Origin of the sequence: Burkholderia territorii, from assembly GCF_902833055.1 — a bacterium.
Lineage (GTDB): Bacteria > Pseudomonadota > Gammaproteobacteria > Burkholderiales > Burkholderiaceae > Burkholderia > Burkholderia territorii.
In genome coordinates, this window is the sequence record NZ_CADFEJ010000007.1 from 115,344 (window position 1) to 172,439 (window position 57,096).

Genomic DNA, 57,096 nt, shown 5'->3' on the forward strand with positions numbered 1-57,096 from the left:
TCGAGACCTGGGGCGGCGCGCGCTTCGCGGGCGGCGCGCGTTCGGCGCTCGCCAAAATCGCGTCGGCGATGCCGGCCGACAAGCGCACCGCGCTCGACCGCCTGCCGGTGTTCGCGCCGTCGTTCCACATCGACGAGACGTTCTGCGCGAAGGTCGACGCGATTCACCAGGCGGTCGACACGCGTCACGTCGTCAGCTTCGACTACCGCGACCGGCTCGGCGCGCACACGAAGCGCCGCGTGTGGCCGCTCGGGCTCGTCTACTGGGGCGGACGCTGGACGATCGGCGCGTGGTGCGAGCTGCGCGACGACTTCCGCACCTTCGACATCGCGCGAATGGGCGACATCACCGTGCACGAGCAGTTTCCGGACATGGAAGGCCGGCGCATCGCCGACTACATGCGAATCGCGGAAGCGCCGATGCGCTGACGCGCGTCGCCGCCATGCGCGTGCCGGGGCGCCCGCGCCCCGGCCGCGCCCGTCATTCGCAGAACACCACCGATCGCTTCGGCCGTTCGTCGACGTGCAGCGAAAACACGTCGGCGCGCGCGTAATGTCCGACCACATCGAAGTCGTAACGCGCCCGCACGAGCTCGTCCGTATCGATGCGCGCGGTCACGAGCCCGGCCTCGCCGATGAGCGGCTCCGTGAGCAGGTCGCCGAGCGGCCCGACGATCACGCTGCCGCCGCGGATCAGCGGTCGCTCGGGATCCCAGCCGGGCACGTCGATGCCGAGCGCGCGCGGCGACGGCTGCACCTGGCACGCGCTCACGACGAAGCAGCGCCCTTCGTGCGCGATGTGCCGCATCGAGCTTTGCCACAGATCGCGTTCGTCCACGGTCGGTGCGCACCAGATCTGCACGCCTTTCGCATACATCGCGCAGCGCAGCAGCGGCATGTGGTTCTCCCAGCAGATCGCGGCACCCGCGCGGCCCGCCGCCGTGTCGACCACCGGCAGCGTCGAGCCGTCGCCCTGCCCCCAGATCAGCCGTTCGGTGCCGGTCGGCATCAGCTTGCGGTGCTTCGCGACGAGCCCGTCGCGCGGATCGAAGAACAGCGCGGTGCAGTACAGCGTGCTGCCGCCCCGCTCGATCGCGCCGACCACGAGGCTCGCGCCGGTGCGCTGCGACAGCGCGGCCAGTTCGTCGGTCTCGGGGCCCGGCACGTCGATCGCCTGTGCGGCGTAGCGCGCGTACGCGTCACGGCCCTCGGGAAGCCGGTAGCCGAGCCGCGTGCCGAAGATCTCGCCTTTCGGATAGCCGCCGAGCACGGCCTCGGGCAGCACGACGAGCGACGCATCGCTGTCGCGGATCGCGGCTTCGTAGCCGAGGATCGTGTCGAGCGTGGCGCGCGTGCCGGCGGGCGATGCGCCGATCTGCAGCGCGGCGATGACTGAAGTGGACATGAAGGCGTCTCCGATGAATGGAGACGCCATCTTTGTCGATATCATTTCATCGATCAAATCGATAAAACGATAACTGATATGAATGTGGATGATATCGCCGGGCTCGACCTGAACCTGCTGAAGGTGTTCGAGGCGCTGTACGAGGAAGGCGGCGCGAGCCGCGCGGCGTTGCGGCTCGGCCTCACGCAATCGGCGGTCAGCGCGGCGCTCGCGCGGCTGCGCGTGATTTATGCCGATCCGCTGTTCGCGCGCACCGGCCGCGGGCTCGCGCCGACGCCGCGCGCGGACGAACTGAAGCCGATCCTGTCCGATGCGCTGGACCGCTGTCGCGCCAGCCTCGCGATCGCGGCGGACGGCGGCGAACGGGTCGGCCGCACGATCTCGATCGGGCTGTCGGACGACTTCGAGATCGCGCTCGGCCGCGCGCTGATCGACGCGGTCGCACGCGAAGCCGCGGGCATCCGGCTGATCTTTCGGCAGACGCACAGCGGTATCGCGGGCGACGCGTTGCTGCGGCACGGCGTCGATCTCGCGATCGCGTCGGGCGGTTTCTCGGCAAACGGGCTCAGCCGACGCGCAGTCGCGACGGGCGGCTACGCGTGCCTGATCGATCCGTCCGGCCGCGCGCAAGAGCCGCGCGCACTCGCGCTTGCCGATTTCGTGCAGCGCGATCACCTGCTCGTGTCGTCGGGCGGCGTGATCGGGATCGTCGACGAAGCGCTGGCCGCACTCGGTCACAAGCGACGCGTCGCGGCGTCGACCACGCATTTCGCGGCGCTGCCCTACCTGCTCGCGGGCTCCGACGCGGTGGCGACGATTCCGGCGCACGCGGCTCGCGCGATCGCAGAGGCGACGTCGCTGCGCGCGCTGGCGTGCCCGGTCGAGTTGCCGCGCTACCCGGTGGAAATCGGCTGGCGCACGAGCACACAGCGCGACCCGGCGATCATGCGCGTGCGCGACACGATCGCCGCCTGCGTCGCGACCATCGTCACTCCGTGATGAACGAGACGCGATTCCACCGGTGACCGTCATTCCGGCCGGCGCGGATCGGACCTCGCGGCGCCGCCCATGCGCATCGCTGGCGCCGGGCGCCGGGCGCGCGTCACCGCCGCAAGACCGATCGGGGTCGGATCCGTCCAACCTGCCGGCCGGCAGCGTCCGGGCGCAACCGGTAAAATGCCGAACCATGAAACCCGAAATCTGGACCCCGCATGTGACCGTCGCGGCGCTCGTCGAGCGTGCCGGTCGCTTTCTCGTGATCGAGGAAGAAACCTCGACGGGCCTGCGCATCAACCAGCCGGCCGGCCATCTCGAGGCCGGCGAGACGCTCGCCGACGCCGTCATCCGCGAGACGCTCGAGGAAACCGCGCATCCGTTCGTGCCCCACGCGCTCGTCGGCGTCTATCTCGCGCACTACGAGCGCCCGGGCAGCGCCGGCGCGACCTACCTGCGCTTCACGTTCTGCGGCACGGCCGGCGAGCCGCTGCCGGGCCACCTGCTCGACGACGGCATCGTCCGCGTGCTGTGGATGAGCGCCGACGAGCTGCGCGCGTGCAGCGAGCGCCATCGCTCGCCGGCGGTGATGCGCTGCGTCGACGACTATCTCGCCGGGCGGCGCATTCCGCTCGATTTCGTGCACACGCATTCGGTCGCGCCGCGCCCGGAGGCATTCGACCGTCAGGCGGTAAACAAATGAGCAAGCGCCGTGTGGTAGTGGGCATGTCGGGCGGCGTCGATTCGTCGGTGACCGCGTGGCTGCTGAAGGAACAGGGTTACGACGTGGTCGGCCTGTTCATGAAGAACTGGGAAGACGACGACGACGGCGAATACTGCTCGACGCGCCAGGACTGGATCGACGTGGTATCGGTGGCCGACCTGATCGGCATCGACGTGGAAGCCGTGAACTTCGCGGCCGAATACAAGGACCGCGTGTTCGCCGAATTCCTGCGCGAATATTCGGCCGGCCGCACGCCGAACCCGGACGTGCTGTGCAACGCCGAGATCAAGTTCAAGGCGTTCCTCGACCACGCGATGTCGCTCGACGCGGAAATGATCGCGACCGGCCACTACGCGCGCGTGCGCGAGCGCGACGGTCGCTTCGAACTGCTGAAGGCTTTCGATCATACGAAAGACCAGTCGTACTTCCTGCACCGGCTGAACCAGGCGCAGCTGTCGAAGACGATGTTCCCGCTCGGCGAGATCCCGAAGACGAAAGTGCGCGAGATCGCCGCGCAGATCGGCTTGCCGAACGCGAAGAAGAAGGATTCGACCGGCATCTGCTTCATCGGCGAACGGCCATTCCGCGACTTCCTGAACCGCTATCTTCCGACGAAACCCGGCCCGATGAAGACGCCCGACGGCAAGGTGGTCGGCGAACACATCGGCCTCGCGTTCTACACGTTCGGCCAGCGCAAGGGCATCGGCCTCGGCGGCAGCAAGGACGGCAACGGCGACCCGTGGTTCGTCGCGGCGAAGGACATCGCGTCGAACACGCTGTACGTCGTGCAGGGCCACGATCATCCATGGCTGCTGTCGCGCGAGCTCGTCGCCGGCAACGTGAGCTGGGTCGCGGGCGAGCCGCCGGCCGAAGGCTTCTCGTGCGGGGCGAAGACGCGCTACCGGCAGGCCGATGCGGCGTGCACATTCGGTCGGGCCGCGTTCGGTCGGGTCGCGCCCGGCCAGGCCGACGGCGAGCACTTCTCGCTCACGTTCGACGACCCGCAATGGGCGGTCACGCCCGGCCAGTCGGCCGTGCTGTACGACGGCGAGATCTGCCTCGGCGGCGGCATCATCGAGTTCGCGGCCACCGGCCAGCCCGGCCAGACGGCGCCGGCAGTAGCCCAAGGCGTGCTCGCCGAAGCACGCTGACATCCATTCGGTTTAGACTTGCGGCACGCCGCGCCCGGCGGAACACGATTCCGCCGCGGCCGGTGCGCCGCCGCGCAGCGTACGCATGGCGGCATTTCAAGATTCTTACGGAGTCCCCATGCTTTCCAGACGCTACCTCGCGATGTGGTGCGCCGTGCTGCTGCTCGTTGCGGCGGCTGCCCTCGCATCGCTCCACGTGCTTTCCTGGTTGTGGATCGTCATCCCCGTCGTGCTCGTCGCCGTCGGCCTGTACGACCTGAACCAGGATCGTCACGCGATCCTGCGCAATTATCCGCTCTGGGGCCATTTCCGGTTCCTGTTCGAGTTCATCCGCCCCGAGATCCGCCAGTATTTCGTCGAGGACGACACCGACGAGAAGCCGTTCTCGCGCGCGCAGCGCAGCCTCGTCTATCAGCGCGCGAAGAACGTCGCCGACAACCGCCCGTACGGCACCGAGCTGAACGTGAAGGCCGTCGCGCACGAGTGGATCAGCCACTCGCTCGCGCCGACCAAGCTGCCGAGCCACGACTTCCGGATCCGGGTCGGCGCGAGTCGCGCGCAGCCGTACGACATTTCGATCTTCAACATCTCGGCGATGAGCTTCGGCTCGCTGTCCGCGAATGCGATCCGCTCGCTGAACCTCGGCGCGAAGAAAGGCGGCTTCGCGCACGACACCGGCGAAGGCTCGCTGTCGAAGTACCACCGCGAGCACGGCGGCGATATCATCTGGGAAATCGCGTCCGGCTACTTCGGCTGCCGCAACGACGACGGCACGTTCAACCCGGACAAGTTCGCGAAGCAGGCGGCCGATCCGCAGGTGAAGATGATCGAGATCAAGCTGTCGCAAGGCGCGAAGCCGGGCCACGGCGGCGTGCTGCCGGCCGCGAAGATCACGCCCGAGATCGCCGAGACGCGCGGCGTGCCGATGGGCAAGGACTGCATCTCGCCCGCGACGCACTCGGAATTCTCGACACCGCGCGGCCTGCTCGAATTCGTCGAACGGCTGCGCACGCTGTCGGGCGGCAAGCCGACCGGGTTCAAGCTGTGTATCGGCCATCCGTGGGAATTCTTCGGGATCGCGAAGGCGATGATCGAGACGGGCATCGTGCCGGACTTCATCGTCGTCGACGGCGCGGAAGGCGGCACCGGCGCGGCGCCGCTCGAATTCACCGACCACGTCGGCGTGCCGCTGCAGGAAGGGCTGCTGCTCGTGCACAACACGCTCGTCGGGATCGGCGTGCGCGACCGCGTGAAGATCGGTGCGAGCGGCAAGATCATCACCGCGTTCGACATCGCGCGCACGCTCGCGATCGGCGCGGACTGGGTGAACTCGGCGCGCGGCTTCATGTTCGCGGTCGGCTGCATCCAGGCGCAGCACTGCCACACCGACCGCTGCCCGACCGGCGTCGCCACGCAGGATCCGGTGCGCCAGCGCGCGATCGTCGTGCCCGACAAGGCCGAACGCGTGTACAACTTCCACCGCAACACGCTGCATGCACTGCAGGAACTCGTGCAGGCGGCCGGCCTCGGCCATCCGTCGGAGTTGCGCGCGCATCACATCGTGCAGCGCGTCGCGCCGCACGAGGTGCGGCTGATGTCGCAATTGCTGAAGTACCTGAAGCCGGGCGCGCTGCTCGACGGCCAGACCTGCGGCTATACGCTGTACGACAAGTGGTGGCCGATCGCGCGCAGCGATTCGTTCGTGCTCGGCGAAACCGTTTACGCATCGATCGAATAACGCGCGATCGCGCGCCGCCGGCGCGTCTCGCATAAAGAAAAGCGCCCCGCGGGGCGCTTTTTCTTCGTCTGCCAGATCCGCCGCCGGCGGCCGCTCAACCTTGCGGCAGCGTGTCGACGAACGTCTGCCGCTGCGACAGCTTCGCGAAATGCTTGTCGAGGTTCGGATGGCGATCGCGCCAGTTGAGTTCGGGCATCCGGAAGTCCAGATAGCCGAGCGCGCAGCCGAGTGCGATATCGGCGAGCGTGTAATGATTACCGACGCACCACGTCTTGCCGCCGAGGCCCTGCGACATCGCGACGAGTGCGTCGTCGATCTTGCGTTGCTGACGCGCGATCCAGCTCGCGCTGCGCTGCGCTTCGTCGCGCAGCGTGTATTCGAGACGAATCGCCACGGCCGCATCCAGCACGCCGTCGCCCAGCGCTTCCCAGCAACGCACTTCGACACGTTCGCGCCCCGACGGCGGAATCAGCTTGCCGACCGGCGACAGCGTGTCGACGTATTCGCAGATCACGCGGGAATCGAACACCGCGGCACCATCCTCCATCACGAGACACGGGACCTTGCCGAGCGGATTCGACGCATGAATGTCGGTGTCCGGCGCCCACACGTTCTCGAGCTCCAGCTTGTAGTCGATCTTCTTTTCAGCAAGCACGATCCGCGCCTTTCGGACGTACGGGCTGCTGAGCGAACCGATTAATTTCATCATCTGCCTTTTTAAGGGAACCGCCGAGAGTATACGTTGTCGCCGATCATAACCGGGCGGCGCGACCGGGTAGAAAATCTGCCCGTCCGGCCTGTGGATGGTTTGCAACAGCCGTCGGCGAGCGCCGTCCGGCGCGGCTTGCGGCCACGCCTCTCACGCGCGGCGCCCGGCGGCGCTACAATCGCACGATGAATGCGCCCCTCGATACCGCCATCGCCGTCGACGTCTACCGCCAGCGCCGCGAACGCGTGCTTGCCGCACTGCGCGCCGCGGGCGGCGGCGTCGCCATCGTCCCGACCGCGCCGGAAATGCTGCGCAACCGCGATACGGCTTTCCCGTACCGGCATGACAGCTACTTCCACTACCTGACGGGCTTCACCGAGCCGGATGCCATGCTCGTGCTGAACGCGGCCGGGTCGCACGGCGCGCCGGAATCGATCCTGTTCTGCCGCGCGAAGAATGCCGACCGCGAGATCTGGGAAGGCTTCCATTACGGGCCCGAGGCCGCGCGCGATGCGTTCGGATTCGACGCGGCCTACGCGGTCGACGTGATCGACACCGAAATGCCGCGCCTGCTCGCCGATGCGGGCACCGTGCACTACCGGTTCGGCGCGTCGGCCGAGTTCGACCGCCAGCTCGCCGGCTGGATCGACGCGGTGCGCGCGCAGGCACGCACGGGCGTCGCCGCGCCCGACGCGCTGCTCGACCTCACGCCGCTGCTCGACGACATGCGGCTCGTGAAGGACGAACACGAACTCGCGATCATGATGCGTGCCGCGCACATCTCCGCGCTCGCGCATCGCCGCGCGATGCAGGTGTGCCGCCCGGGGATCCGCGAGTACGAACTCGAGGCCGAGCTGCTGTACATGTTCCGCAAGCATGGCGCGCAGGCGCCGGCGTACGGGTCGATCGTCGCGGCGGGCGCGAACGCGTGCGTGCTCCATTACCCGGCCGGCAACGCGAGCGCGCGGGACGGCGACCTGATCCTGATCGACGCCGCGTGCGAACTCGACGGCTACGCGTCGGACATCACGCGCACGTTCCCGGCCAACGGGCGCTTCTCCGCCGCGCAGCGCACGCTGTACGACATCGTGCTCGCCGCGCAGCAGGCCGCGATCGACGCGACGCGCGCGGGCGTACCGTTCGAGGTGCCGCACGACGCGGCCGTGCGCGTATTGGCGCAAGGGCTGCTCGATACGGGCATCATCGCGAAGTCGCGCTTCTCGAACGTCGACGACGTGATCGCCGAGCGCGCGTACGCACGCTTCTACATGCATCGCACCGGCCACTGGCTCGGCATGGACGTGCACGATTGCGGCGACTATCGCGAGCGGCTCGCCGCGCGCGATGCCGACGGCGCGTTGCCGTGGCGCACGCTCAAGCCCGGCATGACGCTGACCGTCGAGCCTGGCCTGTACGTGCGGGCAGCCGACGACGTGCCGCCCGAGTACTGGAACATCGGCATTCGCATCGAGGACGACGCGATCGTGCGCGAGCACGGTTGCGAGCTGATCACGCGCGACGTGCCGGTGGCGGCCGCCGAGATCGAGGCGCTGATGCGCGCGGGCGCGGCGCACGGTGCGTGAGCGTCCCGCAAGTTGCCATCGCGCCGCTGTCGCGCCACCTTCGGCTCGCCGTTGATTCGCCGTTGACCGTTACCCCGTTTCACGAACACTGATGACGACCGCTTCCTCCCCGGCCACGCCGGACTACGATCTCGCCATCGTCGGCGCGGGCCCCGTCGGGCTCGCGCTCGCCGGCTGGCTCGCCCGACGCAGCGCGACGCAGCACGCGTCGATCGCGCTGATCGACGCGCGCGAACCGGCCGCGAGCGCGAACGACCCGCGTGCGATCGCCGTGTCGCATGGCAGCCGCGTGCTGCTCGACACGCTCGGATGGCCGGGCGACGCAACGCCGATCGAGCACATTCACGTGTCGCAGCGCGGCCATTTCGGCCGCACGCTGATCGATCGCGACGAGCACGACCTGGCCGCCCTCGGCTACGTCGTGCGCTACGGCTCGATCGTGCAGGCCCTCGCGCAGGCGGTGCGCGGCACGCGCATCGACTGGCTCACGTCGACCACCGCCCGCACGCCGCGACAGGACGCCGACGGCGTCACGCTGACGCTCGACGGCCCGCAAGGCGAGCGCACGCTGCGCGCGCGCCTCGTCATCAATGCCGAAGGCGGGTTGTTCCACGAACGGCAGGCCGATACCGGCAAGCATCACCGCGACTACGGTCAGACCGCGATCGTCGGCACGGTCACGGTCTCGGCGCCGCGCCCGAACGTTGCATGGGAACGCTTCACGCACGAAGGCCCGCTCGCGCTGCTGCCGCTCGGCGGTCCGCGCCAGGCCGAATATTCGCTCGTGTGGTGCTGCGCGCCCGACGAGGCGGCCCGACGCGCGGCCCTTCCCGACGACGCGTTCCTGCGCGAACTCGGCGCTGCCTTCGGCGAGCGGATGGGCCGGTTCATCGCGATCGCGGGGCGCGCATCGTTTCCGCTGGGACTGAGCGCGGCGCAAACGCTCGTCAACGGTCGCATCGCGATCGTCGGCAATGCCGCGCAAACGCTGCATCCGGTCGCAGGCCAAGGGCTCAACCTGGGGCTGCGCGACGCGCACACGCTCGTCGACGCGCTGTCCGCCCAGGGCTTCGAACCTACCGCACTTGCCACCTTCAACGCGCGGCGCGCGCTCGACCGGCGCTTCACGATCGGCGCGACCGACACGCTCGCGCGGCTGTTCACGGTCGACGCCGGCCCCCTCCCGCTGCTGCGCGGCGCGGCGCTCACCGCGCTCGAATTCGTACCGCCGCTCAAGAAGGCGATCGCGCGCCAGATGATGTTCGGCCAGCGCAGCTGACGCGCGGCGCGGTGCGCGTTGCGCGCCGTCAGGCGATGCAAACCGGGTCAAATCGGCGGGGCATGGGAATACGGTAAAATGCGCGTTTTCCCTCCGCCCTTTTTTGCCCGCGACGCCCGGCGCCCGCGGGCGGTGCCATTGCGATGCCCGTTATCGGCTCTCACGTATTGCGTAACAACCTGTTCGTCGCCCCGATGGCCGGCGTGACGGATCGTCCGTTCCGCCAGCTGTGCAAGCGGCTGGGGGCCGGATACGCCGTGTCCGAGATGGTCGCGTCGAATGCGCAGCTGTGGAAGAGCGCGAAGACGATGCGGCGGGCGAACCACGAAGGCGAAGTCGAGCCGATCGCGGTGCAGATCGCCGGCGCCGATCCGGCGATGATGGCCGAAGCCGCCCGCTACAACGTCGACAACGGCGCGCAGATCATCGACATCAACATGGGCTGCCCGGCGAAGAAGGTCTGCAACGTCGCGGCCGGCTCCGCGCTGCTGCAGAACGAGCCGCTCGTGCAGCGAATCGTCGAGGCCGTCGTCGCGGCGGTCGGCACGGGCCCGGATGCGGTGCCCGTCACGCTGAAGATCCGCACCGGCTGGGATCGCGAGCACAAGAACGCGGTCACGGTCGCGCGCCTGGCCGAAGCGGCCGGCATCTCGATGCTGACCGTGCACGGCCGCACGCGCGCCGACCTCTACCGCGGCGACGCGGAATACGACACCATCGCGGCCGTGAAGGCGGCCGTGCGCATCCCGGTCGTCGCGAACGGCGACATCACGTCGCCGGCAAAAGCGAAGGCCGTGCTCGACGCAACCGGCGCCGACGCACTGATGATCGGTCGCGCCGCGCAAGGCCGGCCGTGGCTGTTCCGTGAAATCGATCATTTCCTGCAAACCGGCGAGCTGCTGCCCCCGCCGCGGATCGACGAGATCCAGCACGTGATGAACGAACACCTGGAAGACCACTACGCGTTCTATGGTGAATTCACGGGCGTCCGTACTGCGCGCAAGCACATCGGCTGGTACACTCGCGGCCTTTCCGGTGCCAACGGGTTCCGGCACAGGATGAACACGCTCGATTCCACCCGCGAGCAGCTCGCCGCCGTCAACGCATTCTTCGAGGCGCAAAAGGCGCTGTCGGACCACCTCGTCTACGTCGATGACGAAGAGGAAAACGGCCAGGGCGAGTCGGACGACCATAACCAGTTAGCAGCATGAGCAAGCACAACATCGAACAATGTGTCCGCGAGAGCCTGGACGTGTATTTCCGGGATCTAGACGGCTCCAATCCGCACGACGTCTACGAAATGGTGATGTCCTGCGTCGAAAAGCCGATGCTCGAGGTCGTGCTCGTACAGGCCGGCGGCAACCAGTCGCTCGCCGCGGAGTACCTCGGCATCAATCGCAATACGCTGCGCAAGAAGCTGCAGCAGCACGGCCTGCTGTAGGCGGCCGTCCCGTCCCCGTTTCCCTGGCTATTGGTGGTTCCATCATGATCAAGCAAGCGCTCATTTCCGTTTCCGACAAGACCGGCATCGTCGACTTCGCGAAGTCGCTGTCCGACCTCGGCGTCAAGCTGCTGTCGACCGGCGGCACCGCAAAACTGCTCGCCGACGCCGGCCTGCCCGTTACCGAAGTGGCCGACTACACGGGCTTTCCGGAAATGCTCGATGGGCGCGTGAAGACGCTCCACCCGAAGGTGCACGGCGGCATCCTGGCGCGCCGCGACCTGCCCGAGCACATGCAGGCGCTCGAGCAGCACGGCATCCCGACGATCGACCTGCTGGTCGTGAACCTGTATCCGTTCGTCGCGACGATCGCGAAGGACGACTGCACGCTCGCCGACGCGATCGAGAACATCGACATCGGCGGCCCGACGATGCTGCGCTCGGCCGCGAAGAACCACCGCGACGTGACGGTCGTCGTCGATCCGGCCGACTACGCGGTCGTGCTCGACGAAATGAAGGCGAACGGCAACGCGGTCGGCTACGCGACCAATTTCCGCCTCGCGACGAAAGTGTTCGCGCACACCGCGCAATACGACGGCGCGATCACGAACTACCTGACGAGCCTGACCGACGAGCTGCAGCACGCGTCGCGCAGCGCATACCCGGCCACGCTGAACATGGCGTTCGACAAGGTGCAGGACCTGCGCTACGGCGAAAACCCGCACCAGAGCGCGGCGTTCTACCGCGACATCGCGACGCCGGCCGGCGCGCTGGCGAACTACCGCCAGCTGCAGGGCAAGGAACTGTCGTACAACAACATCGCGGATTCGGACGCGGCGTGGGAATGCGTGAAGACGTTCGACGCGCCGGCCTGCGTGATCATCAAGCATGCGAACCCGTGCGGCGTCGCGGTCGGCAACGACTCCGCCGACGCGTATGCGAAGGCATTCCAGACCGACCCGACGTCGGCGTTCGGCGGCATCATCGCGTTCAACCGCGAAGTCGACGAGACGGCCGCGCAGGCGGTCGCGAAGCAGTTCGTCGAAGTACTGATCGCGCCGTCGTTCTCGGACGCCGCAAAGCAGGTGTTCGCGGCCAAGCAGAACGTGCGCCTGCTCGAAATCGCGCTGGGCGACGGTCATAACGCGTTCGACCTGAAGCGTGTGGGCGGCGGCCTGCTCGTGCAATCGCTCGATTCGAAGAACGTGCAGCCGAGCGAGTTGCGCGTCGTCACGAAGCGTCAACCGACCGCGAAGGAAATGAACGACCTGCTGTTCGCATGGCGCGTCGCGAAGTACGTGAAGTCGAACGCGATCGTGTTCTGCGGCAACGGCATGACGCTCGGCGTCGGCGCCGGGCAGATGAGCCGCGTCGATTCCGCGCGCATCGCGAGCATCAAGGCACAGAACGCGGGCCTCACGCTGGCCGGCTCGGCTGTCGCGTCGGATGCGTTCTTCCCGTTCCGCGACGGTCTCGACGTCGTCGTGGCGGCAGGCGCGACCTGCGTGATCCAGCCGGGCGGCTCGATGCGCGACGACGAAGTGATCGCCGCGGCCGACGAGCACGGCATCGCGATGGTCCTGACGGGCGTGCGTCACTTCCGTCACTGATCGCACGCGGCCCGCGCGGCCGCTGCATGAAAACCCGGCGGCATCACACCCGCCGGGTTTTTTATTGCGCGGCGCCCGCGCGGGCCACCGTGCGGCCGGTGCCGTACACCATTCGTTGTAGTATCGCTGCATCAGGTTTTTCTCCTCACTCATGCGAATTCTCGGCATCGACCCCGGCCTGCGCGTCACGGGTTTCGGCATCATCGACGTCAGCGGCCACCGGCTCGCCTATGTCGCAAGCGGCGTGATCCGCACGCCAACGGCCGACCTGGCGACCCGGCTCGGCACGATCTTCCAGGGTGTATCGACGCTCGTGCGCGAACACGCGCCCGACCAGGCCGCGATCGAGCAGGTGTTCGTCAACGTGAACCCGCAGTCGACGCTGCTGCTCGGCCAGGCGCGCGGCGCCGCGATCTGCGGGCTCGTCGCCGGCGGCTTGCCGGTGGCCGAATACACCGCGCTGCAACTGAAGCAGGCCGTCGTCGGTTACGGCCGCGCGACCAAGTCGCAGATGCAGGAGATGGTCACGCGGCTGCTCAATCTCACGGGCCAGCCCGGCAGCGACGCGGCCGACGCGCTCGGGATGGCGATCTGCCACGCGCACAGCGGCAATACGCTGGGCACGATCAGCGGCCTCGCGCCGGCGCTCGCGAAAAAGGGGCTGCGGGTGCGGCGCGGACGGCTCGTCGGCTGACGCGACGGCACGTACGTCAACGACGCTAAGCGCAGTGCGCGTGCGACCGCCCTGCCCGCCCGATCGCCCTGTGGCACGCACGCGTGCCGAGTCGCGTTGCCCCGCCGTGACGGCCAATCCATCGGCATCGCGCCGCACCTGCGCTACACTCGCGCTTTCTTCCTCGCTTCCCGCCATCCATGATCGGTCGCATCGCCGGCATCCTGCTCGAAAAGAACCCGCCCCACCTGCTCGTCGACTGCAACGGCGTCGGCTACGAGATCGACGTGCCGATGAGCACCTTCTACAACCTGCCGCAGACGGGCGAGCGTGTCGTGCTGCTCACCCAGCAGATCGTGCGCGAGGACGCGCACCTGCTGTACGGCTTCCTGACGCCGCAGGAGCGCACGACCTTCCGCGAACTGCTGAAGATCACCGGTATCGGCGCGCGCATGGCGCTGGCCGTGCTGTCCGGCATGAGCGTGCAGGAGCTTGCGCAGGCGGTGACGATGCAGGACGCCGCGCGTCTCACGCGCCTGCCCGGCATCGGCAAGAAAACCGCCGAGCGCCTGTTGCTCGAGCTGAAGGGCAAGCTCGGCGCGGACCTCGGTGCGCTCGCCGGCGCCGCATCCCCGTCCGACCACGCGACCGACATCCTCAATGCGCTGCTCGCACTCGGCTACTCGGAAAAGGAAGGCCTCGCCGCGATCAAGAACGTGCCGGCCGGCACCGGCGTGTCCGAAGGCATCAAGCTCGCGCTCAAGGCACTGTCGAAGGCGTAACGCCCGGCCGAGCCGGCTGTCGGAGCCAGTGTCGCGCCGCCGTGCGGCGCGCGCCAGTCGGCCGTTCGGCCAGTTCGACCGCGTGAGCGCGCGCGGTACAATGGCCGCATGATTGAAACCGACAAACTCGCCGCCGAGCGGATCATCGCCGCCACGCCCGCCTCGTCGCACGAGGAGGTGTTCGAACGCGCGCTGCGGCCGCGCCAGCTCGACGACTACGTCGGCCAGGAAAAGGTGCGCGGCCAGCTCGAGATCTTCATCGAGGCCGCGAAGCGCCGCTCCGAGCCGCTCGACCACGTGCTGCTGTTCGGGCCGCCGGGCCTCGGCAAGACCACCCTCGCGCACATCATCGCGCGCGAGATGGGCGTGAACCTGCGCCAGACGTCGGGACCCGTGCTGGAGCGCGCGGGCGATCTCGCCGCGCTGCTGACCAACCTCGAAGCGAACGACGTCCTGTTCATCGACGAAATCCACCGGCTGTCGCCGGTCGTCGAGGAAATCCTGTATCCGGCGCTGGAGGATTACCAGATCGACATCATGATCGGCGAAGGGCCGGCCGCACGCAGCGTGAAGCTCGACTTGCAGCCGTTCACGCTGGTCGGCGCGACCACGCGCGCGGGGATGCTGACCAACCCGCTGCGCGATCGCTTCGGGATCGTCGCGCGCCTCGAGTTCTACGATGCCGACCAACTGTCGCGCATCGTGCGACGCTCGGCGTCGCTGCTGAATGCGCAGATCGATCCGAACGGCGCGCTGGAAATCGCGAAGCGCTCGCGCGGCACGCCCCGGATCGCGAACCGGCTGCTGCGCCGCGTGCGCGACTATGCGGAAGTGAAGGCCGACGGCCAGATCACCGCGGCCGTGGCCGACGCCGCGCTCGCGATGCTCGACGTCGATCCCGTCGGCTTCGACCTGATGGACCGCAAGCTGCTCGAGGCGATCCTGCACAAGTTCGACGGCGGCCCGGTCGGTATCGACAACCTCGCCGCCGCGATCGGCGAGGAGCGCGACACGATCGAGGACGTGCTCGAGCCGTACCTGATCCAGCAGGGCTTCCTGCAGCGCACACCGCGCGGGCGCGTCGCGACGCTGCTCACGTACCGCCACTTCGGCCTCTCGGCGCCCGATGCCGGCAGCACCGAACGCGGAATGTGGGACGCCGCCGACGGGAAGTAACCGCCCGCCCGCGCCACGACTGCCATGACCACGCCGCCCGGCCCGCACCCCGCCACGCCCACGCCGGGCCCGCGCTGGGTCGAACCGATCCGCAAGCGGCTCGTGGCCGGCATCACGCACCTGACGACCGGCGGCGGCGGTCCGTCGATCGACCTGTCGTCGCCTCCCGGAGACCCGGGGCTGTTCGGCCCGGACGCCATCTGCTGGCGCGTGCATGCCGATTTCACGTCGATGATGACGGGCGGCATTGCCGCGCTGCTGCTGCAGGCGCTCCATCCGCTCGCGCTGGCGGGCGTCTGGGATCACTCGTCGTTTCGCACCGACATCCTCGGCCGCTTGCGACGCACCGCCACGTTCATCACGGGCACGACGTTCGGCAGCCGGGCGGACGCACTCGCGCTGATCGAGCGCGTAAAAACGATCCACGCACGCGTATCGGGTACCGCGCCCGATGGCCGGCCTTACCGGGCCGACGATCCGGCGTTGCTGACCTGGGTGCACGTCGCGGAAGTATCGAGCTTCCTCGCCGCCCATTTGCGCTACGTGAACCCGTCGCTGTCTGGCGAACTGCAGGATGGCTACTACGCTGAAACGGCATTGATCGCCGAATTGCTCGGCGCCCGCGACGTGCCCCGTTCGCGTGCGGAAGTCGCGGCGTATTTCACGCGGATGCGGCCCGAGCTCGAAGCAGGGCCGCGTACCTTCGCCGTCATGGACGTCCTGCTCAACGTGCCGATCTCGACGCCCGCGCTGCGGCCGGCCGCGTCACTGATCATGCATGCGGGCATCGACCTGCTGCCGCACTGGGGGCAGCGCATGCTCGGTGTGTCGACGTTCGCGCCGCTGCGGCGCGCGGTGGTACGGCCCGGTGTCAGGGCGGTCGCGCCCGTGCTGCGCTGGGCGCTCGTCAACGGCGCATCGAAACGCGCACGCCGTCGTGCCACCGCGACGCCGCCCGACGGCGCCCCACCCGCCTGACGATCCACTTCTTGAGATCATTTCGATTCGCCGTCGGATTCCCGTGACGGCCGCACCGATGCAATCAAGGGGGGGAAGAAGTACACCAAAGGAGAATGCGACGCACCGCGCCGGCCAATCGCGGCCGACAGCCCGGGAAGATCGCGTACGCGCTCAACTTCCAGACAGGCCGCCACGCGCTGCCGCACCAGGCCACTCCGGGAAGGCGGCACCGCCCGCTCATGCCGGCGAGACCGGCATGAACACATCAAAGTACCTTACGATACCCGTCGTCGTCGCTCGCGGTATCCAGATGCGACACGTCGGCCCATTGCACGACCTGCGCACGACCATCGACGTAATCGACAACGTTGATGCTGGTATTCAGCAACGGATAGCTGCGCGGCGCCGACAGGTCGAGGCCGTTTGCAAAGCGATACACACAATCGAGCACGCCGCCGTGCGCGACGCATGCGATCCGCCCGCCCGGATGCGCCGCGACGATCGGCTCGAGCGCATGCAGCACGCGATGATAGAACCCGCGCTGCGACTCGCCGCCGTCGGGCGCGAAACCCGGGTCGCGCGTCTGCCATGCGGCGTACGCGTCCGGAAACAGCGTCTCGATCTCGGTGCTGTCATGCCCCTGGAATACGCCGTACGCGCGTTCGCGCAGCCCTTCGCGCAACCGCAGCGGCAGCCCGAGCGCATCGGCAAAGGGTTGCGCGGTCTGCTGCGCACGCATCAGGTCGCTCGAATAGATCGCGTCGAGCCGCTGCCCTTCATGCATTTCCCGCGCGAGCCGCGCGGCCAGCCGCTGCGCCTGCGCGAGCCCGGTGTCGGCCAGCGGAATGTCGATATGGCCCTGGATGCGCTTGATGCGGTTCCAGGCCGTCTCGCCATGACGAATGAAGAGAATCTGCGTGGTGGCCATCGCGGCGCGTCTCCGGGGAAAGTCAGGGCCGCACTTGCAGCCAGAACGTCACGGGGCCGTCGTTGACGAGCGACACCTGCATGTCGGCGCCGAACTCGCCCGTCTCGACGATCGGATGACGCGCGCGCGCGGCCGCGACGAAATAGTCGAACAGGCGCGCGCCTTCGTCGGGCGGCGCGGCCGGCGTGAAGCTCGGCCGCAGCCCGCTGTTGGTATCGGCCGCGAGCGTGAACTGCGACACGAGCAGCAGGCCGCCGGCACCGCCCATGCCGTCGATGTTCGACACCGGCAGATTCATCTTGCCCGCCGCGTCGCTGAACACGCGATAGCCGAGCAGCTTCGCGAGCAGCTTGTCGGCCGCGGCCTCGGTGTCGCCACGTTCCGCGCAGACGAGCGCGAGCAGCCCCGCGCCGATCTCGCCCGTCGTGCGGTCGCCGACGCGCACGTCGGCGCGCTTCACGCGCTGGATCAGCGCGATCATGCGGTCAGCGTGACGCGCGCGAAGCGGCGTTTGCCGACCTGCACGACGAACTCGCCGGCTTCGACCTTCAGACCCTTGTCGGACACCGTCGCGCCATCGATCTTCACGCCGCCCTGTTCGATGTTGCGCAGCGCTTCGCTCGTCGACGGCACGAGGCCCGCCTGCTTCAGCAGCTGGCCGATCGCGAGCGGCGCGCCCGCGAGCGTGACCGACGGAATGTCGTCCGGCACACCGCCCTTCGCACGGTGATTGAAGTCTTCCAGCGCGCGCTCGGCGTCGGCCTGCGAGTGGAAGCGCGCGACGATTTCCTGCGCGAGCAGCACCTTGAAGTCGCGCGGATTGCGGCCGCCTTCGGCCTCGCGCTTGAAACCGGCGATTTCGTCGAGGCCGCGGAACGACAGCAGCTCGAAGTAACGCCACATCAGCGTGTCCGAGATGCTCATCAGCTTGCCGAACATGTCGTTCGGCTTCTCGCTGATGCCGACGTAGTTGCCCTTCGACTTCGACATCTTCTCGACGCCGTCGAGGCCTTCGAGCAGCGGCATCGTCAGGATGCACTGCTGTTCCTGGCCGTACTGCTTCTGCAGTTCGCGGCCGACGAGCAGGTTGAACTTCTGGTCGGTGCCGCCGAGTTCGAGGTCGGCGTTCAGCGCGACCGAGTCGTAACCCTGCATCAGCGGATACAGGAATTCATGGATCGAGATCGGCACGCCGCTCTGGAAGCGCTTCGTGAAATCCTCGCGCTCGAGGATCCGCGCGACCGTGTAGCGCGACGCGAGCTTGATCATCCCGTCCGCGCCGAGCGGCATCGACCATTCGCTGTTGTAGCGAATTTCGGTCTTGGCGCGATCGAGCACGAGCGCGGCCTGTTCGAAGTAGGTCTTCGCGTTCGACTCGATCTGCTCGCGCGTGAGCGGCGGGCGCGTCGCGTTGCGGCCCGACGGGTCTCCGATCAGCGACGTGAAGTCGCCGATCAGGAAGATCACGGTGTGGCCGAGATCCTGCAGCTGGCGCATCTTGTTCAGCACGACCGTATGGCCGATGTGAATGTCGGGCGCGGTCGGATCGAGGCCGAGCTTGATGCGCAGCGGCGTGCCGGTAGCCGCGCTGCGCGCGAGCTTCTGCGCGAACTCTTCCTCGATCAGCAGTTCGTCGACGCCGCGCTTCGTGACGGCGAGCGCATGGCGGACTTCGTCGGTGATCGGGAAAACAGGCTTGGAACTGGGTTCGGTGCTCATCGGTGCCGGGGAAGAATGTCGCAAAGACAGGGATTTTCCCATAACTTGCGCGTGCATCGCTTAACGATGCGTCAGGTTGCGCGGATAATCGGGCGCAAGGCGCGCGGCACCGGCCCGCGCCGCTCGATCCAGGAGAACCCAACGTGCCGCAACGACATCCGCAACCCGCCCATCCGGCCGACGGCATTTACTTCGGGCTGATGTCGGGAACCAGCATGGACGGCGTCGACGGCGTCGCCGTGCGTTTCGAGACCGGCCGCGCGCCGGTCGTGCTCGCGGAAGCGTTCGTCGGCTTCGCGCAATCGCTGCGCGATGCGCTGTTCGCGCTGCAGCAGCCCGGCGACAACGAGATCGACCGCGAATCGGTCGCGGCGAACGCGCTCGTCGCGCGCTACGCGGTGTGCTGTCACGAATTGCAGCGCACCGCCGGCCTGTCGCGCGACGAGGTGCGCGCGATCGGCGTGCATGGCCAGACGGTCCGACATCGTCCCGAGCGCGGCTACACGCGCCAGCTCAACAATCCGGCCCTGCTCGCGGAGCTTGCCCACATCGACGTGATCGCCGATTTCCGCAGCCGCGACGTCGCAGCCGGCGGCCACGGCGCGCCGCTCGCGCCGGCGTTCCACGCGACGATCTTCGGCGCGCCGGGCGAGACGCGGGTCGTCTGCAACCTCGGCGGCATCAGCAACATCACCATCCTGCCCGGCGATGGCGGCGACGTGCGCGGCTTCGACTGCGGGCCCGCGAACGCACTGCTCGACGCGTGGGCGACGCGCCATCTCGGCAAGCCGTACGACGACGGCGGCAAGTTCGCCGCACGCGGCACCGTGCACGCGCCGCTGCTCGACGCGCTGCTCGACGAGCCGTACTTCGCCGCGCCGCCGCCGAAAAGCACCGGCCGCGACCTGTTCAATCCGGCGTGGCTCGACGCAAAGCTCGCCGGGTTCGCGCAGCTCGCGCCGGAACACGTGCAGGCCACGCTGACGGCACTCACCGCCGTCTCGGTCGCCCGCGAAGTCGCGCAGCATGCGGCGGATTGCAAGGCCGTGTTCGTGTGCGGCGGCGGTGCCCGCAATCCGGTGCTGCTCGCCGCGCTCGCGAATGCGCTGCGCGAGGCCGGCGTGCCGGCGACGGTGGAGACGACCGCAGCGCTCGGCGTGCCGCCGCAACAGGTCGAAGCGCTCGCGTTCGCGTGGCTCGCATATCGCTTCACCGCGCGCCAGCCCGGCAACCTCCCAAGCGTGACGGGCGCCGCGGACGCGCGCGTGCTGGGCGCGCTTTATCCGCGCTGATGGCCGGCCGGGACGCGTCGAGACGCAGGCCGCGCGGTTCGCGCCGCGCGCAGGCATAAAAAACGGGGCATGAAGCCCCGTTTTTCACTCCGCCGGACCGGACAGAATTTGTCGTGCGCTCAGACCGAGAACGACGAGCCACACCCGCAGGTGGTCGTTGCGTTCGGGTTCTTGATCACGAACTGGGCGCCGTTGAGGTCGTCCTTGTAGTCGATCTCGGCGCCGACCAGGTACTGGTAGCTCATCGAGTCGATCAGGAGCTGGACGCCGTTCTTGTTCATCACGGTGTCGTCCTCGTTGACTTCCTCGTCGAACGTGAAGCCATACTGGAAGCCCGAGCAGCCGCCACCCTGCACGAATACGCGCAGCTTCAGGTCGGGATTGCCCTCTTCGTCGATCAGTTGCTTGACCTTGTCGGCCGCGGCGTCGGTGAAGACGAACGGTACCGGCATTTCGGTGGTCGTTGCTGCGGATTCGGTAACAGCGTTCATGCGAACTCTCCAAAAAGCTTTAGCCGCTATTGTAGGGCCGATCAGAAGATCGTGCTGATGTCCATGAAATCAATAGGTTCTTGTTGATTTCAGTAAAGGAGACGGCCCGCGGGACGCCGCCGCGCAGGCATAAAAAAACCGCCAGCGCGAATGCTGGCGGTTTTTCCGGCGGACGCCGCCCGAAAGCGGCGCGGCCATGAAGCGGAATTAACGCTTCGAGAACTGCTTTGCGCGACGTGCCTTGCGCAGACCAACCTTCTTACGCTCGACTTCACGTGCATCGCGCGTGACGAAGCCTGCGTTCGACAGCGACGGCTTCAGCGTCGCATCGTAGTCGATCAGCGCGCGGGTGATGCCGTGGCGCACTGCGCCTGCCTGACCCGTTTCGCCGCCGCCGTTCACGTTCACCTTGATGTCGAACGTCTGGCCGTGGTTCGTGAGTTCCAGCGGTTGACGCACGATCATCAGCGACGTTTCGCGCGAGAAGTAGTCAGCGATGGGCTTGCCGTTGACGATGATGTCGCCCTTGCCAGCCTTGATGAAGACACGTGCGACTGCGCTCTTGCGGCGGCCCGTGCCGTAGTTCCAGTTACCGATCATGTGGGCTCCCCTTAGATCTCGAGCGCCTTCGGCTGTTGAGCCGAGTGCGGATGCGTCGCTTCAGCGTAGACCTTCAGCTTCTTGATCATCGCGTAGCCGAGCGGGCCCTTCGGCAGCATGCCCTTGACCGCCTTCTCGAGCGCGCGGCCCGGGAAGCGTTCCTGCATCTTGCCGAACGTCGTTTCATAGATGCCGCCCGGGTAGCCCGAGTGACGGTAGTACTTCTTGTCCAGAGTCTTGTTGCCCGTGACCTTCAACTTGCTTGCGTTGATGATGATGATGAAATCACCAGTGTCGACGTGCGGGGTGAACTCAGGCTTGTGCTTGCCGCGCAGACGGCGTGCCACTTCGCTGGCAACACGGCCGAGAACCTTATCCGTCGCGTCAATCACGTACCATTCGCGCGTCACCTCATGGGCTTTTGCGGAAAACGTCTTCATGATCGATCCAAAAAAAATGCTTTGCCCGATGTGTTCTTCCTGCTTGTCTGTGTGCGCTTCGAGGCGCGGTGCAGGCTCTCCCTGTTCTTTTTCCGTGGGCATGAATGCGGAAAAGCCCTGAATTATAAAGGAAATACGGGAGCTCGGTCAAAAAGAATCCACGCCCCGTGCCGGCGACGCGTGAAATGGGCCAAAATTCGGTCGTGCCCCGATATCCCGGGCGAACCGAGCGCCCGGGGAGGCACCCATCGACGCGCGGCACCCGACCTTGCCGCGCCCGACCGGCCGACAACGGAAAAACAACAAACGAGCATGATGAAACAACGACTTACGCCCTTTCTCGCGGCCGCATTGCTGGCGGCCGCGACGCCTGCCGTCGCTGCCCGGGCCGGCTGCGAGGCCAAGCTCGACGCACTCGACGCCCGCATTGCCGACGCGCGCGACGCCCATGCCGAGGATCGCGTGGCCCGCCTGCGCGCGGTACGCGAACGCGTCCGCCATTTCTGCGCGCGCGGCCATGGCCACGCATCGGCCGCGCAGGTCCCGCCCACGGCCGCCGGTTCGACCGCCAGGCCAACCGGCGAGGCATCGCAAACGGCCGCACGACAACCCGCGTAGACGACGTCACGGCAACGCGTCACGACAGGCATCGGAACGCGCAAACCGCGCGCCGATGCTTGCATGGGACGAAAAAAAGCCCGAACGGCTGGTTCGGGCTTAATCCACCTTAGGAGGAGGGTGGAGGAGACATGCGGAGGTTGCCGCAGCGCGACAACCAATGAGGCTCATTATACGAATGAGCTGACGGTTTCACAAGAAAATTTGCATTGCGAAATCGATACCCACAATGTGGAACGAAGGGAATGTCACTCACCAAAGATGACTTCTTCATTAAAATCAAATACTTAGAAATCAAAACCGCGGCCTGCAGTCGATCGCACCTAGAGCAAAACCCCTAAAAACAGCAGGGAAATCGACGCACGACGCGCCGCGTGCGGCGGCGCGACGTTGCATGTCGTGCAGCGCATCAGCCGACCGTTGCGCTGCGGGCTACAATGCGTGATCGAATTCGAATCAGGCAACGCTGGAGTGCAAGCATGGAATGCAAAGTAAGCTGGATGGGTCAGGACGGCATGGCGTTTTCCGCCCAGACCGGGAGCGGGCACCTCGTCGCGATGGACGGCGCGCCGGAAGGCGGCGGACACAATCTCGCACCGCGCCCGATGGAAATGGTGCTGGTCGGCACCGGCGGCTGCACCGCGTACGACGTCGTGCTGATCCTGAAGAAGAGCCGCCAGGAAGTCACCGGCTGCTCGGTCACGCTGAAGGCCGAACGCGCGAGCGAGGATCCGAAGGTGTTCACGAAGGTCCACTTCCACTTCACCGTCACGGGCCGCAACCTGAACCCGGCCACGGTCGAGCGCGCGATCAACCTGTCGCACGACAAGTACTGCTCCGCATCGATCATGATCGCGAAGACGGCCGAACTCACGCATTCGTTCGACATCGTCGCGGTCTGACAGCCAGTCAGCCATGCATGAAAAAAAGGGCCGGCGCTCCTCACGGAGCGCCGGCCCTTTCGCATTCGAGCGGCAAAGCAGGCCGATAAGCCGGATTCTGTGCACGCTGCACGCCGAGGCGCACCGCGCGTGGCAGCCATTCCTCTAGGCGCGCCATTGCTGACGCGCTCAAGCTTCCTACCCGCAGACGAGACGGGGGCCCCGTCCTGCATCCGAAAATGCGCGCCTGCCTACTTGGAATTGCTCCGGGTGGAGGTTACCGTGCCGGCGGACGTCGCCGTCGCCGCGGTGCGCTCTTACCGCACCGTTTCACCCTTACCTGATCCCGGCTTGCGCCGGGCCATCGGCGGTTTGCTTTCTGTTGCCCTGTTCCGCGTGTCGCCACGGATGGCCGTTAGCCATCACCCTGCCCTGTGGAGTCCGGACTTTCCTCGCCCCCGCCTGCCCGAAGGCGGCGAGGCCGCGACTGCCTGGCCTGCTTTGCGACGCGCATTCTAGCACTGCGCGCCGCCGCCGGCAGCGCGCGAACGGCGGCCGCTGCGGAAAACCGCCGGATCGTCGTAGAACGCGGGTGCGGCATTCGCGTCGCACCAGCCCGGCACGCCGAGCACCGGGAGCGGCGCGAAATCGCGGCTCGTCAGGTCGCGGGTCGCGAGCTCCGCGGCGATCCGCTCGTCGACATGCGCGGCACGCTGCGCGTCGGGCCACGAGAAATAGTCGTCACTCACTTCGACGATCCACGTGTGCGCGGTGCAGGACTTGTACGGCGCGACGAGCTTCTCGAGCAGCGCATGGCCGACAAGCCGCGCCTCGCAGCGCGTGCCCCACGCGTCGCGCGCCGCCACCAGAAGCTGGTGCCAGCTGAAGCCGCGCAGCGCATCGGCAAGCGCGCGGTCGGCCGTCACGAACAGCGCGGCGTTCTCGTCGAACAGCGTGAGCGCATCGCGCAACGTGCCGCGCACGGGACCGACGCCGCCCGCGGCGTCGATCGCCGCGGCCTGGCGCGCGTTCAGCGCGGCCTTGATGCGCGGATAAGCGAACCACACGAGCGCATTGAAGAAGTCGTGAAGATTGTGGCGGGTCGGGACGCCGCCCGTGTCGGCAATATGCGTTTCGTATGCAACGCCCGGCGGCAGCTCCGCCTGCGGCACGAAGCGCAGCGGCCGGCCCCGGCCGCTCGCCCGCTCACCGCCGCGCAGCGCCCCGTTCAACGCGTCGAGCAACGCGCCCTCGCCCGCGAGCGCCGCCGCCTGCAGCGCACGACCGGGCACCGCGTAGGGCGCGAGCCATGGCGCCGCCCAGTCGATCTGCGCGAATACCGCCGCCCCGCCGCCGGCCGTCGGGCCGGCTCCGCGCGGCGGCGTGCCGGTCACGCGAACTTCCAGCCGATCGTTTCGCCGGCACGCAGCGGCACGACCGGCGTGTCGCCCGCGAACACCTCGAGCGGCAGCTCCCAGGTCTCGCGGCGCAGCGTGATCGACTCGGTGCTGTGCGGCAGCCCGTAGAAATCGGCGCCGAAGCGGCTCGCGAAGTTCTCCAGCTTGTCGAGCGCACCGGCCTGGTCGAACGCTTCCGCATACAGTTCGAGCGCGTGCAGCGCCGTGTAGCAGCCCGCGCAGCCGCACGCGGTTTCCTTCGCGCCGCGCGCGTGCGGCGCGCTGTCGGTGCCGAGGAAGAAGCGCGGGTTGCCCGAGGTCGCGGCTTCGACGAGCGCGACGCGGTGCGTTTCGCGCTTCAGCACCGGCAGGCAGTAGTAATGCGGGCGAATCCCGCCGACGAACAGCGCGTTGCGGCTGTACAGCATGTGCTGCGGCGTGATCGTCGCGCCGAGCAGGCCCGGCGCCGCGTCGGCGTCGCGCACGTAGTCGGCCGCGTCCTTCGTCGTGATGTGCTCGAACACGACCTTCAGGCCCGGGAAATCGCGGCGCAGCGGCGTCATCACGCGGTCGATGAACACCTTTTCGCGATCGAACATGTCGATCGCCGGATCGGTCACCTCGCCGTGCACGAGCAGCGGCATGCCCGTTTCCTGCATGACCTCGAGCGTCCTCGCGCACTTAGCGAGATCGCTGACGCCGTGATCGGAGTTCGTCGTCGCGCCTGCCGGATACAGCTTCACGCCATGCACGAAGCCGCTGTCGCGCGCGCGGCGAATTTCGTCCGGCGCCGTGTTGTCGGTCAGGTACAGCGTCATCAGCGGCTCGAACGCCATGCCCGCCGGCAGCGCGGCCAGGATTCGCTCGCGGTAGGCCTGTGCTTGCGCGGTGGTCGTGACGGGCGGCTTCAGGTTCGGCATGACGATCGCGCGGGCGAACTGGCGTGCCGTGTGCGGCAGCACCGCGGCCAGCATGTCGCCGTCGCGCAGGTGCAGGTGCAGGTCGTCGGGACGGGCGAGCGTGAGCGTCGCCGGAGAGGAAGCGTTCGAGGCAGTCATAGGAGGCGTCGTGAGGAACGGGCTGGCCTTCTGCGGGGCCGGAACGCGCGTGCGCGGGCCGACTGACGGCAAACCGCAACACGAGGCCTTCGGCCGGCGGAATCCGCTTTTTACCGCTCAAGGCTCGGTGATATGCTAGAAGCCACATTGTACCGGGGTTCACCCGGTTGGTTACTCCCAGCTTTCGCCCCCGCCCCCAAGTAAAATGTGCCAACTTCTTGGAATGAACTGCGCCGCGCCGACGGACGTCACATTCTCCTTCACAGGTTTCGCGGCCCGGGGCGGGCTCACCGATCACCATGCCGACGGCTGGGGCATCGCGTTCTTCGAGGACAAGGCCTGCCGCCTCTTCATCGACCAGCAGGCGTCGGCCACGTCGCCGATCGCCGAAATGGTGAAGCGCTACCCGATCAAGTCCAAGAACACGATCGCGCACATCCGCAAGGCCACGCAGGGTCACATCGTGCTCGAGAACAGCCACCCGTTCATGCGCGAGCTGTGGGGGCGGCACTGGATCTTCGCGCATAACGGCGATCTGCAGGACTACGAACCCGATCTCGACGGCAGCGTCTACCACCCGGTCGGCACGACCGACAGCGAGAAGGCGTTCTGCGTGCTGATGCAGGGGCTGCGCGAAGCGTTCCCCGGCGCGCAGCCGCCGTTGCCGGAACTGTTCGAGCGCGTCGGCGAGCTCACGCGCGGCATCACCGATCACGGCGTGTTCAACTTCCTGATGTCGAACGGCCAGGCGCTCTTCGCGCACTGTTCGACGCGGCTGCACTACCTCGTGCGGCGCTGGCCGTTCTCGACCGCCCATCTGGTCGACGAAGACCTGTCGATCGACTTCGCAAAATACACGACACCCGAGGATCGCGTCGCGGTGATCGCCACGCAGCCGTTGACCGACAACGAAATCTGGACGTCGTTCGAACCGGGCGAGCTGATCATGTTCCAGTGCGGCGACGTCGCCGCGCGGATGCAGATTCCGGTGCCCGAGCGCGTGCTCGAGAAGCTGCGCAACCCGGCGCTCGATGCGTCGGCGTCCGCGCCGTGCGGCGGTGTGCGACGCGAGGCGGTCGCGGCCGGCATCGCGGACGACGCCGACGACCAGATCGACTTCTAAGCGCGCCGCGCCGTCGGGCGCCGCCCTTCCCGCTTTCCGCTTGTGCGCGAGCGTCACGCTCCGGCGATTGCCGGCAGCAAGGTCTCGCCGCACGGCGTTTCACGGTTCATTCAGATCGCCATCAAATACACGCGATTATCGCCAGGCAACGCCCGCTTTTATTTTATTAATTTTCGAGCGAAAATAATTCACCGGCAAAAAAAAACAATAAATCCCGTTCGAAAGCGGATAATCCGGAAACCATATTTTAAAGCACGAACCAATCACCGACCGTGCGCTAACCCACCGACCGGACGACTCCGCCCGATCTATACAGAACCCCGCCAAGCCGCGCCCACCAAGGCTTTCAGTTCGATTAACCACAGAATCCAGAAATACCGCCCAATACCGTTACCATCCCCACACATCTTGATTTTTCAAAAATCGAGCACCTCGTCGATCAGTAGACTCACCCCATCTTCGGTGTAACGAATCCCGATTGGCACTCCCCGCAGCCACGGCTGCCGCGCGTCCATTCGAACCCCGCATCACCGTGGAATGCGCATTCGCCGACTACGGCGAATACCACTTCAAAAAAAGAAAGAGGGGCTTGTCGTGAATCACTCATTTCGATCGATATGGAGCGAAGCCGCCGGGTGCTGGATCGCGGTTGCGGAGACGGCCCGGGCGCGCGGCAAGCGTGCGGGCAGCCAATCGGCCGCAAGCCGCCGTGCCGGCCGCACGGCGATCCTCCGCTCGCCGCTGCGCGTCGCCGCGCTCGGTGCCGCGCTGGCCGCGCTGTCGGCCGGCTCGGCGTACGCGTCGACCTGCGGTAACGGCTCGGCGGTCGCAAGCGGCGGCAGTTGCGCGCTCGGCAGCGTCAGCCCGACCGTCAACGACAACCTGGCCGGTGCCACGACCGTGTCGGGCGGCGACACGGTCGGCGTGACGGGTGCATGGACCGGCGCCGCCGGCGACCCCGGCTATACGCTCACGCCGATCGGCAATACCACCATCGTGTCGGGCAACCCGAACCAGCCGCTGCTGTCGCTCGGCGGCAAGACGCAAAGCGTCAGCACGCCCGACACGATCACGGGCACCCATGCGGCGATCGCCACGTACAACTCGTCCGCGTTCGCCGCGTCGACGGCCGGTTCGACCAACGTGCCCGTCTACCATGACGTGAACGGCAACCAGTACGTGAACCTGCGGATCGGCACCGTCGACAACACCGGCGGCACGCTCAACGTATCGATCGGCAATCCCGCGAATGCGCCCGGCGCGCCCGGCAACGCAATCTCGATCGCGCCGAAGCAGACCGACCTCACCTTCGCGGACGGCACCGGCACGGCCAAGAGCGTCGTCAACTGGAATTCGCGCAACCAGGTCTGGCTCGGCACCGGCGACTATCTCGCGAACGGCGGTGCCGTCGGCAATCTCCAGCTCGACGTGCCGGCCTACGCGGGCACCTTCACCGCGTTCGACGGCAGCACGTGGACCGTCACCGACGCCGCGTCGCTCGCCGCGTACAACGACTTCCTGGTGCGCTCCATCCAGAGCGGCGCACTCGGCTCGCAGGCCGCGTACGACACCGCGTTCAGCCAGGCCGTCACGTTTTCGCAGGAAACCTTCCAGTACGCGAACCACGTGTCCGCCGGCGACAAGAACACGCTGCCGATCGATCACCTGTCGGCCATGCACGGCACCGGCGCGAAGGCGACGCTGCAGATCGGCAAGGACGGCCAGATCGACTTCCGCGGCACCGACACGATCGTGTCGAGCTCGGCCGTCCTCGCGGAAAACGGCGCGCACTTCGTCAACGACGGCCGCCTGTCGGGCGACTTCACGCTGGTGCGCCTGCTGAGCGGCGCGAGCGGCGTCAACAACGGCACGATCTCGTCCGGCTACGCGTCCGGCGACAATGTCGACACGAGCAGCAGCGCGCCGCCCGACAACTTCGGCTTCCACGCGTACACCGAGGGCAACGGCGTGTACGCGAGCGGCACGGGCACCTCGTTCGTCAACAATGGCGTGATGAACGTCGGCGCATGGACCCTCGACGGCAACCGCCCGGACCTGCAGAACTACGCGGTGGCCGTGACGAGCGGTGCGAACGCGTCGAACGCCGGCACGATCAACGTCGGCGTCAACGCGACGACGCTCGACAGCCAGGTGATCGGCGGCTTCGCGGCCGGCGGCACGTTCACGAACGCGGCCGGCGGCACGATCTATCTCGGCCGCGCGGCCCAGTACGGGCCGGGAGCGGCGACGAACGACGTCGCGCTGGCCGCGCATTCGTACGGGATCCTGCTCGGTGCATCAGGCACGGCCAGCAACCTCGGCTCGATCGTGATCGGCTCGCAGACGCAAAACGGCGCCGGGATGGCGAGCATCGGCTCGTCGTCCGGCACGCTGCTCAATGCCGGCACGATCGCCGTGAACGGTGCGGCAGCGGGCACGCCGTTCGCCAACGTCGGCATGCTCGCGGCGAACTCGGCCGCGACCGTGACCAACACGGGCACGATCACGCTGAACGGCGTGAACGGCATCGGCCTCATGGTGATCGGCACCGGCGCGACCGCGACGGCCGCGACGTCGACCGGCACGATCAACGTGGCCGGCGGTCTCGATCCGGCGTCGGACACGCGCAACTACGGCGTGTGGGCGGAAGGGCCGCGTGCGAAGGCCACGGTCGACGGCGCGCTCAACCTGACCGGCAACGGCGCGATCGGCGTCCATGCGCGCTCGGGCGCGACGATCAACGTCGGTGCCAACGCCGTGCCCGCCTTCATGTCGGGGACGAACCAGATCGGCTTCTACGCATACGGCGCCGGCTCGACGATCAACGTCGCCGCGCGGCACCTGAGCGTCGACACCGACGATTCGACGCTGTTCCGCATCGCGGGCGGCGCGACCTATACGGGCGCGTCGGCGGCCGGCACGCTGACGACCGACGTGAACGGCCAGCGCGCGCGCGGCGTACTCGCAACGGGTGCCGGCACGACGTTGTCCACCGGCCACGCCACGTACAACGTCAACGGCGCGAACGGCATCGCCGTCGCGGTCGAAGGCGGGGCAACGGGCACGATCGACTCGGGCGCAACCATCGACCTGAATGCGGCCGGCGCGACCGCGGGCACCGTCGACGGCCAGGCGCACGCCCTCACCGGCGCGAACGCGGGGACGCCGGTCGCGACGACGCTGACCAACAACGCGGCGGTCGCATCGTCGACGGCCGGCGTGACGGGCTTCGTCGCGCAAAACCTCGGCACGCTCGAGAACCGCAATACGGTGCTGCTGACCGGCGCCGGCTCGACCGGCGTCGTGGTCGGCACGCTCGGCACGGTGAACAACGCGTCGGCGATTCGCGTATCCAACGGCACCGGCGCGCTCGTGCAGGGCGCGTCGGCAACGCTGGCCAACGCGGGCACGATCGAGGCCGACGACGGCATCGCCGGCGTGCACCTCACGGGCAGCGGCGCGTCGGTTGCCTTGTCGGGCGCGGGCACCGTCGTCGCGAACGGAAGCGCCGACGGCGTGCTGATCGACTCGACCGTGTCGGGCGGCGGCATCGCAGCCGGCGCGACGTCGATCGCCGCGGGCGGCACCGGCAAGGGCATCGACAACCTTGGCACCAGCACGACGATCGTGCTGTCGGGCACGCAGATCGGCACGACCGGCAACGGCGCCGACGGGCTGTCGTCGACGGGCGCCGGCGCACGCATCGCAACCGATGCGGCAACCGCCGTGCGCACTGCCGGCGACAACGCGCGCGGCCTGTTCGTGACGGGTGCGGATTCGACGCTGGCCGCCAACGGCACGACCGTCGCGACGACGGGCGCGGGCGCGCATGCGGTCGTCGCCGGCAGCGGCGCGACCGCGCTGCTGTCGGGCGTGAAGGTTTCGACGGCGGGCGCGGCGGCCGATGGCGTCGTCGCGCAAAACGGCGGGCGCATCGGCGACACGGGTTCGTCGATCGCGAGCGCGGCCGGCAACGGCGCGACGGTCGACGGCGGCGGCGTGCTCGCACTGACCGGCACGACGCTCAAGGGCGCGACGGCCGGCGTGCTGAGCACCGACACGCTCGGGACCGGCGCGACGAGCGCGGTGCTCGTCGACGGCGGCAGCGTCGCGTCCGTCGCCGGGCCGGCGTTCGCCGCGCGCGGCGGCACGGCCGACATCGCGGTGCGCAACGGCACCGTCGTGACGGCCGGCAACGGCACGCTGCTGGATCTCGCGAACGGCAGCACCGCGACCTTCACCGCATCGGCCGTGAATCTCGCCGGCGACATCGTGTCCGACGCGTCGAGCACGGGCAACGTGTTCCTGACGAACGGCACGACCCTCACCGGCAAGATCGACCCGGTCGCGCTGAACGTCGACGCCACGAGCATGTGGCACATGACGGGCAGCTCCGTGCTGAGCAGCCTGAACAACGCGGGTCTGGTCGCATTCGCCGCGCCGTCCGGCGCGCCGACGGCGGCAGGCAGCTACCGGACGCTGACGACCGGCAGTTACGTCGGCAACGGCGGCACGATCGCGCTGAACACTTTCCTCGGCGCCGACGCATCGCCGACCGATCGGCTGATCGTGAACGGCGGCACCGCGACCGGCACGACGGGGCTGAAGATCGCGAACACGGCCGGCACCGGCGCACAGACCACGGGCGACGGGATTCCGGTGGTCGTCACGGCCAACGGCGGCACGACTGCCGCATCGGCATTCCATCTCGCGGGCCCGGTGCAGGCCGGCGCATACGAATACCGGCTCTACCGCGGCGGCCAGAGCGACGCGAACGGCTGGTACCTGCGCTCGCAGCTCGATCCGACGGATCCCGGCGATCCGGTCCATCCGTCGGGCGGCGGCGATGGCGGCGGAAACGGCAACGGTGGCAATCTCGCCTATCGTCCGGGCGTTGCAGGCTATGCGATGACGCCGCTGCTGAACGCGGACTACGGCTTCTCGACGCTCGGCAAGCTGCACGAGCGCGTCGGCGACATCTACAACCTCGAGAAGCAGGCGCCGGGCAACCGCGACGGCGTGTGGGGCCGCATCGGCGGGCAGAGCCTCGATGCGAACGCGGGCCGCTTCGCGGCCGACGAGCGCACGTTCTTCGCGCAATTCGGCAAGGACTGGACGCTCGACCAGGCACCGGCCGGCGGCAGCACGCATGCGGGCGTGACGGCAAGCATCGGCATCGCGAACGCGAGCTTCAGCGACATGGCACGCGCCGGCACGCCGGGACTGTCGACGTCGACAGGCTCGGTCGAGATGCACGCGCAGAGCATCGGCGGCTACTGGACGCGCTATCTGGCCGACGGCACCTACTTCGACAGCGTCGGCCAGGTCACGCACTACGGCAACCGCTATCGCGATGGCTACGGCAACGACGCATCGCAGAACGGCTTCGGCATCGCGCTGTCGCAGGAGGTCGGCAAGCCGTTCGGGATCGGCGGCACGCCGATCGCGGTCGAGCCGCAGGCGCAGCTGATGTATCAGTACCTGAAGCTGAACGGCTTCAACGACAACGTGTCGGCCGTGTCGGGCACGACGAGCAATGCGTTGCGCGGCCGCGTCGGCGTGCGCATCTTCCGGCCGAACCTCGACGCGAACGCGGGCGGCGGCGCCGCGACGCCGTACTTCACGGCCGACGTGCTGCACGACTTCCTGTCGCCGGGGCAGACCGTGGTCGGCGGCACGCCGTTCGCAACGCACCTGGGCCGCACGTGGTACGAGCTCGGCCTTGGCGTGACCGCGGGCTTCGGCAAGTCGGGCGAGTTGTACGCGAACGTGAAATACGCGCGCAACATCGGCGGCGATTACCGGCGCGGCGTCACCGGCCAGGCCGGCTACCGCTACAGCTGGTAACGCGCGGTGCCGGGATCCGTCCGCCGCCAGCCGCGGCCGACGGGCAGCCGGCGACGGGCAACCGGCGAAAAAAAACGCCCGGCGCTCGGCCGGGCGGTTTCGCTTCCCGCGTGCGCGAAGCGCGCGACGCGACATCACTCAGTGCAGGATCTTCGCGAGAAAGTCCTTCGCGCGATCCGACTTCGGATTCGAGAAGAAATCGTCCTTGCGGTCGTCCTCGACGATGGCGCCCTTGTCCATGAAGATCACGCGATGGGCGACCTTCTTCGCGAAGCCCATTTCGTGCGTGACGACCATCATCGTCATCCCTTCCTGCGCGAGCTCCACCATCACGTCGAGCACCTCGTTGATCATCTCCGGATCGAGCGCGGACGTCGGTTCGTCGAACAGCATCGCGATCGGATCCATCGACAGTGCGCGCGCGATCGCGACCCGCTGCTGCTGGCCGCCCGACAGCTGGCCCGGAAACTTGTGCGCATGCGCCTTCAGGCCGACGCGATCGAGCAGCTTCATGCCCTTCTCGGTCGCTTCGTCCTTGCCGCGGCCGAGCACCTTGATCTGCGCGAGCGTGAGGTTCTCGGTGATCGACAGGTGCGGGAACAGCTCGAAGTGCTGGAACACCATCCCGACCTTCGAGCGCAGCTTCGACAGGTTCGTCTTCCTGTCGCCGACCGACTGGCCGTTCACGAGGATCTCGCCCTGCTGGAACGGCTCCAGGCCGTTCACGGTCTTGATCAGCGTGGATTTACCCGAGCCGGACGGACCGCACACGACCACCACCTCGCCTTTCTTGACCTCGGTCGTGCAGTCAGTGAGGACCTGAAACTGGCCGTACCACTTCGAAACGTTCTTGATGGAAATCATCTTGTGACCTTTTTCTGGAGACCCTTGACGACAGCAGACGCCAACGAGCAAATCACGAAATAGCATGCACCCGCGAACAGGACCATCTCGACGGTCGTGCCGTCGCGATCGCCGATGTTGGCGGCCGTGCGGAAGAAGTCCGCGAGACTGATCACGTACACGAGCGACGTGTCCTGGAACAGGACGATCGCCTGCGTGAGCAGCAGCGGCACCATCGCGCGGAACGCCTGCGGCAGGATCACGAGGCGCATGGCCTGCCCGTAGTTCATGCCGAGCGCGAACGCGGCGTTCACCTGCCCGCGCGGCACCGCCTGGATACCGGCGCGGATGATCTCGGAATAATACGCGGCTTCGAACAGCGAGAACGCGACCATCGCCGATGCAAGCCGGATGTCGATCGTCGGCGACAGCCCGAGCACGCCCTGCAGCACCTGCGGCACGATCAGGAAGAACCACAACAGCACCATCACGAGCGGGATCGAGCGAAACACCGTGACGTAGCCCTTCGCGAACCACGCGAGCGGCTTCACGCCGGACAGCCGCATCAGCGCGAGCAACGTGCCCCAGACGATGCCGACGACGATCGCGATCAGCGTGATCTTGAACGTGACGATCGCGCCCGACCACAGCGTCGGTATCGCGCCGGGAATACTACTCCAGTCGAACTGATGCATCACTTGCCTCCGATGTAGCCGGGCAGCCGCGTGCGGCCTTCGATCCAGCGCATGAACGCCATCACGACGAGGTTGATGACCACGTACGCGAGCGTCACCGCGATGAACGACTCGTAGGTCTGCGCGGTGTAGTCGACGAGCTGGCGCGCCTGCGCGGACAGATCGAGCAGGCCGATCGTCGACGCGACCGCCGAGTTCTTGAAGATGTTCAGGAATTCGGACGTGAGCGGCGGCACGATGATCCGGTATGCAACGGGCAGCAGCACGTAGCGGTACGTCTGCCATTGCGTGAAGCCCATCGCGAGGCCGGCCGCGCGCTGGCCCTTCGGCAGCGCGTTGATCCCCGAGCGCACCTGTTCGCACACGCGCGCGCCGGTGAACAGGCCGAGACAGACGATCGACGCGGTGAAGAACTGCGTGCCGGGCGGTAACTGCTTGATCCAGGTGCCGATCGACGCGGGCAGCAGTTCGGGCACGACGAGGTACCAGATGAAGAACTGCACGATCAGCGGAATGTTCCGGAAGATCGACACGTACACGGTGCCGATCGCGGACAGCCATTTGTTCGGCACCGTGCGCAGCACGCCGAACAGCGAGCCGACGATCAGCGCGATGACCCAGGCGACGAGCGACACTTCGATCGTCACCCAGAAGCCGGACATCAGCCATCCGAAATAAGTCGTCGGCTCGCCGGTCGAGACGGGGCTCAGGAAGATGCCCCAGTTCCAGTGGTAAGACATGGGCAAGACTCCAGCAAAAAGAAACGGAAGAAGCGTGGCCTCTTCCGTTTCAGTAGCGTCATTTCTGCTTCAACGGCCGCTTGGTCAGTCGAGCGCCTTGTCGTTCGGGTTCGCGTACAGCTTCTTCATCGAATCGGACAGCGGGAAGTTCAGGTTGAGGCCCTTCGGCGGGATCGGGTTCTCGAACCACTTCGCGTAGATCTTCGCGGCTTCGCCCGACTTCTCGACTTGCGAGATCGCATCGTCGACGACCTTCTTGAAGTCGGCGTCGCCCTTGCGCATCATGCAGCCGTATGCCTCTTCCGACTGCGGCGTGCCGACGATCACCCACTCGCCCGGCTGCTTCGCCTTCGCGCGCTCGCCCGCGAGCAGCGCGTCGTCCATCATGAACGCGACCGCGCGGCCCGATTCCAGCGTGTTGAACGAGTCGCCGTGGTCCTTCGCGCTGATGATGTTCATGCCGAGCTGCTTGTCGTTGTTCATCTTGCGCAGCAGGCGCTCGGACGTCGTGCCGGCCGTGGTCACGACCGTCTTGCCCTTCAGGTCGCCGAAGTCCTTCACGCCGGAATCCTTCTTCGTCATCAGGCGCGTGCCGATCACGAAGATCGTGTCGGAGAACGCGGCCTGCTGCTGACGCTCGACGTTGTTGGTCGTCGAGCCGCACTCGATGTCGACCGTGCCGTTCTGCACGAGCGGGATGCGGTTCTGCGACGTCACCGGGATGTTCTTCACCTGCAGGTTCGGCAGGTTCAGCTTCTTCTTCACCGCGTCCACGATCTTCATCTGGAATTCGCGCGAATAACCGACGACCTGCTGGTTCTGGTCATAGTAGGAGAACGGAATCGACGATTCGCGGTGGCCCAGCGCGATCACGCCCGTGTCCTTGATCTTCTTCAGCGTGCCGGTCTCCTGTGCATGCGCGCCGCTCGCGAACGCGCAAAGCGCCGCGACCATCAGGACTGCCTTCTGGTATTTCATTTTGGTCATCTCCTTGGCTAAAACCCGCGCCAGTGTATCAAAGTAATATTTTTGAAAGTACTGGTTGTTTACCGCACTACGAATCGTCGTGTACGAAGCCGTCCTCCCGGCTTCGGGCGCCCTCTCGCGGCGCCTGAATGCACACGCGGGCGATGCCGGATTCGGCACCGCCCGCGAGGGTTCATGCATGCAATCGGGTGGATTGCGTCATGCTTTCGTCATAGTCGGCCGATCGAATCGGCAACGACCGATCAGGGATACAGGCCGCGCATTTCGCGCGCCATCAGGATGCGCTTGCACGCAACGATGAACGCCGCCGTACGCACCGACACCTTGTGCTCTTCCGCGACCGCCCACACGCCGGCGAACGCTTCGCGCATCACGCGCTCGAGACGGTGGTTGATCTCGTCTTCCGTCCAGAAGAAGCTCGAGAAGTCCTGCACCCACTCGAAGTACGACACGGTCACGCCGCCCGCGTTCGCGATCACGTCGGGGATCACGAGCACGCCGTTCGCGCTCAGGATGTCGTCGGCCGCCGTCGTCGTCGGGCCGTTCGCGCCTTCGACGATGATCTTCGTGCGGATCTTCGACGCGTTCTTCTCGGTGATCTGGTTTTCCAGTGCCGCCGGGATCAGGATGTCGGTCTCGACCGTCCAGAACTCGTCGTTCGGCATCGGTTCCGCGCCCTCGAAGTCCGCGACGCCGCCCGTGCGTGCGACGTGGTCGAGCAGCTTGTTCGCGTCGAGGCCGGCCGGCTGGTAGATCGTGCCCGTGTGATCCTGCACCGCGATCACCTTCGAGCCCGCTTCCTGGAACAGCTTCGCCGCGATGCCGCCGACGTTGCCGAAGCCCTGCACGGCGATGCGCGCGCCTTCGATTTCCAGGCCCTTCTTCTTCGCCGCTTCGCAGCCGACGACGAACACGCCGCGACCCGTCGCTTCCTTGCGGCCCAGCGAACCGCCGAGCGAGATCGGCTTGCCGGTCACGACGCCGGTCGACGTCTGGCCCTGGTTCATCGAGAACGTGTCCATCATCCACGCCATCACCTGTTCGTTGGTGTTGACGTCCGGTGCCGGAATGTCGGTGTTCGGGCCAATGATGATGCCGATTTCGCTGGTGTAGCGACGCGTCACGCGCTCGAGCTCACCGCGCGACAGCTTGCGCGGGTCGACGCGGATGCCGCCCTTCGCACCGCCGTACGGCACGTTCACGGCCGCGTTCTTCACCGACATCCATGCCGACAGCGCCATCACTTCCGACAGCGTCACGTCCTGGTGGTAGCGCACACCGCCCTTGCCCGGACCGCGCGACACGTTGTGCTGCACGCGATAGCCTTCGAAGTGCGCGACGGTGCCGTTGTCGAGCTCGATGGGCACGTCGACGACCAGGATGCGCTTCGGACGCTTCAGCGTTTCCAGCCAGCGCGACAGCGAACCGAGGTACGGTGCGACGCGATCGACCTGCTGAAGGTAGTTGCCCCACGGGCCGAGATCGTCGGCATGAAGGTAGGACGGGATGGACTGCAGTTGCGAAGACATGGACGCTCCAACGTTCAACGGATTGCGCACATTGTCGAAAAACCCGTTTTTTTTATCCAATGCCGTTTGCTTATTCGATTATGCGTTTCTTGCATGATCGTGATTTTTCGCAAATCCGCGGTCGATTTGCGCAAGAACGCGCGCGATCGGGCGCGCATCGGTTCGGCGAAGGATCGCCGGGCAAATGCGCGGAACGCCCGCCGGACGGCCGTCCGACAGGGGGGGCAAGCGCGTTGTCGGCCGCTCGCGCGGCCGGCCGGGTTAACCGCCGACGGTTAACCGGCGGTTTCGCGCAGCTCGTCGCGCACGACTTCCCACAGCGCGCGCACGAGCTTCTGATGCGGATCGTCGCCTTGCAGCGCGAGCTTGTCGCAATACAGGCGGATCTCCATCGTCAGCGTGAACGGGTGCGTGCCGCCGCGCGCGGACCGGTCGAGCCGGATCAGGCGGCCGCTCGCCACCGCGTCCTCGACGGCGCTGTGCGGCAGGAACGCGACGCCGTGGCCCGCGAGCGCCATCGCCTTCAGCCCTTCGGCCATGTCGGTCTCGTACACGCGATCGAGGAACAGCGACGTCGGCGCGTTCGCGATGATGACTTCGGTCATCCGGCCGAGATACGCGTTCGGCGTATACGACAGATACGGCACGCGCGCATCGGCCGTGCCCGGCAGCGTGTAGCGCGGCCGGCCCGCGCGGCCCGGCGCCGAAAATGCGCTGATCGGCTCGCTGCCGAGCACGAGCATGTCGTAGCGGGCCGGATCGAGCGCGACCGGGTGGCTCGGGTGGTGATAGCCCATCACGAGATCGCAGCCGCCCTCGACGAGCGACAGCACGGCGTCGTGCACGTTCAGCGCGCGCAGCCGCGTGTGGACCTGTCCCATCTTCGCCTCGATCCGCTGCAGCCAGCGCGGAAAATACGTGAGCGACAGCGTGTGCGGCACCGCGAATTCGATGGTCGGCACCGGCGCACCGACGTGGCCGCGCAGCAGCGTGCGCGCCTCGTGCGCTTGCGACAGCATCGTCAGCGCCTGCTCGTAGAAGATCTGCCCGGCCTGCGTAAGCCGCGTCGGATAGACCGAACGATCGATCAGCTCGGTCGCGAGCCATGCCTCGAGCGCCTGGATGCGCCGCGAGAACGCGGGCTGCGACACGTGCCGCAATTCGGCGGAGCGGCTGAAGCTGCGCGTTTCAGCGAGCGAGACGAAGTCTTCGAGCCATTTCAGTTCCATGCGGGCGGGCGCGGCGGGCGGCGGTCGGGAGGAAGCCAGCATTCTACCGGGCGGCGGGCGGCCGGGCGGCCGGGCGGCGGCGGGCCGTCCGGGTCGCCTCCGGTAACCCGGGCGGCGTGCACCGGCACCGGAACCGCACCAGCCCGCGCCCGCGCCTGCCCGCAGGCCGCTTGCGCGCGCCCGGGCGCCGCATGCCGTGCGGATCGTCCACGGCGGCGGCAGTCGCGCCGGTTCGGCCGGGATCGCCCCGCGCCAATGGTAAAATGCCGGATTCTCCCCCCTCGTTCGCACCGGCCCCCAAGGCCACGCCCGACCATGTCCGACACTCGTCCCGATACGCTTTTCGCCCTCACCGCGCTCTCGCCCATCGACGGCCGCTACGCCAGCAAGACCGAAGCGCTGCGCGACTGGCTCTCCGAAGCCGCCTTCATGCGCCACCGCGTCACCGTCGAGGTGCACTGGCTGATCGCGCTGTCGCGCGCCGGCTTCGCGGAAATCCCGCGCTTCTCGGAAGCCTCCGAACAATTCCTGCTGCAGCTCGCCGAGCGCTTCACCGCGCACGACGCCGCACGCATCAAGGAAATCGAGCGCGTGACGAACCACGACGTGAAGGCCGTCGAATACTGGCTGAAGGAATCGGTCAAGGGCCAGGCCGAACTCGAGAAGGCCAGCGAATTCATCCACTTCGCGTGCACGTCCGAAGACATCAACAACACGTCGCACGGGATGATGCTCGCCGGCGCGCGCGAGCACGTGATCGTGCCGGCGCTGCGCACGGTCCACCAGCGCCTCGTCGCGCTCGCGCATGCGCTGGCCGACCAGCCGATGCTGTCGCGCACGCACGGCCAGCCGGCCAGCCCGACGACGCTCGGCAAGGAACTCGCGAACGTCGCCGCCCGCCTCGCGCGCGCGATCGCGCGCATCGAGAAGGTCGAGATCCTCGGCAAGATGAACGGCGCGGTCGGCAACTTCAACGCGCATCTGTCCGCGTATCCGGAATTCGACTGGGAAGCGTTCTCGCGCGACGTGATCGAGAACCGCCTGAAGCTCACCTTCAACCCGTACACGATCCAGATCGAGCCGCACGACTACATGGCCGAGCTGTTCGACGCGGTCGCACGCGCGAACACGATCCTGCTCGACCTCGACCGCGACGTGTGGGGCTACATCTCGGTCGGCTACTTCAAGCAGAAGACGAAGGCCGGCGAAATCGGCTCGTCGACGATGCCGCACAAGGTCAACCCGATCGACTTCGAGAACTCGGAAGGCAACCTCGGCCTGGCGAACGCGACGCTGCGCCACCTCGCCGACAAGCTGCCGGTGTCGCGCTGGCAGCGCGACCTGACCGACTCGACGGTGCTGCGCAACATGGGCGTCGCGCTCGGCTACTCGCTGCTCGCGTACGACTCGCTGATCCGCGGCCTCGACAAGCTCGAAGTGAACCCGCAGCGCCTGAACGAAGACCTCGACGACTGCTGGGAAGTGCTCGCCGAGCCGGTGCAGACGGTGATGCGCCGCTACGGCATCGAGAACCCGTACGAGCAGCTGAAGGAACTGACGCGCGGCAAGGGCATCACGCGCGAGGCGCTGCAGGAATTCGTCGGCACGCTGGCGATCCCGCAGGACGCCAAGGACCGCCTGCTCGCGATGACGCCCGCGTCGTACATCGGCAAGGCCGTCGAACTCGCGAAGCGGATCGCGTAAGCGCCGCCGCGCCAACGCAAAACGCCCGATGCATCGCGCATCGGGCGTTTTTGTTTGTCGGGCCGACGATCGGCGCCGCCCGATCAGAACGAGATCATCTTTCCCGGATTGAGCGCCGTCATCACGCTCATCGCCGCCTTCGCGGCGGGAATCGCGATCGGCGACAACTGCCGGCCGAGCGGAATCTCGCGGTGGTCGATGCCGGTCAGCATCGAGAAATCGTCGTTGCGTCCGACGAAATCGTCGCAGATCGCCTTGCCGATCCGCACCGTCTGCGCGACGCCGTGCCCGCTCCAGCCCTGCACCATGTACATCGGCACGCGGCCGTCGGTCTTGCGGCTGTCGGTCGCGCCGTTCAGCGTGAAATCGCTGACGCCGCTCCAGCAGTAGTCGAGCGCGAACCGGCCGTCGACTTGCGGGAACACCGAATTCAGCCGTGTCAGCAGATACGCGTTGACGTCGGGCTGCGCCCAGCACGTGCCGGTGCCCTGCCCGCCGAACAGCAGGCGGTTGCCGCGCACCGGCCGGTAGTAGTCGATCTGGAACTGCGTGTCGTACACCGGCATGCCGGCCGGCATCAGGGTCGAGACGTCGACGTCGAGCGGCGCCGTCACGCTCACGTACGTGAAAAACGGCACGGTGGTCGCGGCGCCGTCGTCCAGCAGACGGAACGTCGTGTTGTGCAGCGCGAGCACGACGCCGCGGCGCGCGGTGATCGTGCCGCCCGGCGTCGTCGCGACGACGCCCGCGGGCGTTTCGTCGAGCTCCAGCACCTCGGTGCCCTCGTGCAACACGCCGCCGTTGAGCCGGAAGCCATGCACGAGGCCGCGCACCAGCGCGAGCGGATGAAGCTGGCCGCCGATCGCGTCGATCGCCGCGCCGTGATACAGCCCCGAGCGCACGTATTCGTCGTGCAGTTGATGGCGGCCGACGAGCGTCACGCCGGCGTCGCCAAGATGGCGGCGTGCGTCCGCGCCGTCGAGCAGCGCGCTCATGTGGCCCGGGTGGACCGCCGCCGTGACGTGGCCGCGCTTGCGATCGAGCTCGAGCGCGTAACGCGCGCCGATCGCATCGATCAAATCCATCGATTCGACCGACGCGAAGCGCCACAGCCGCTTCGCGTCGTCGTGCGACAGATGGTCGATCATGTCGGCCGCCTCCCAGCGCGCGAGGCCCGGCGTGAGCTGGCCGCCGTTGCGGCCCGACGCCGCGGAGCCGACGTGATGCTTGTCGACGAGGATCGTGTCGACGCCGGCTTCCGCGAGATGCAGTGCGGCCGATGCGCCGAGCAGCCCCGCGCCGATCACCAGCACGTCGCACACCGCGTCGTGCGCAAGCGGCGCGCTGTTTTCATGGCGCGACAACGACGCCTCGTACCAGTTGGCCGGGCGCTCGCCGTCGTAGCGGGACGGCTCGCACCAGTTCCAGTTGTCCTTTTCGATATTCAGTTGCGTCTGGTCAAAACGCGATTCTCCCTGGATCAGGGGTTTGTGATTGGAAGTCATGATTGCACTTGCATGGTCTTGGGCCGCCTGTCGAAGGGCCGTGAGGCTTCGCGGGTGGGGCAGCCGGTTCCACTTGGGTGTCAACGAGATAAAGGGCGCGATGGCCCGTGTTGACGGCAGGCACGCTCGTGTCTGCCTGGATCCCGGACCGTGCGAAAGCACGCATTGAAAGGTGCCGGGACACCCAATTTCTACACCGCAGAAATAATTCTACAGCGTAGAATATGCTTTCGTCAAGATTACAACGGCAGCCATCCCGCTTCCATGAAAGACAAACCCGCCCAAGGCCCGCGCGGCCTCGACAAGGACGCGATCGTCGCGGCCGCGCTCGCGCTGCTCGAAGAAGTCGGCGAAGCCGCGTTCAGCGTGCGCAAGCTCGCGCAGTCGGTCGGCTGCGACCCGATGAGCGTGCTGTATCACTTCAAGTCGAAAGAGGGCCTGAGCCGCGCGATCGCGAACGCGCTGTCGCGCTCGCTCGTGCCGGTCGACCCTTCGCTGCCGTGGCGCGAGCGGCTGCGCGATCTCGCCCGCCAGTACCGCGCGCTCGCGCTGCGTCATCGCGCCGCGTTCGCGCTGCTGCAGCGTCACATGAGCACCGGGCCGGCCGATCTCGCGCACATCGAGACCGTCCATCGTGCGCTGGCCGATGCCGGCATTGCGCGCAGCGCACTGCCGTCGCTGTGCGTCGGCTGGTATGCGAGCGTGATCGGGCTCGCCGCCGCCGAGGCCGGCGGCCTCACGCGGCCGGCGAACGAGGTCGAGCTCGCGGAAATGAACGCGCTGTCCGACACCGCGCACCCGCTCGTCAAATCGGCCGCCCCGCTCTATGCGCAACTCGACCCGGCGGCCGTGCACGACACGATGCTGGAGGTGCTGCACGACGGCATCGCGCAGTACGCCCGCGCAAGCTGAGCAGCGCCTCACGCTCACGCCGCCGCCAACGAAAAAGGCGCCCCGGGGGGCGCCTTTTCCACTGTTGCATGACGATTGCCGCGAACCGCGCTCAATGCTGCTGCGCGAGCCCGATCTTCGTCATCACTTCATCGACGATCTGTTCGGGCGTCAACTCGATGCTGACCACGATCGCTTCGTCCGGGCCCGGTTCCTCGAGCGTGTCGAGCTGGCTCTTCAGCAACGACGGATCGAAGAAATGGCCGGTGCGGGTCTTCAGTCGCTCCTGCAACACCTCGAACGTGCCCTTCAGATACACGAACCGCACGTCGGTGTCGGTACCGCGCAGCACGTCGCGGTACGACCGCTTCAGCGACGAGCAGGTGAACACGGCGGTCTCGCCGGCACGCTGCTTCTCCTCGATGGCCGCGCGAATCGTGCGCAGCCACGGCCAGCGGTCGTCGTCGGTCAGCGGAATGCCGTTGTGCATCTTTTCCTTGTTCGCCGCGCTGTGAAACGCGTCGCCGTCGGTATAGCTGCACGACAGGCGCTCCGCCAGCATTTCGCCGATTCGCGATTTGCCCGCGCCCGACACGCCCATTGCGATCAGAATCATTGACTACCCCTTGTTACAAAACCAGGCTCAGCAGCAGCGTAAAGCTCAGACCGAGCACCGAGATGATGGTTTCAAGCAGCGACCAGGTCTTGAACGTCTGGCCCACCGTCATCCCGAAATATTCCTTGATCAGCCAGAAGCCGCCGTCGTTCACGTGCGAGAAGATCAGCGAGCCCGAGCCCGTCGCGAGCACGAGCAGCTCCGGACGAACCGCCGCGCCCGACGCCGCCGCGATCGGCGCGACGATGCCGCAGGCCGTCGTCATCGCGACCGTCGCCGAGCCCGTTGCCAGGCGCATCAGCGCCGCGACGAACCAGCCGAGCAGCAGCGGCGACAGGTGCGCGTGCTTCGCGGTCTCGACGATCTGCTGCGAGATGCCGCTGTCGCGCAGGACGCCGCCGAAGCCGCCGCCCGCACCGACGATCAGCGTGATGCCGGCGATCGGCGCCAGGCACTCGCCGCAGAACTTCTGGATCTGGTCGCGGTTGAAGCCCTGCAGCTTGCCGAACGTGAAGAAGCTCACCAGCACCGCGATCAGCAGCGCGACGTCGGAGTTGCCGGCAAAGCGCAGCAGGTTGTTCGGCAGCGACTTCGGCGCGAACACCAGATCGGCCCAGCTGCCGACGAGCATCAGCACGACGGGCAGCAGGATCGTAAACAGCGTGATGCCGAAACCCGGCAGTTCGCGCGTGCGGCCGTCCGTGCGCGTATCGACGAACTGCGCGGCGAGCGGGTTGTTTTCCGGCAGCTTCACGAACTTCGAGATCATCAGCGCGAACAGCGGACCGGCGATGATCGCGGTCGGCACGCCGACGATCAGGCCGAACGCGATCGTCTTGCCGATATCGGCGCCGTATTGCTGAACGGCGAGCAGCGCGGCCGGGTGCGGCGGGATCAGCCCGTGCACGACGGACAGGCCGGCCACCATCGGCAGGCCGACGACGAGCAGCGACTTGCCGGTGCGTTTCGCGACGTTGAACGCGATCGGGATCAGCAGCACGAAGCCGACTTCGAAGAACACCGGCAAGCCGACGATGATCGCGACGAACATCATCGCCCAGTGGATGTTCTTTTCACCGAACCAGTCGATCAGCGTGGTCGCGATCCGTTCGGCGCCGCCCGATTCGGCCATCATCTTGCCGAGCATCGTGCCGAGGCCGACGACGATCGCGATGTGGCCGAGCGTGCCGCCCGTGCCCGTTTCGAACGACTTGACGATCTTGTCCATCGGCATGCCGACGACGAGACCCAGCCCCAGCGAAACGATGATCAGCACCAGGAACGGGTAGATCTTGAAGCGCGCGATCATCAAGATCAGCGCGGCAATCGCGATCAGCGTGAATACGAGCAGCATGCTGCCTTGGACAGCCCCCATGTGGCACTCCTCCTTGGATTGTTCGAAACCGGGCGAGTGGTTGCGAGTATGCCCGGCTATGCAGGTCTCCGAAACACGGGGGGTACCCACCCCGTCAGGACGCTGAATTTTACTTATCTTTAAGGTTCGCGGATAGAACCGGTTCCATCAGCAAAAACCCTCGGTAAAACAAGCACTAAGCGCTTGCTTTCCGAGGGTCAAACCATCATTGCGTACAAGGATCAACGGTGCAGCTGGCTCGCGGCTTGCGCGAGGCGCGTGACTTCCGCCCAGTCCTGCGCGGCGAGCGCGGCCTTCGGCGTGAGCCACGAACCGCCGACGCACACGACGTTCGGCAGCTTCAGGAAATTCGGCGCGGTGTCGACCGTGATGCCGCCCGTCGGGCAGAACTTCAGCGCCGGGAACGGGCCGTGGAACGCCTGCAGCATCGGCACGCCGCCGGCCTGCTGCGCGGGGAAGAACTTGACGATGTCGTAGCCGAATTCGAGCGCCTGGATGATGTCGCTCGGCGTCATCACGCCCGGCAGCAGCGGCAGGCCGGCGTCGAGCGACGCGAGATGCAGGTCCTTCGTCAGGCCCGGCGACACGCCGAACTTCGCACCCGCGCGCTTCGCCTGCTCGCAGTGCTCGGGCTTCGTGATCGTGCCGACGCCGACGACGATGTCGTCCGCGAGCTGGCTCGCGCGCTGGATCGCCTCCAGGCCCGCCGGCGTGCGCAGCGTGATCTCGAGCACCTTGACGCCGCCCGCGTGCAATGCGCGCGACACGTGTTCGCCCTGCTCGACCGAGTCGAATGCGAGCACCGGAATCACCGGGCCCAGCTTCACGATTTCAGCAATCGTCTTCATCAAATTCGCTCCTTGAAATTCATGCAGAGACGCGGACGGCCGCTTCGCCGACCAGCGCCCCGAAAACCGATGCGCCCTGCTCGGCCGGCGCGGCCGCCGCGCGGAACACGCCGAACAGTTCGCGACCGAAACCCGTTTCGTTGTCGGCCTGGTGCAGCGGCTGCGCGACCGGGCGCGCGTGCCACTCGGCGTCGTCGACTTCGATGTCGAGAATGCCGGCTTCCGCGTCGATCACGAGCGTATCGCCCGTCTTTACCTTGCCGAGCGGGCCGGCGAGCAGCGCTTCCGGCGACACGTGGATCACGGCCGGCACCTTGCCCGACGCACCGGACATGCGGCCGTCGGTCACGAGCGCGACGTGGAAGCCCTGATCCTGCAGCACGCCGAGCAGCGGCGTCAAACGGTGCAATTCGGGCATCCCGTTCGCGCGCGCGCCCTGGAAGCGCACGACCGCGACGAAATCGCGCTTCAGCTCGCCGCGATCGAATGCCTCCTGCACGGCTTCCTGCGAATCGAACACGATCGCGGGCGCGCTCACCTTGCGGTGCTCGGGCGCGACCGCCGAAATCTTGATCACGCCGCGGCCGAGCCGGCCCTGCATCAGGCGCAGGCCGCCGTCCGGCTGGAACGGGTCGCGAATGCCGCGCAGCACCTTCGTGTCGTGGCTCTCGGCCGCGCCGTCGACCCACGTGAGCTTGCCGTCGATCAGCTTCGGCTCCTTCGTGTAGTGCGACAGGCCCTTGCCCGCGACGGTCGTCACGTCTTCGTGCAGCAGCTCGCCTTCGAGCAGGTTGCGCACCAGGAACGCGACGCCGCCCGCCGCGTGGAAATGGTTCACGTCGGCCTTGCCGTTCGGGTAGATCTTCGCGAGCAGCGGCACGACCGCCGACAGTTCGTCGAAATCGTTCCAGTCGATCAGGATGCCGGCCGCGCGCGCGATCGCGACGAGGTGCAGCGTGTGGTTGGTCGAGCCGCCCGTCGCGAGCAGCGCGACGATCCCGTTGACGATCGCCCTCTCGTCGATCACATGGCCGATCGGCGTGTACTGGCCGCGCTCGACCGTCAGGTCGAGCACGCGGCGCGCGGCCTGGGCCGTCAGCGCGTCACGCAACGGCGTGTGCGGATGAACGAACGCCGAACCCGGCAGGTGCAGGCCCATCAGTTCCATCAGCATCTGGTTGCTGTTCGCGGTGCCGTAGAACGTGCAGGTGCCGTGGCCGTGATATGCGGCCGATTCCGCTTCGAGCAGCGCGTCGCGACCGACCTGGCCGGTCGCGAACTGCTGGCGGATCTTCGCCTTGTCGTCGTTCGACAGGCCGCTCGTCATCGGGCCGGCCGGCACGAAGATCGTCGGCAGATGGCCGAACTGGAGCGCGCCGATCAGCAGGCCCGGCACGATCTTGTCGCACACGCCGAGGCAGAGCGCCGCGTCGAACATGTTGTGGGTGAGCGCGATCGCCGTGCCCATCGCGATCGCCTCGCGCGAGAACAGCGACAGCTCCATCCCGGGATTGCCCTGCGTGACCCCGTCGCACATCGCCGGCACGCCGCCAGCGAACTGCGCGACGCCGCCGTTCTCGCGCGCGGCCGCCTTGATGATTTCGGGGAAATCCTTGTAAGGCGCGTGCGCCGACAGCATCTCGTTGTACGAGGACACGATGCCGATGTTCGGCTCGCGGATCGCCTTGATCTGGAACTTGTCGCTGCCTTCGAGGCCTGCGAAGCCGTGCGCGAGGTTCGCGCACGACAGTGCGCCACGCGCCGGGAACTTGCCCTGCGCGCCGTCGATGCGCTGCAGATAGGCGGAACGGGTCGATTGGCTGCGCGCGATCACGCGTTCGGTGACTTTCGCCAGGGTGGGATGCAGCGACGTCATGCTGGGCGCTCCTGTATGCCGGACGACACCGGCGGTTGGAATCGTGGGGACGGTCGACTACGTCGAACGAACGAAGCCAGTCTAGTAGAAAAACTACACGCACGCAATGCAAATCAACATGCGCGCAACCGTTATTCCCGCCACCAGCAAGGCTCTACCTAGTGAAAACCCTAATCCACAGCCGCCACCAATCGGGAAATCACCGGCGATTGAGCTAGCATTTCTTTGTAGATTTTCTACAATTCGATTGCGATACACTCGCTCATCCGAACCCGATTTTCATTCGTCGTCCCATGCTGCCTCGCATTGAAGCGATTCGCGCCGACCTGCGCCCGTCCGAGCGCAAGCTCGCCGACTACATTCTCGCCGCGCCGCGCGAGGTGCTCGACCTCGCGATGACCGAGCTGTCGACCCGCGCCGGCGTGAGCCAGCCGACCATCGCGCGCTTTTGCCAGGCGCTCGGCTGCAGCGGCTTTCGCGAATTCAAGATCCGGCTCGCGCAGAGCGTCGCCCCGGGCGTGTCGTCGGTCTATCGCGACGTCCAGCCCGACGAGCCCGCGCCCGGCATCATCGGCAAGGTGTTCGACCGGACCATCGGCGCGCTGATCGAAGTGCGCAACAGCCTGTCGGCGGGCAGCGTGGCGGAGGCGATCGCACTCTTGTCGAACGCGTCGCGCATCGAGTTCTACGGCGCCGGCGGCTCGGGCATCGCCGCGCAGGACATCCAGCACAAGTTCTTCCGGCTCGGCGTGCCGAGCGTCGCGTATTCGGACCCGCACACGTTCTCGATGTCGTCGGCGCTGCTCGGGCCGCACGATGTCGTCGTCGCGATCTCGAACACCGGCCGCACGCGCGACATCGTCGATGCCGCGCGCTCGGCGCTCGCGTGCGGCGCGAAGGTCGTCGCGATCACGCAGAGCCACTCGCCGCTCGCGAAGCTCGCGACGGTGAGCCTCGCGTCGAACGTGGCCGAGGAAACCGACGTGTTCTCGCCGATGACGTCGCGGATGTCGCATCTCGCGATCGGCGACATCCTCGCCGTCGGCGTTGCGCTGTCGCGCGGGCCCGCACTGATGGAGCGCGTCGGCCGTGCGAAGGAAGCGATCACGCGTCGCCGGATCGACGACGGCGCGAAGGATTGACTGACGAAGCGCGGCGCCCGACCGGCGCGCGCATCCGGCGCGTCGCTCTACATATGACTCGCGCGTAAACGAACAACGGCGCCCCGAAGGGCGCCGTTGCGCATCGGTCGGCGGGCAACCGCAGCGGCCGCACGTTGCCGGCCGCACCTGGCCGGCCGCACCGCTCAAAACGGCTTGATCACGACCAGCGCGACCGCCGCGAGCATGCCGAGCACCGGCAGCTCGTTGAACACGCGATACCACTTGTCGGTGCGCTTGTTCTCGCCGCGCTCGAACACCTTCAGCAGATGCCCGCAGTACGCGTGATAGATCACGAGCAGCAGCACGACCGTCACCTTCGCGTGGATCCAGCCCTGCCCCTGGCCGATGCCGATCACGAGCCAGAGCCACAGCCCGCATGCGAGCGCGGGCACCGCGATCATCGTCATGAAGCGGAACAGCTTGCGCGCCATCAGCAACAGGCGCCGCACCGCGGCCGGATCGGTCTCCATCGCCAGGTTCACGTAGATGCGCGGCAGGTAGAAGAGGCCCGCGAACCACGCGGCGATCAGAACGATATGGAACGTCTTGACCCAGAGCATTGCCATCGGTTGTGCGCCTCGCTTTACTGGCGGCCTTCGCCGTGTCCGAGCACGACGTACTTCAGCGACGTGAGCCCCTCCAGGCCGACGGGGCCACGCGCGTGCAGCTTGTCGTTCGAGATGCCGATTTCCGCGCCGAGGCCGAATTCGAAGCCGTCCGCGAAGCGCGTCGACGCATTGACCATCACGCTCGCCGAGTCGACTTCGCGCAGGAAGCGCATCGCACGGTCGTGATCCTCGGTGACGATCGCATCGGTGTGGTGCGAGCCGTAATGGTTGATGTGCTCGATCGCGGCGTCGAGGCCGTCGACGACCTTGATCGCGAGCACCGGCGCGAGATATTCGGTGTGCCAGTCTTCATCGGTCGCGTCGACGAGCGGGCCGATGCCTGCATCGGCGAGTACCGCGCGCGCGGCCGCATCGACGCGCAGCTCGACTGCCTTGTCGCGATACAGCTTGCCGAGCGGCGGCAACAGCGTCGCCGCGATGCCGCTCGACACGAGCAGCGTTTCCATCGTGTTGCAGGTGCCGTAACGGTGCGTCTTCGCGTTGTCGCACACCGTCAGCGCCTTCGCGAGATCGGCGCGATCGTCGACGTACACGTGGCAGATGCCGTCGAGGTGCTTGATCATCGGCACGCGTGCCTCGTTGATCAGGCGCTCGATCAGGCTCTTGCCGCCGCGCGGCACGATCACGTCGACGTATTCGGTCATCGTGATCAGCTTGCCGACGGCCGCGCGATCGGCGGTCGCGACGACCTGCACGGCGTCCTGCGGCAGGCCGGCCGCCTCGAGCCCTTCGCCGATCAGCTTCGCGAGCGCCGCGTTCGATTCGAGCGCCTCGGAGCCGCCGCGCAGGATCGTTGCATTGCCCGACTTCAGGCACAGCGCGGCCGCGTCGATCGTCACGTTCGGGCGCGACTCGTAGATGATGCCGATCACGCCGAGCGGCACGCGCATCTGGCCGACCTGGATCCCGCTCGGACGGTACTTGAGATTGCCGATCTCGCCGATCGGATCAGCCAGCGACGCAACCTGGCGCAGACCTTCGACCATCGTCTTCAGCGCCTTGTCCGACAGCGTCAGGCGGTCGATGAACGCTGCATCGAGCCCCTTTTCACGGGCACGCGCGACGTCGCGTGCATTCGCATCCTTCAGCGCCTGCGCATCGCGCTCGATCGCGCGGGCCACGGCGTCGAGCGCCGCGTTCTTCGCGGCCGTGCTGGCGCGCGCCATCGCGCGGGAAGCGTGCCGGGCACGGCGGCCCAGCTCCGTCATGTACTGGTCGATATCCATCGTGTGACTCGAAAAGCGAGCCGCTTGGCGCGGCGTGAATTCGTGGAAAGCGTGAAGCGCGGCGGCAAGCGGGCCGCGCCGGCGATCGAAACATTGTAAGCGGGTTGCGATGCGTGCGCTGAAGCCCCGGACAGGGCTCAACGCCGCACGCGGCCCGCGGTCGGCGGTCGTTCGCCGCGGGCGCCTGCGACCGTCATCGCGAGCTGGAACAGGCCGTCCCACGGATCGGGCGGCGGATCGTCCTGCGTGCGGCGGCCCGGCGTGACGGCCGCGAGCCCCTTCACCTGCCGATCGAGCTTCGCGGCAAACGCGAGCGCCTTCTCGAGCACGGCTTCCGATACGCGGCTCAGTGCGGGGCCGATCAGCCGCTCGCGCGGCCCCCACACGCGGTTCTCGCGCAGCAGCGTGGCCAGCGGCTTGCCGGCCGCCGCGCCGCGCTTGATCCGCAACAGCGTGCGCAATTCTTCGACGACGGCCCACATCACGAGCACGATCGCCTCGCCCTCGCCCTTCAAGCCATCGATCATTCGTGCGAGCCGCGCGGCGTCTCCCGCGAGCATCGCCTCGTTCAGCTTGAAGACGTCGTAGCGCGCGACGTTCAACACCGCGTCGTGCACCTGCTCGAACGTCAGCACGCCTTGCGGATAGAGCAAGCCGAGCTTCTGGATTTCCTGGTGCGCGGCAAGCAGGTTGCCTTCGACGCGCTCCGCGATGAACTGCAGCGCACGCCGGCCGTCGTCGCCCGGTGCGACGCGCTGGCCCTGCATCGACAGACGCTGGCCGATCCAGTTCGGCAGCTGCGCGCGGTCGACCGGATCGATCTTCAGCGCGACGCCGCCGTTCTGCAGCGCGGTAAACCAGGCGGATTTCTGCGTGGCCGCGTCGAGGCGCGGCAACGTGACGAGCATCAGCGCGTCGGGGTTGGGCGTTGCCGCGAGCGTCTTGAGCGCGTCGGCGCCTTCCTTGCCGGGCTTGCCCGACGGAATGCGCAGCTCGATCAGCTGACGCTCGCCGAACAGCGACATCGCCTGGGTCGCGCCGAGCAGCACGCTCCAGTCGAAGCCGCGCTCGACCGTGTGCACCGAACGTTCGGTGAAGCCGGCCGCGCGCGCGGCCGCACGAATGCGGTCGCACGCTTCCTGCGCGAGCAGCGGCTCGTCGCCGTAGACGGTGTAGAGCCCGGCCATCCCCTTCGCGAGGTGCGGCTCCAGCGCATCAAGTCGCAATTGCATCGGTGCGTGCGCGGGGGATCAGAGCGGCGGCGGCGGCAACGGCGCGCGCGGCGACACGCCCGGCACCACGTCCTCCGGCGCCGGCGTCAGCGAGTGGACGATCGCGAGACGCCGCATCAGCTGGTCGACCGCGTCGTTCTGCATGTCGCCGTACAGGATGTCGGCTTCCTGCGCCTTCGCGTTCGTGTACTGGTCGCTGTACGTCATCGCGCGGTTCAGCGCGATCGCGCTCGGCGGGATCAGCACGGTGCCGTCCTTGCTCGTCAGCGTGTAGTTCAGCGTATAGAAAAGCGCATATTCCTGCGCCGAACCATACTTGTTGAGCGTCAGCGTATTCTGCCCGCGCGACTCCCACATGCGCAGCACGGCGTCGGCGTCGTCCGCCGACTTGACGATCTTCGTGTCGCTGCCGGCCTCGACGAGGCGCACCAGGCGCGCCTCGACCGGCGCCGGCGCACCGGCCACCAGCAAGTGCTTGAACGCGTAGTTCTGCTGGCCGCGCAACTGGAAACCGCATGCCGACAGCGCGACTGCGCTGCCGACGGCGAGCATCAAAAACGATCTGCGGATCACCTTCGCTCCTTCTGTGTACGCCCGACGGCCGGCGGCCGTCAGACGACGATGTTCACGAGGCGGCCCGGCACGACGACGATCTTCTTCGCCGGCTTGCCGTCGCTGAATTTCGCGAACGCCTCGTCGGCCACCGCGGCGGCTTCGATCGCCTCGCGGCTCGCGTCCTTCGCGACCTTCAGCGCGCCGCGCACCTTGCCGTTCACCTGCAGCACGAGTTCGATCTCGGCCTGCTCGAGCGCGGCCTCGTCGACCTTCGGCCACGGCGCGTCGAGCAGCGTGCCGAATTCGTCCGCGTAGCCCAGGGCCTTCCACAGCTCGAACGTGACGTGCGGCACGACAGGGTACAGCACGCGCAGCAGCACGCCGTAGGTTTCGCGCAGCACGCCGGGCGTCGCGCCCTTCGCGCCGTCGATCGCGTTCAGCATCTTCATCGCGGCCGACACGACCGTGTTGTATTGCAGGCGCTGGTAGTCGAAATCCGCTTGCTTCAGCACGCTGTAGATCTCGCGGCGCAGTGCCTTGTCGGCGTCGCCGAGCGCGGCCGCGTCGAAGCCCGCACGCGCGGAGAGCGCTTCGCGGTTCGTCGCGCCGAAGCTCCACACGCGACGCAGGAAGCGGCTCGCGCCTTCGACGCCGGCGCCCGACCACTCGAGCTGCTGCTCGGGCGGCGCGGCGAACATCGTGAACAGGCGCGCGGTATCGGCGCCGTACTGGTCGATCAGCACCTGCGGATCGACACCGTTGTTCTTCGACTTCGACATCTTCTCGATGCCGCCGAGCACGACCGGCTGGCCGTCGCTGTTCAGCGTCGCGCCGACCGGGCGGCCCTTGTCGTCGTGCGTGACCGTCACGTCGGCCGGGTTGTACCAGGTCTTCTTGCCCGCCGCGTCTTCGCGGTAGAACGTCTCGTTCAGCACCATGCCCTGCGTCAGCAGGTTCTTTGCCGGCTCGCTGAACTTCACGAGGCCGAGGTCGCGCATCACCTTGGTCCAGAAGCGCGAGTACAGCAGGTGCAGGATCGCGTGCTCGATGCCGCCGATGTACTGATCCATCGGCATCCAGTAGTCGGTGCGCGCGTCGACCATCGTCTCGGCGTCCGGCGCCGTGTAGCGCGAGAAATACCACGACGAATCGACGAACGTGTCCATCGTGTCGGTTTCGCGCTTGGCTGCCGCGCCGCATTTCGGGCACGTGCAGTTCAGGAATGCTTCCGACTTCGCGAGCGGGTTGCCCGTGCCGTCCGGCACGAGGTCTTCCGGCAGCACGACCGGCAGGTCCTGCTCCGGCACCGGCACGTCGCCGCACGACGGGCAGTGGATGATCGGAATCGGCGTGCCCCAGTAGCGCTGGCGCGACACGCCCCAGTCGCGCAGGCGCCACGTGACCTGCTTGTCGCCGAAGCCGCCGGCCTTCAGATCGGCCGCGATCGCGTCGACCGCCGCGCCGTATGCGAGGCCGTCGTACTTGCCGCTGTTGATGCAGACCGCGACTTCCTTGTCGCCGTACCACTCCTGCCATGCGTCCTGCGAGTACGTCTGGCCTTCGGCCGCGATCACCTGCTTGATCGGCAGGCCGTATTTCTTCGCGAACGCGAAGTCGCGCTCGTCGTGCGCCGGCACGCCCATCACCGCGCCTTCGCCATAGCTCATCAGCACGTAATTGCCGATCCACACCTCGACCGGCTCGCCCGTCAGCGGGTGCGATACCGAGAAGCCCGTCGCGACGCCCTTCTTCTCCATCGTCGCGACGTCGGCCTCGGCGACACCGCCGCGCTTGCATTCGTCGATGAACGCCTGGAGTTCCGGCTTGCCCTGCGCGAGGCGCGTGGCGAGCGGGTGCTCGGCCGCGATCGCGCAGAACGTCACGCCCATGATCGTGTCGGCACGCGTCGTGAACACGCGCAGCAGCGCCTTCTCGCCGTCGAGCTCGTACGGGAAGCCGAAGTTCACGCCGAAGCTCTTGCCAATCCAGTTCTGCTGCATGATCTTCACGCGCTCGGGCCAGCCGAGGCCGTCGAGGTCGTTCAGCAGCTCATCCGCGTACTGCGTGATCCGCAGGTAGTACATCGGGATCTCGCGCTTCTCGACGAGCGCGCCCGAGCGCCAGCCGCGGCCGTCGATCACCTGCTCGTTCGCGAGCACGGTCTGGTCGACCGGGTCCCAGTTCACGGTGCCCGTCTTCTTGTACGCGATGCCCTTCTCGAGCATCTTCAGGAACAGCCACTGGTTCCACTTGTAGTAGTCGGGCTTGCACGTCGCGATCTCGCGCGACCAGTCGATCGCGAGACCCATCGACTGCATCTGGCCCTTCATGTAGTCGATGTTGTCGTAGGTCCACTTCGCGGGCGGCACGCCGTTGGCCATCGCGGCGTTCTCGGCCGGCATCCCGAACGCATCCCAACCCATCGGCATCAGCGTGTTGTAGCCGTTCATCCGCAGATAGCGGTACATCACATCGTTGATCGTGTAGTTGCGCACGTGACCCATGTGCAGCTTGCCGGACGGGTACGGCAGCATCGACACGCAGTAGAACTTCGGCTTCTGCGAATCTTCCTTCGTCTTGTAGGCATCGGCTGCGCGCCAGTCGCCCTGAGCGGCGGCTTCGACGTCGGCGGGTACGTATCTCTCGTGCATGGTGTGGTTCGGACTAGGCTTTAAGCGGCGCGCCACGAGGCGGGCACGCGGATGTGGACGAAATCGGGCAGCCCGGCGGCGGGAGCAGGCTCACGGTTCTCGGGCCTGCCTGATGATTCCGGATATTCGCCGGGTAACCCGGAGGGTCTCCAGGTTACCCGGCGAAACCCTGCCAACCGGGCGGAAACGACGATTATACCGTCCGTGGCGGGCGGGACGGCCGGTCTCGCGGGCCGGCCATGCATTCTTGCCCGCCCCGCATGCGCGGGCGGCCTGCGCGTCAGCGTGCCGGGCCCGCGGCAGCCGGCGCGGCGGCGCCCGCCGGCGGCGTGTCGGTGACGAAGCCGATCCGCGTGAGGCCCGCGGCCTGCGCGGCGCCCATCACCTGCGCGATCACGTCGTAGCGGGTCGCACGCGATGCGCGCAGCCGCAGCTCGGGCGGCGCGGCGCTCGCGGCGGCGGCCCGCAAGCGTGCCGGCAGCGCGTCGAGTGCGATTGGTGCATCGTCCCAGTAGAGCTTGCCGGCGTCGTCGATCGACAGCGTGACCGACTGCGGCGTGTCGCGCGCGACGCTGGCCGCGACCTTCGGCAGGTCGAGCCGGATCGCATGCGTCATCAGCGGCGCGGTGATGATGAAGATGACGAGCAGCACGAGCATCACGTCGATCAGCGGCGTCATGTTGATCTCCGCCATCGGCGCGGACGTCTTGTGGTGCTCCAGTCCGCCGAATGCCATGGTCGTTCCTCCGTGCCGCGCGTCAGGCGCCCTGCGCGCACACGAATACGTGCAGGTCGCGCGCGAAGCCGTCGAGTTCCTCGGCGAGCTGGCGCACGAGCCGCCCGAGGATGTTGTACGCGAGCACCGCGGGGATCGCGACGACGAGCCCGAACGCGGTCATGATCAGCGCCTCGCCGACCGGCCCCGCGACGTTCTCGATCTGCGCCTGCCCGCTCGCGGCGATGCTGCCGAGCGCGTGGTAGATGCCCCAGACGGTACCGAGCAGGCCGACGAACGGCGCGGTGCTGCCGATCGACGCGAGCAGCACCTGGCCGAACTCGAGACGCCGCTGCGAGCGCAGCATCGCGTGACGCAGCGCGCGCAGCACGCGTTCGCTGCGCTCGACCCGCGCGGCGAGCGCGGCCGGGTCGTGTTCGTCGGCGGCATCGCGCGCGGCTTCGGCAAGCGGGACGAATACGCGCTCGCGATCGGCACCGGCCAGCGCGGCGATGCCCGCGTCGAGCGACGCCGCGCGCCAGAACGCGGCGAGCGCGCGCGGCCCCTGCCGCTTCGCGCGGACCAGCAGCCAGGCTTTCATCAGGAGGAAGCACCAGCTGGCGATGGACATCGCCAGCAGCACATAGGCGACGGCGTGCGTGATCGCATCGCCGCTTTCGAGGTAGTGGACAACGCCGGTGGGAATCGCCATCGGAGTTTCCCCGTGAGGGTCAGCGCAGGCCGAGCACGTCCTGCATGTCGAACAGGCCGGCGCCGCGCGCCGACAGGAAGCGGACCGCACGCAGCGCGCCCTGCGCGTACGACACGCGGCTCGACGACTTGTGCGTGATCTCGATCCGTTCGCCGATCCCGGCGAACAGCACGGTGTGATCGCCGACGATGTCGCCGCCGCGCACGGCCGCGAAACCGATCGTCGACGGATCGCGCTCGCCCGTCACGCCGTGGCGGCCGTACACCGCGCATTCGTCGAGCGAGCGCCCGAGCGCGCCGGCCACGGCCTCGCCCATCATCAGCGCGGTGCCCGACGGTGCGTCGACCTTGTGACGATGGTGCGCCTCGATGATCTCGATGTCGTAGCCGTGCGAGAAGTGCTTCGCCGCGAATTCGAGCAGCTTCAGCGTGACGTTCACGCCGACGCTCATGTTCGCCGCGAACACGATGCCGATCTTGCCCGCCGCGGCCTGCAGCTCGGCCTTCTGCTCGGCGGTGAAGCCGGTCGTGCCGATCACGAGCTTCACGTCGTGGCGCAATGCGGCCGCGACGTGCGCGATCGTGCCTTCCGGCCGCGTGAAGTCGATCAGGTAGTCGGCCTGCGCGAACACGGCGTCGAGGTCGTCGGTCAGCTTGATCCCGGTTTCCTTGCCGAGGAACGCGCCTGCGTCCTGGCCGAGGAACGGCGAACCGGCGCGGTCGAGCGCGCCGACGAGCTGCGCGTCGGAATCGTTGAGA

General features: G+C 67.3%; 51 protein-coding genes, 1 other RNA gene and 1 pseudogene (2 of these 53 running past the window's edge). 23 read left to right on the forward strand and 30 right to left on the reverse strand.

The features are described from left to right. Positions 1-428 carry the 3' portion of a helix-turn-helix transcriptional regulator gene (locus HW466_RS15495; protein ID WP_059452010.1) on the forward strand. Its footprint begins 259 nt before the window's first position, so the window shows 428 of its 687 coding nt (coding positions 260-687); its start codon lies beyond the left edge, outside the window; its stop codon occupies positions 426-428. 52 nt (positions 429-480) lie between these two features. Here the strand turns inward: HW466_RS15495 and HW466_RS15500 are convergent, their stop codons facing one another. Continuing rightward, positions 481-1,404: a carbon-nitrogen hydrolase family protein gene (locus HW466_RS15500; RefSeq protein WP_174905557.1), complete on the reverse strand. Its 924-nt coding sequence runs from the start codon at positions 1,402-1,404 to the stop codon at positions 481-483. A gap of 78 nt (positions 1,405-1,482) precedes the next feature. On the opposite strand from HW466_RS15500, the gene HW466_RS15505 reads away from it, so the two are divergent. The 4 genes from HW466_RS15505 to HW466_RS15520 all read left to right on the forward strand — a co-directional run bounded on the left by HW466_RS15505 (position 1,483) and on the right by HW466_RS15520 (position 6,010). Beyond that, complete coding sequence (locus HW466_RS15505; protein ID WP_174905558.1) at positions 1,483-2,403, forward strand: LysR family transcriptional regulator; 921 nt, start codon at positions 1,483-1,485, stop codon at positions 2,401-2,403. A gap of 187 nt (positions 2,404-2,590) precedes the next feature. Continuing rightward, positions 2,591-3,100, forward strand: a complete 510-nt coding sequence (locus tag HW466_RS15510) for an NUDIX hydrolase (protein WP_059452007.1) — start codon at positions 2,591-2,593, stop codon at positions 3,098-3,100. Then, a complete protein-coding gene (gene mnmA / locus HW466_RS15515) occupies positions 3,097-4,272 on the forward strand; it encodes a tRNA 2-thiouridine(34) synthase MnmA (RefSeq protein ID WP_151005867.1) in 1,176 nt (391 codons plus the stop codon). Before HW466_RS15510 ends, mnmA begins: the two co-directional genes overlap by 4 nt. A gap of 118 nt (positions 4,273-4,390) precedes the next feature. Further along, positions 4,391-6,010: an FMN-binding glutamate synthase family protein gene (locus HW466_RS15520; protein WP_059506938.1), complete on the forward strand. Its 1,620-nt coding sequence runs from the start codon at positions 4,391-4,393 to the stop codon at positions 6,008-6,010. A 94-nt stretch (positions 6,011-6,104) separates the two neighbouring features. Here HW466_RS15520 and HW466_RS15525 read toward each other — a convergent pair whose 3' ends face one another. Further along, entirely contained in the window at positions 6,105-6,719 is a 615-nt protein-coding gene (locus HW466_RS15525; protein WP_059452004.1) for a glutathione S-transferase family protein, read from the reverse strand. Positions 6,720-6,904: 185 nt separating this feature from the next. Here HW466_RS15525 and HW466_RS15530 point away from each other — a divergent pair, with 185 nt between their 5' ends. The 10 genes and pseudogenes from HW466_RS15530 to HW466_RS31920 all read left to right on the forward strand — a co-directional run. After that, the gene (locus HW466_RS15530; RefSeq protein ID WP_059506937.1) at positions 6,905-8,302 is read left to right on the forward strand and encodes an aminopeptidase P N-terminal domain-containing protein; all 1,398 of its coding nucleotides are present in this window, start codon (positions 6,905-6,907) and stop codon (positions 8,300-8,302) included. 91 nt (positions 8,303-8,393) lie between these two features. Next, positions 8,394-9,581, forward strand: a complete 1,188-nt coding sequence (locus HW466_RS15535) for a UbiH/UbiF/VisC/COQ6 family ubiquinone biosynthesis hydroxylase (RefSeq protein ID WP_059506936.1) — start codon at positions 8,394-8,396, stop codon at positions 9,579-9,581. A gap of 143 nt (positions 9,582-9,724) precedes the next feature. After that, positions 9,725-10,792: a tRNA dihydrouridine synthase DusB gene (gene dusB, locus HW466_RS15540; protein WP_059506935.1), complete on the forward strand. Its 1,068-nt coding sequence runs from the start codon at positions 9,725-9,727 to the stop codon at positions 10,790-10,792. After that, complete coding sequence (locus HW466_RS15545; RefSeq protein ID WP_006476892.1) at positions 10,789-11,022, forward strand: Fis family transcriptional regulator; 234 nt, start codon at positions 10,789-10,791, stop codon at positions 11,020-11,022. Before dusB ends, HW466_RS15545 begins: the two co-directional genes overlap by 4 nt. A gap of 44 nt (positions 11,023-11,066) precedes the next feature. Next, entirely contained in the window at positions 11,067-12,632 is a 1,566-nt protein-coding gene (gene purH / locus HW466_RS15550; protein ID WP_059768388.1) for a bifunctional phosphoribosylaminoimidazolecarboxamide formyltransferase/IMP cyclohydrolase, read from the forward strand. Positions 12,633-12,783: 151 nt separating this feature from the next. Then, positions 12,784-13,326, forward strand: coding sequence for a crossover junction endodeoxyribonuclease RuvC (gene ruvC / locus HW466_RS15555; protein WP_059465409.1), 543 nt, complete (start codon positions 12,784-12,786; stop codon positions 13,324-13,326). Between the two features lie 179 nt (positions 13,327-13,505). Beyond that, complete coding sequence (ruvA, locus tag HW466_RS15560) at positions 13,506-14,087, forward strand: Holliday junction branch migration protein RuvA (protein WP_021162490.1); 582 nt, start codon at positions 13,506-13,508, stop codon at positions 14,085-14,087. 108 nt (positions 14,088-14,195) lie between these two features. Beyond that, entirely contained in the window at positions 14,196-15,263 is a 1,068-nt protein-coding gene (ruvB, locus tag HW466_RS15565) for a Holliday junction branch migration DNA helicase RuvB (protein ID WP_059451997.1), read from the forward strand. Positions 15,264-15,287: 24 nt separating this feature from the next. Continuing rightward, complete coding sequence (locus HW466_RS15570; protein WP_151004925.1) at positions 15,288-16,241, forward strand: oxygenase MpaB family protein; 954 nt, start codon at positions 15,288-15,290, stop codon at positions 16,239-16,241. Between the two features lie 48 nt (positions 16,242-16,289). Then, positions 16,290-16,483 (forward strand): annotated as a pseudogene (locus HW466_RS31920) (hypothetical protein); the annotation flags it as partial. 5 nt (positions 16,484-16,488) lie between these two features. On the opposite strand, the gene HW466_RS15575 reads toward HW466_RS31920, so the two are convergent. Genes HW466_RS15575 through tyrS form a run of 3 tightly spaced genes read right to left on the reverse strand, consistent with a single transcriptional unit; the run spans position 16,489 to position 18,870 of the window. Continuing rightward, a complete protein-coding gene (locus tag HW466_RS15575; RefSeq protein ID WP_151004923.1) occupies positions 16,489-17,151 on the reverse strand; it encodes a histidine phosphatase family protein in 663 nt (220 codons plus the stop codon). Between the two features lie 22 nt (positions 17,152-17,173). Beyond that, positions 17,174-17,632: a D-aminoacyl-tRNA deacylase gene (dtd, locus tag HW466_RS15580; RefSeq protein WP_059451994.1), complete on the reverse strand. Its 459-nt coding sequence runs from the start codon at positions 17,630-17,632 to the stop codon at positions 17,174-17,176. Then, positions 17,629-18,870, reverse strand: a complete 1,242-nt coding sequence (gene tyrS / locus HW466_RS15585; protein ID WP_059451993.1) for a tyrosine--tRNA ligase — start codon at positions 18,868-18,870, stop codon at positions 17,629-17,631. Before tyrS ends, dtd begins: the two co-directional genes overlap by 4 nt. A gap of 143 nt (positions 18,871-19,013) precedes the next feature. On the opposite strand from tyrS, the gene HW466_RS15590 reads away from it, so the two are divergent. Next, positions 19,014-20,162, forward strand: coding sequence for an anhydro-N-acetylmuramic acid kinase (locus HW466_RS15590; protein WP_174905559.1), 1,149 nt, complete (start codon positions 19,014-19,016; stop codon positions 20,160-20,162). Positions 20,163-20,281: 119 nt separating this feature from the next. Here the strand turns inward: HW466_RS15590 and erpA are convergent, their stop codons facing one another. The 3 genes from erpA to rplM form a co-directional block, all read right to left on the reverse strand. Next, entirely contained in the window at positions 20,282-20,653 is a 372-nt protein-coding gene (gene erpA / locus HW466_RS15595) for an iron-sulfur cluster insertion protein ErpA (protein WP_059451991.1), read from the reverse strand. A gap of 207 nt (positions 20,654-20,860) precedes the next feature. After that, positions 20,861-21,253, reverse strand: coding sequence for a 30S ribosomal protein S9 (gene rpsI, locus HW466_RS15600; protein ID WP_011883283.1), 393 nt, complete (start codon positions 21,251-21,253; stop codon positions 20,861-20,863). Positions 21,254-21,264: 11 nt separating this feature from the next. Further along, complete coding sequence (gene rplM, locus HW466_RS15605) at positions 21,265-21,693, reverse strand: 50S ribosomal protein L13 (protein ID WP_009687896.1); 429 nt, start codon at positions 21,691-21,693, stop codon at positions 21,265-21,267. A 312-nt stretch (positions 21,694-22,005) separates the two neighbouring features. Here rplM and HW466_RS15610 point away from each other — a divergent pair, with 312 nt between their 5' ends. Next, positions 22,006-22,311, forward strand: coding sequence for a DUF1090 family protein (locus tag HW466_RS15610; protein WP_059451990.1), 306 nt, complete (start codon positions 22,006-22,008; stop codon positions 22,309-22,311). 437 nt (positions 22,312-22,748) lie between these two features. Then, positions 22,749-23,213, forward strand: a complete 465-nt coding sequence (locus HW466_RS15615) for an OsmC family protein (protein ID WP_081053242.1) — start codon at positions 22,749-22,751, stop codon at positions 23,211-23,213. A gap of 70 nt (positions 23,214-23,283) precedes the next feature. On the opposite strand, the gene rnpB is transcribed toward HW466_RS15615, so the two are convergent. The 3 genes from rnpB to pyrC form a co-directional block, all read right to left on the reverse strand. Next, positions 23,284-23,695: RNase P RNA component class A (gene rnpB, locus HW466_RS15620), an RNA gene on the reverse strand. A 12-nt stretch (positions 23,696-23,707) separates the two neighbouring features. Continuing rightward, positions 23,708-24,586: a DUF3025 domain-containing protein gene (locus HW466_RS15625; protein ID WP_059506929.1), complete on the reverse strand. Its 879-nt coding sequence runs from the start codon at positions 24,584-24,586 to the stop codon at positions 23,708-23,710. Beyond that, complete coding sequence (gene pyrC, locus HW466_RS15630; RefSeq protein ID WP_059870115.1) at positions 24,583-25,647, reverse strand: dihydroorotase; 1,065 nt, start codon at positions 25,645-25,647, stop codon at positions 24,583-24,585. The genes HW466_RS15625 and pyrC overlap by 4 nt, the downstream gene beginning before the upstream one ends. Before the next feature lie 205 nt (positions 25,648-25,852). On the opposite strand from pyrC, the gene HW466_RS15635 reads away from it, so the two are divergent. Beyond that, positions 25,853-26,770, forward strand: coding sequence for a class II glutamine amidotransferase (locus HW466_RS15635; RefSeq protein ID WP_151006624.1), 918 nt, complete (start codon positions 25,853-25,855; stop codon positions 26,768-26,770). 594 nt (positions 26,771-27,364) lie between these two features. Continuing rightward, the gene (locus tag HW466_RS15640; RefSeq protein WP_174905560.1) at positions 27,365-32,617 is read left to right on the forward strand and encodes an autotransporter outer membrane beta-barrel domain-containing protein; all 5,253 of its coding nucleotides are present in this window, start codon (positions 27,365-27,367) and stop codon (positions 32,615-32,617) included. A 138-nt stretch (positions 32,618-32,755) separates the two neighbouring features. Here the strand turns inward: HW466_RS15640 and HW466_RS15645 are convergent, their stop codons facing one another. The 6 genes from HW466_RS15645 to HW466_RS15670 all read right to left on the reverse strand — a co-directional run bounded on the left by HW466_RS15645 (position 32,756) and on the right by HW466_RS15670 (position 38,640). Continuing rightward, positions 32,756-33,481, reverse strand: coding sequence for an amino acid ABC transporter ATP-binding protein (locus tag HW466_RS15645; protein WP_059451984.1), 726 nt, complete (start codon positions 33,479-33,481; stop codon positions 32,756-32,758). Further along, positions 33,478-34,155 carry a glutamate/aspartate ABC transporter permease GltK gene (gltK, locus tag HW466_RS15650; protein WP_059451983.1) on the reverse strand — a complete coding sequence of 226 codons (678 nt, stop codon included), beginning with the start codon at positions 34,153-34,155 and terminating at the stop codon, positions 33,478-33,480. Before gltK ends, HW466_RS15645 begins: the two co-directional genes overlap by 4 nt. Further along, positions 34,155-34,895, reverse strand: a complete 741-nt coding sequence (locus HW466_RS15655) for an amino acid ABC transporter permease (RefSeq protein WP_060346719.1) — start codon at positions 34,893-34,895, stop codon at positions 34,155-34,157. The genes gltK and HW466_RS15655 overlap by 1 nt, the downstream gene beginning before the upstream one ends. An 84-nt stretch (positions 34,896-34,979) precedes the next feature. Further along, complete coding sequence (locus HW466_RS15660; RefSeq protein ID WP_059507003.1) at positions 34,980-35,873, reverse strand: glutamate/aspartate ABC transporter substrate-binding protein; 894 nt, start codon at positions 35,871-35,873, stop codon at positions 34,980-34,982. A 251-nt stretch (positions 35,874-36,124) separates the two neighbouring features. Continuing rightward, positions 36,125-37,411, reverse strand: a complete 1,287-nt coding sequence (locus HW466_RS15665; protein ID WP_151005660.1) for a Glu/Leu/Phe/Val family dehydrogenase — start codon at positions 37,409-37,411, stop codon at positions 36,125-36,127. A 275-nt stretch (positions 37,412-37,686) separates the two neighbouring features. Further along, the gene (locus HW466_RS15670; RefSeq protein WP_059451978.1) at positions 37,687-38,640 is read right to left on the reverse strand and encodes a LysR substrate-binding domain-containing protein; all 954 of its coding nucleotides are present in this window, start codon (positions 38,638-38,640) and stop codon (positions 37,687-37,689) included. Positions 38,641-38,955: 315 nt separating this feature from the next. Here HW466_RS15670 and purB point away from each other — a divergent pair, with 315 nt between their 5' ends. Next, positions 38,956-40,344: an adenylosuccinate lyase gene (gene purB, locus HW466_RS15675; RefSeq protein ID WP_151004461.1), complete on the forward strand. Its 1,389-nt coding sequence runs from the start codon at positions 38,956-38,958 to the stop codon at positions 40,342-40,344. An 83-nt stretch (positions 40,345-40,427) separates the two neighbouring features. Here the strand turns inward: purB and HW466_RS15680 are convergent, their stop codons facing one another. Beyond that, on the reverse strand, positions 40,428-41,849 hold the full coding sequence (locus tag HW466_RS15680; protein WP_059506923.1) for an NAD(P)/FAD-dependent oxidoreductase: 1,422 nt from the start codon (positions 41,847-41,849) through the stop codon (positions 40,428-40,430). Between the two features lie 264 nt (positions 41,850-42,113). On the opposite strand from HW466_RS15680, the gene HW466_RS15685 reads away from it, so the two are divergent. Continuing rightward, positions 42,114-42,761 (forward strand): TetR/AcrR family transcriptional regulator, encoded by a 648-nt coding sequence (locus tag HW466_RS15685; RefSeq protein WP_059506922.1) that lies wholly within the window; start codon positions 42,114-42,116, stop codon positions 42,759-42,761. 91 nt (positions 42,762-42,852) lie between these two features. Here the strand turns inward: HW466_RS15685 and HW466_RS15690 are convergent, their stop codons facing one another. The 4 genes from HW466_RS15690 to edd all read right to left on the reverse strand — a co-directional run bounded on the left by HW466_RS15690 (position 42,853) and on the right by edd (position 47,455). Continuing rightward, positions 42,853-43,356: a gluconokinase gene (locus HW466_RS15690; RefSeq protein WP_059451974.1), complete on the reverse strand. Its 504-nt coding sequence runs from the start codon at positions 43,354-43,356 to the stop codon at positions 42,853-42,855. Positions 43,357-43,369: 13 nt separating this feature from the next. Continuing rightward, positions 43,370-44,731, reverse strand: coding sequence for a GntP family permease (locus HW466_RS15695; protein WP_059451973.1), 1,362 nt, complete (start codon positions 44,729-44,731; stop codon positions 43,370-43,372). A 221-nt stretch (positions 44,732-44,952) separates the two neighbouring features. Beyond that, positions 44,953-45,579, reverse strand: coding sequence for a bifunctional 4-hydroxy-2-oxoglutarate aldolase/2-dehydro-3-deoxy-phosphogluconate aldolase (gene eda / locus HW466_RS15700; protein WP_059451972.1), 627 nt, complete (start codon positions 45,577-45,579; stop codon positions 44,953-44,955). 19 nt (positions 45,580-45,598) lie between these two features. After that, positions 45,599-47,455 carry a phosphogluconate dehydratase gene (gene edd, locus HW466_RS15705; RefSeq protein WP_151004459.1) on the reverse strand — a complete coding sequence of 619 codons (1,857 nt, stop codon included), beginning with the start codon at positions 47,453-47,455 and terminating at the stop codon, positions 45,599-45,601. Positions 47,456-47,748: 293 nt separating this feature from the next. On the opposite strand from edd, the gene HW466_RS15710 reads away from it, so the two are divergent. After that, positions 47,749-48,597, forward strand: a complete 849-nt coding sequence (locus tag HW466_RS15710; protein ID WP_059451970.1) for a MurR/RpiR family transcriptional regulator — start codon at positions 47,749-47,751, stop codon at positions 48,595-48,597. Positions 48,598-48,761: 164 nt separating this feature from the next. Here HW466_RS15710 and HW466_RS15715 read toward each other — a convergent pair whose 3' ends face one another. From HW466_RS15715 to dapB, 8 genes are all read right to left on the reverse strand, one after another. Continuing rightward, positions 48,762-49,184 (reverse strand): CopD family protein, encoded by a 423-nt coding sequence (locus HW466_RS15715; protein ID WP_107938103.1) that lies wholly within the window; start codon positions 49,182-49,184, stop codon positions 48,762-48,764. Between the two features lie 17 nt (positions 49,185-49,201). Beyond that, on the reverse strand, positions 49,202-50,473 hold the full coding sequence (locus HW466_RS15720) for a glutamate-5-semialdehyde dehydrogenase (RefSeq protein ID WP_059506919.1): 1,272 nt from the start codon (positions 50,471-50,473) through the stop codon (positions 49,202-49,204). Positions 50,474-50,610: 137 nt separating this feature from the next. Further along, positions 50,611-51,705, reverse strand: coding sequence for a DNA polymerase III subunit delta (gene holA / locus HW466_RS15725; protein ID WP_059506918.1), 1,095 nt, complete (start codon positions 51,703-51,705; stop codon positions 50,611-50,613). A gap of 18 nt (positions 51,706-51,723) precedes the next feature. Continuing rightward, positions 51,724-52,278 (reverse strand): LPS-assembly lipoprotein LptE, encoded by a 555-nt coding sequence (locus HW466_RS15730; protein ID WP_059451967.1) that lies wholly within the window; start codon positions 52,276-52,278, stop codon positions 51,724-51,726. A 38-nt stretch (positions 52,279-52,316) separates the two neighbouring features. Further along, complete coding sequence (gene leuS, locus HW466_RS15735) at positions 52,317-54,911, reverse strand: leucine--tRNA ligase (RefSeq protein ID WP_059451966.1); 2,595 nt, start codon at positions 54,909-54,911, stop codon at positions 52,317-52,319. A gap of 280 nt (positions 54,912-55,191) precedes the next feature. After that, a complete protein-coding gene (locus tag HW466_RS15740; protein WP_059506916.1) occupies positions 55,192-55,647 on the reverse strand; it encodes an ExbD/TolR family protein in 456 nt (151 codons plus the stop codon). 22 nt (positions 55,648-55,669) lie between these two features. Next, complete coding sequence (locus HW466_RS15745) at positions 55,670-56,338, reverse strand: MotA/TolQ/ExbB proton channel family protein (RefSeq protein ID WP_059451964.1); 669 nt, start codon at positions 56,336-56,338, stop codon at positions 55,670-55,672. A gap of 19 nt (positions 56,339-56,357) precedes the next feature. After that, a protein-coding gene (gene dapB, locus HW466_RS15750) for a 4-hydroxy-tetrahydrodipicolinate reductase (RefSeq protein WP_059451963.1) crosses the window boundary here: on the reverse strand, positions 56,358-57,096 show its 3' portion. 59 nt of this gene lie beyond the right edge of the window; the window shows 739 of its 798 coding nt (coding positions 60-798); its start codon lies off the right edge, out of view; its stop codon occupies positions 56,358-56,360.

Bases quoted from the DNA above. Each gene is read 5' to 3' on its own strand.
- HW466_RS15500 (WP_174905557.1), bottom strand. From the start codon at position 1,404: ATGTCCACTTCAGTCATCGCCGCGCTGCAGATCGGCGCATCGCCCGCC.
- HW466_RS15505 (WP_174905558.1), top strand. From the start codon at position 1,483: ATGAATGTGGATGATATCGCCGGGCTCGACCTGAACCTGCTGAAGGTG.
- HW466_RS15510 (WP_059452007.1), top strand. From the start codon at position 2,591: ATGAAACCCGAAATCTGGACCCCGCATGTGACCGTCGCGGCGCTCGTC.
- mnmA (WP_151005867.1), top strand. From the start codon at position 3,097: ATGAGCAAGCGCCGTGTGGTAGTGGGCATGTCGGGCGGCGTCGATTCG.
- HW466_RS15520 (WP_059506938.1), top strand. From the start codon at position 4,391: ATGCTTTCCAGACGCTACCTCGCGATGTGGTGCGCCGTGCTGCTGCTC.
- HW466_RS15525 (WP_059452004.1), bottom strand. From the start codon at position 6,719: ATGATGAAATTAATCGGTTCGCTCAGCAGCCCGTACGTCCGAAAGGCG.
- HW466_RS15530 (WP_059506937.1), top strand. From the start codon at position 6,905: ATGAATGCGCCCCTCGATACCGCCATCGCCGTCGACGTCTACCGCCAG.
- HW466_RS15535 (WP_059506936.1), top strand. From the start codon at position 8,394: ATGACGACCGCTTCCTCCCCGGCCACGCCGGACTACGATCTCGCCATC.
- dusB (WP_059506935.1), top strand. From the start codon at position 9,725: ATGCCCGTTATCGGCTCTCACGTATTGCGTAACAACCTGTTCGTCGCC.
- HW466_RS15545 (WP_006476892.1), top strand. From the start codon at position 10,789: ATGAGCAAGCACAACATCGAACAATGTGTCCGCGAGAGCCTGGACGTG.
- purH (WP_059768388.1), top strand. From the start codon at position 11,067: ATGATCAAGCAAGCGCTCATTTCCGTTTCCGACAAGACCGGCATCGTC.
- ruvC (WP_059465409.1), top strand. From the start codon at position 12,784: ATGCGAATTCTCGGCATCGACCCCGGCCTGCGCGTCACGGGTTTCGGC.
- ruvA (WP_021162490.1), top strand. From the start codon at position 13,506: ATGATCGGTCGCATCGCCGGCATCCTGCTCGAAAAGAACCCGCCCCAC.
- ruvB (WP_059451997.1), top strand. From the start codon at position 14,196: ATGATTGAAACCGACAAACTCGCCGCCGAGCGGATCATCGCCGCCACG.
- HW466_RS15570 (WP_151004925.1), top strand. From the start codon at position 15,288: ATGACCACGCCGCCCGGCCCGCACCCCGCCACGCCCACGCCGGGCCCG.
- HW466_RS15575 (WP_151004923.1), bottom strand. From the start codon at position 17,151: ATGGCCACCACGCAGATTCTCTTCATTCGTCATGGCGAGACGGCCTGG.
- dtd (WP_059451994.1), bottom strand. From the start codon at position 17,632: ATGATCGCGCTGATCCAGCGCGTGAAGCGCGCCGACGTGCGCGTCGGC.
- tyrS (WP_059451993.1), bottom strand. From the start codon at position 18,870: ATGAGCACCGAACCCAGTTCCAAGCCTGTTTTCCCGATCACCGACGAA.
- erpA (WP_059451991.1), bottom strand. From the start codon at position 20,653: ATGAACGCTGTTACCGAATCCGCAGCAACGACCACCGAAATGCCGGTA.
- rpsI (WP_011883283.1), bottom strand. From the start codon at position 21,253: ATGATCGGTAACTGGAACTACGGCACGGGCCGCCGCAAGAGCGCAGTC.
- rplM (WP_009687896.1), bottom strand. From the start codon at position 21,693: ATGAAGACGTTTTCCGCAAAAGCCCATGAGGTGACGCGCGAATGGTAC.
- HW466_RS15610 (WP_059451990.1), top strand. From the start codon at position 22,006: ATGATGAAACAACGACTTACGCCCTTTCTCGCGGCCGCATTGCTGGCG.
- HW466_RS15615 (WP_081053242.1), top strand. From the start codon at position 22,749: ATGCGTGATCGAATTCGAATCAGGCAACGCTGGAGTGCAAGCATGGAA.
- pyrC (WP_059870115.1), bottom strand. From the start codon at position 25,647: ATGACTGCCTCGAACGCTTCCTCTCCGGCGACGCTCACGCTCGCCCGT.
- HW466_RS15635 (WP_151006624.1), top strand. From the start codon at position 25,853: ATGTGCCAACTTCTTGGAATGAACTGCGCCGCGCCGACGGACGTCACA.
- HW466_RS15645 (WP_059451984.1), bottom strand. From the start codon at position 33,481: ATGATTTCCATCAAGAACGTTTCGAAGTGGTACGGCCAGTTTCAGGTC.
- gltK (WP_059451983.1), bottom strand. From the start codon at position 34,155: ATGCATCAGTTCGACTGGAGTAGTATTCCCGGCGCGATACCGACGCTG.
- HW466_RS15655 (WP_060346719.1), bottom strand. From the start codon at position 34,895: ATGTCTTACCACTGGAACTGGGGCATCTTCCTGAGCCCCGTCTCGACC.
- HW466_RS15660 (WP_059507003.1), bottom strand. From the start codon at position 35,873: ATGAAATACCAGAAGGCAGTCCTGATGGTCGCGGCGCTTTGCGCGTTC.
- HW466_RS15665 (WP_151005660.1), bottom strand. From the start codon at position 37,411: ATGTCTTCGCAACTGCAGTCCATCCCGTCCTACCTTCATGCCGACGAT.
- HW466_RS15670 (WP_059451978.1), bottom strand. From the start codon at position 38,640: ATGGAACTGAAATGGCTCGAAGACTTCGTCTCGCTCGCTGAAACGCGC.
- purB (WP_151004461.1), top strand. From the start codon at position 38,956: ATGTCCGACACTCGTCCCGATACGCTTTTCGCCCTCACCGCGCTCTCG.
- HW466_RS15680 (WP_059506923.1), bottom strand. From the start codon at position 41,849: ATGACTTCCAATCACAAACCCCTGATCCAGGGAGAATCGCGTTTTGAC.
- HW466_RS15685 (WP_059506922.1), top strand. From the start codon at position 42,114: ATGAAAGACAAACCCGCCCAAGGCCCGCGCGGCCTCGACAAGGACGCG.
- HW466_RS15690 (WP_059451974.1), bottom strand. From the start codon at position 43,356: ATGATTCTGATCGCAATGGGCGTGTCGGGCGCGGGCAAATCGCGAATC.
- HW466_RS15695 (WP_059451973.1), bottom strand. From the start codon at position 44,731: ATGGGGGCTGTCCAAGGCAGCATGCTGCTCGTATTCACGCTGATCGCG.
- eda (WP_059451972.1), bottom strand. From the start codon at position 45,579: ATGAAGACGATTGCTGAAATCGTGAAGCTGGGCCCGGTGATTCCGGTG.
- edd (WP_151004459.1), bottom strand. From the start codon at position 47,455: ATGACGTCGCTGCATCCCACCCTGGCGAAAGTCACCGAACGCGTGATC.
- HW466_RS15710 (WP_059451970.1), top strand. From the start codon at position 47,749: ATGCTGCCTCGCATTGAAGCGATTCGCGCCGACCTGCGCCCGTCCGAG.
- HW466_RS15715 (WP_107938103.1), bottom strand. From the start codon at position 49,184: ATGGCAATGCTCTGGGTCAAGACGTTCCATATCGTTCTGATCGCCGCG.
- HW466_RS15720 (WP_059506919.1), bottom strand. From the start codon at position 50,473: ATGGATATCGACCAGTACATGACGGAGCTGGGCCGCCGTGCCCGGCAC.
- holA (WP_059506918.1), bottom strand. From the start codon at position 51,705: ATGCAATTGCGACTTGATGCGCTGGAGCCGCACCTCGCGAAGGGGATG.
- leuS (WP_059451966.1), bottom strand. From the start codon at position 54,911: ATGCACGAGAGATACGTACCCGCCGACGTCGAAGCCGCCGCTCAGGGC.
- HW466_RS15740 (WP_059506916.1), bottom strand. From the start codon at position 55,647: ATGGCATTCGGCGGACTGGAGCACCACAAGACGTCCGCGCCGATGGCG.
- HW466_RS15745 (WP_059451964.1), bottom strand. From the start codon at position 56,338: ATGGCGATTCCCACCGGCGTTGTCCACTACCTCGAAAGCGGCGATGCG.